Here is a 49250-nt window from a genome sequence, read left to right on the forward strand (position 1 = left end):
CCGACCGGCTCCTCCTGGATCAACCAGGTCGAGCGGTGGTTCGGCTACCTCGCCCACCAGATGATCCGCCGCGGCGCACACAAGAACATCCAGGCCCTCGAAGCCGACATCCGGGCCTGGGTCAACGACTGGAACGACGACCCCAAGCCGTTCATCTGGACCAAGACAGCCGAAGAGATCCTAGACTCCCTCGCCCGCCTCTGCCGACGGATCTCTGGCGCAGGACACTAGCCCCGTCTGGACACATCGGCAAGGGGTGCGTCCATGCCGCAAGAGAAGCGGTGCGGCGAGTATGACGAGGCGTCAGAAACCATGCACGACTCACCGGTTCAAGAGGTGCCGAGGCCAGACGGGTCACAGCGCCGGACGACCCAACGCCCGCGTACCACCAAAGAGGCGTCGTCCCGAAAGCACAGAACTGTCCAGTGAGGCCTTGCCGTTGACAAGTGCCGGTCCGGTGGCCGCCCGGTGGAGTCCGGACCGTCCGGGCTCGTCAGGACCATCTGGCGTTGCCTTCATAAAGTGAACGGACGCAGACAGCTTGACAGTTAATCAACCTCGCTGGCTTCATGTGTCGCGGCGTGAGTGAGCTGGGCGAGCTCGCACGCCGCCTACTGGTTCCGCCCCACAACGGCACTCATCCACCGTTTTGGCGCAAGCCCCTTTCATTTCATTTCCGGAAGGTTCTGGCGTCGGCGTTCCGTTCATGGGAGCGCTCCCATATCGACGCTCTTCGCCTTCCGGGTCCATCCCCCCACGGTCCGGGGGCTGCACAGGCCGCCCTCGGCCACCGAAAGGATCCCCATGCCCAGATCGCGTCCGAGGCCGCGCAACAAAGCTGCGGCGGTCGCGGCAGTCGTAGCTGCCCTGTTCCTGGTTGCCCTGTCCCTCGCAGGCGCTTCTCCGGCGTCCGCGAATACGACCCTCTGCGGCAAGACCGACAGCATGAAGGTCTCGGGCGGCAAGTACGTCGTCCAGAACAACGAGTGGGGTGACTCGATCCCCCAGTGCATCGACGTGTCGGACGACGGCTTCAAGGTCACCACCGGTTGGCACGACGTGGGCACCAGCGGCGCGCCTGCGGCGTATCCGTCGATCTACGCCGGCTGCCACTACGGCAACTGCTCCAGCGGCAACGGCCTGCCGCTGCAGGTCTCGGCCTTCGGTAACCCACAGTCCAGCGTCGACTTCTCGACCGCCGACGGGCAGTGGGACGCCGCGTACGACATCTGGTTCGACACCAGCTCCAACCCGTCGGGCCAGAACGACGGCGAGGAGATGATGATCTGGGCCAACCACTCCGGATCGCCCACGCCGTTCGGCACCAAGGGCGGGACGGTGTCGATCGAGGGCGCCAACTGGGACGTCTGGTACGGCCGTCAGGGCGGCGGCATCGCCTGGAACACCGTCTCCTACGTCCGCCAGCAGCCCACCAACGCGATCACTGTGAACATCAAGGACTTCTCGAACGACTCGATCAGCCGCGGCTACCTGTCGTCGGCGTGGTACATGACCAGCGTGCAGTTCGGCTTCGAGCCCTGGGTCGGCGGCCCCGGCCTGGCCGTGAACTCCTTCTCCTACGACTCCAACGGCTCCGGCGGTGGCGGGGGCGGGGGCGGGGGCGGTGGTACGTCCGGCACGGTCGCCGGTGAGCAGAGCGGCCGCTGCCTGGACCTGAAGGACTGGGGCACGACCGACGGCACCCCCGTCCAGCTGTGGGACTGCGGGACCGGCTGGAACCAGCGGTGGACGCGGACGGGCGAGACACTCGTCAACCCGCAGACCGGCAAGTGCCTCGATGTGGCCGGCCGTTCCGCGGCCAACGGCGCCAAAGTGCAGCTCTGGTCGTGCAACGGCACGGGCGCCCAGCAGTGGCAGTTCAACGCCAACGGCACCGTCACCAACCGCAGTTCCGGGAAATGCCTGGACGCCGGCGGCTCCGGCAATGGCGCACCGCTGCAGATATGGGACTGCTACGGCGGCGGCACACAACCCAACCAGGTCTGGACACAGAGGTAACGCCGTCTTTGCGTGACAGTGCTCGGCACCTGGCAAGCAGGACCGGGTTGCCGCCTGGGGTCCCCACTACCGCGTGGTGCACCGCAGGCGGCAGCTGCCGTAGCCAGAGGTGTAGTCGGGGAATCCACCCCGAACTGGCGCGATTCCTCGGCGCGGTGCCTCGGCTCGATGCCTGAACTCCGACTGCGTCAATGAATCGGGTGGGACCGCTGGCTCGGACCGGGAGGGTCGAAGCTCACCCCGTTCTCGTCGAGTGCGTTGAAGACGGTCACGCGACCCGAATCGAAGGCGAAGCTGATGTCGACGTTTCCCTGAGCGACATCCCTGCCCGTCCATTCGAGCAGTTCGGTCCCCTTGAGGGGCAGCCCCAGCAGAGAGTGGAGTTCGGGAAAGGGTTCGAGGCGCCACTGCAGGTCGAAGCCGGGCCACCGGACTGGACGGCTGGGGTCGATCATGTTCCAAGTGAGGGAGAGATCGCCGAGCTTCTGGTGGTTGATCTCAACCTGCTCGCCATCGAAGTCGAAAAGCACCGGGCAGTCGGCGAACCACTCGTCATCCCTGAGGTCCCAGACCATCCAGACTCTCGTGAGCGGTCGGCCGGCAAGACCACGCAGACGATTTCCATGCTCCTGAACGACGTCACTGCGGCCGTCCAACCACGCCGGCTGGTAGCCCGCGATGCCGAAATCGAACATGACGTCATCCTGTCAGAAGTGCCCCTCCTCCGGCCGGGAGCCGACTCTTACACCAACCACCAACCCCCTTGTCCCTGCGCATAGTTCATCCGCAGCGCCGCCGCATGACTCGATAGTCGCGTCAAAATGCACGAGTTCGCATCGTCGGGATCCCCCACCGGTCAGCCCTACCACCAAATGCCCCTTGTCCCGGTACATGTCGAACGGGGCTTCTCGTCCCTCAGGGTCACATCGAGTTGCTGCTCGGCGCCGGACTCGTCCATCTCCCAGGTGCCGCCGCTCACCCGCTTCGTGATCTTGCCGTTGAGGTCCATCTCCGTGGGGATGCTGGTGGCGGACACCGATCCCTCCGCCTTCAAGGTCAACGTGGTGCCGCAGTCCCGGGCGTGCCAAGTGCCGATGAGCTGAGAGTCGTGGACGTCCTTCGCATGCGGGTAGCCGCCCCAGCCCGTGCATGCGGAGACCGACAGCACCAGCGGGGGCGCAAATCAGAGCCCACTTCCATGCTCGGCTGTTCACCGCCCGCCGTCTTCCTTTTGGTGGCCTTGGTCGGTGTCCTCGCCCCGGCTCGGACCCCGACGGCGGCCCGGAGCGCAACGTCCACGAAGGCGGGACGTGCAACTCGCAATCCACCGCCGCGTGCCAGCGTCCGCCTGCACAGACGAAGTGGGCAACGCCCAACGCGTTTGCGTTCCACCGGAGGTGACGGGATGTCACCTCCGCCGCTGCCCTGCCACTCCGGGTCGGCGGCGTCAGCGGCCGCGCAGCAGCCGCGACCTCCGCGCCGCCACGAACACCAGCGCGCCGCCCGCCACCAGCAGGACGGCGGCGCCCGCCCGCAGCAGGACTCCGTCCGTGCCCGTGGCTGCAAGCCCGCCGCCAGTCGTCGTCCCGCTCCCGTTTCCCGCCCCGGAGCCGGACGGGCTCACGGTGGTCGTGGCCGACGGAGACACGGAGGCGCCGGGCGACGGGCTGGACGTCGCCGAGCCGGTGGCCTTCACCGCGATCGCCGCGGTGTCGTTCGCTACGTCGTCGTCACGAGTGGGGTACTCGGGGTTCTCCACCGCCCGCACGCTGCCCCGCGCGCCGGGGACGACCCGGTCGATCCGCACCGTGAACTCCTGGGTCACCAAGTCGCCCGGCCGGAAGTCCGTGCGGCCGATGACGCAGGTGTAGCTCTTCGCGCCGGCCTTGCCCGGTGTGCAGTTCCACAGCGGCCCGGGGTCGCCCTGCTCACCGGGGCCGGGGACGCCGGTGATGGTGGTGCCGGCAGGCGGGGTCACCACGAACGTGCCGGAGTTGTCGGCGTCCATCCACCGGAAGCCCATCCGGCCCGGCCCGTTGTTCCGCACGCCCACGGTGATGCTCACCGTCACGCCGACCTTGCCCTCGACCGTGTCACCGAGCGCCTGGTAATCGGCGTGCTGGGTGGTGGCAAAGGTGCCATACCCAGAGCCGGTGAATCCGGAGCCGGGGACGACGGACCTCAGGCCGAGCGGCGCGCCGGTACCGGTCTCGGGGAAGTCGGACGGGTCGAAGGAGTCGGGCGCGGTCCCGCCGACCGGCCACACGACGTAGCTGTTGTAGCCGTACATCGTGTCGTTGGAGGCGGTGTAACGCAGCGGCGCGTCCGTCTCGTAGGCCGCGCCGGGCGCGATCGGGGTGTCGAACCGGCACCAGGCGCCGGCCTCGGGCCGGCCCGAGTAGTGGCAGTTGGAGTGGTCACGGGCGAGAGAGACGCCTTCTGAGTCCTGCACCAGCAGCATGACGCCCTTGTCGGCCGGGGCTGTGCCGGTGTTGACGAAGGCAGGGGTGCGCTGGAAGACGGCGCCGGGCGCGATGTTCTTCAGCGCCGGGTAGGGCCGGCTGACGAGCTTCGGCCCCCCGACCAGGACGTCCGTCTTCCCCGTCACGGTGGCCGCGTCGGAGGCAGTCGCGGTGTAGGTGATGACACCGGTGTCGCCCGCCTTGGCAGCCGCGGTGGGCTTCAGGAAGAACGGGTCGATCGACTCCTTGCCCGACAGCGGGCCCACGTCGCACCTCACCTTCAGGGTGCCGGTGCTCACGCAGTCTCCCGTGACCTCCATCGTCGCCTTCCCGGCGAGAGACGACGCGTCGACCGCGACCGAGACGTCATGGGCGTCCCCGCCCGAGGCGGTGATGCCGAGGGCCAGGTTCGGGCCCTCGCCCTCGGTGGGGAGGTAGTAGTCCTCCTGGGCGTCCAGGACAAGCGTCGTTCCAGCGGCGTGCGCGGCCGGGGTTGCGACCATCATGGCGGCGGTCGCGACAGCGGCGGCCGCCGCCGTCCGCAAAGTTCTGCGTATCGTCAGCACACTACGTGGACACGCCAGAACACCGGAGGGTTGCGCCCGAGCTTCCGTCAGTTGACGCTTCCGCTCCGGGAACCTCTCAAGAGCACCCGAACCATCGACAGCCGGCGGAACGATCGAGGGCCGACGTGGAGGGTTTCCCCAACTGCGTTGTTGCGTTGCGCGAGGTGAAAGGCTCCGGACGCCAGTCGAACGCCGCGACCAGACGGACGCCGTCATCACCAAAGCGGCCTGCCAGAGCCTTCATCACGGCGAAGACATGCGCCCAGTGCGCTTCCGGACCCAGGACAGCCCCGACGGTCAACGGTTCGTAGGTGCACATCAAATCCTCGGTGATCCACTCCACGCGTTCAGTCGCACTTAATCGAGGGCCCCAGCTGCGAACGCCTGCGCAGGATGCAGGCCGTGAACAAGTTCAACGGCGTTCTCCCGTCCGCAGGTTGCAGGGTCAGCTCCAGATCCCTCAAGGGCGCACGGCCTTCGCGTGCCGGCTCCCGTCAGGGTCTGGGCTTTCTACGGCCGCCCATGCCTCGAACAGCGGGCCAACGGACTCCCAGCCCGGTCCCCGATATTCGAGCCGGTAGCCACCGAAATGTTGAGGCCGGGACCGCGGATCATGGCACAGTGGTGAAGTGGATCAAGGAGGTGGTTCCGGTGGGGCAAGCAGGGCATGAATCCGCGCTCTCCGCGTACCAACAAGCCTTGCGCGAGCGGCTCCTGGCCGCACCCGTGGTGCCCGCGCCGGAACCCTGGCGGCCCGTCTTCGAGTACCAATACGGCGTTCCCGTCGGCGGGCTTCTCGGGATCGGCTTCGCCACGCATCCCGACAGCGGCCACGACCTCGTGATGGTCGACTCGACCGACGGTCACGGCCTCTTCGACGCCGTCACAGGGGAAAAGATCGCCCGGGACCGCGACCCGGCCCCGGACCCGGAAGAAGACGCTCCTGACGCATCCCCCGACCTGTCCTGCCCCGGGCTGGGTCCGATCGCCGGCAGCCGGGTGCGCATCGCCGGACTCTACGGCGGAGCACTCTCTGCCTTCACCAACGACGGTTGGATCCTGGAGGTTGGTGCCCCAGCCTGGCCCGATCATCGGGTCCTGCTGTCTCGCGACGGGGGATCGCTTCACTCCGGTCCGCATGGAGAGCGGTGGTGGCACATCTTCCACGCCGGCTACTCCGAGTTCCGCGCCGCCGGATTCTCTCCCTCCGGACAGACGATTGCCGTCGCAACGAGCAGCGATCTGTCTCTGTGGACCCGCAAGCCGGCCTGAACCCACCCGCCCGGCCGCACGAGTTGGCTACGCCGTGCCACCGCCGCAAACCCGGTAGAACGCCGTCAGGTCCGCCTGAGGCATGGACCTGGGGGTCTGCTCGTCGGTGTGATCGGCGTCCTTCGCGTACTGCCGATTGGTCTCGTCGTTCTCCCGGTCGAGACCCTTGCCGCTTCCAAGGCGCGCCGTGGTCGAGTAGACGCCGTCGCCCGCGTGACCGTAGGCCGCGAGATCCGGGTAGTGGTCGTGGTTGTAATCAGCGACGGCGACGGCGCGCGGCTCCGTCAGGTCGACGTGGTGGACGCTCTGCCCGCGTCCGCCCGCCGAGAAAGGACCGAGCCGCAGTTCGGAGACGTCCGGCTGCACGGGATCGTCGCCCTGGAAGGCGGGGGTGGCGACAATGAAGAGGTCGTTCCATCCGTCCTGGTCGAAATCGGCCACGACGGCCAGCACGGTCTTGGCGCCCTTGCCATGATCCCCGACGAGGTCCCGTGGGCCCACCTTTGTCTCTCGCCCACCCTTTTCTCCCAGGGTGATGGTCAGGCCCGCGCCGGTGAGGGAAGGGGGAGAGACGTGGTCGGCCCTGCCGTCGGCGTTCAAGTCGGCCACGAGGCCTCCAGTGGATGTCACGCAACTCTTGATCGCGGGCCCGCCGGCAGGACGCGAGGGCGGATCGCCCCGGTCGCATGCGGTCAGCAGCACAGTTGACGCCGCGAGGGTCACAACGCAGCACGCCCGCACGGCTATTCGTCCCCTACCGCGCACGACCTGACCGCCTTTCCCAGGAGCTTGATCGGAGGAGAGGGAGAGTCTAGGGGGCGACGAGCCGGCGTCGGCTTGAAGCCGGCCAGGTCAGTGGAGGAGCTCCCGGGCTCGGCGGGTCAACTCGGCCGGCGTGAGGTCTTCCAGGTGGGTGAGGAAGACCCAGAGGTCACCGTAGGGGTCCTTCAATATGGCCGTGCGGTCGCCGTGGAACTGGTCGGCCGGTGGCTGCAGGAGTTCTGCGCCGGCCTCCGCGGCCCGCTGTGCCAGCGCATCGACGTCATCGACGAAGACGTGCAGGCCCACGGTGGTGCCGCCGACAGTCGTCGGTGCATTGAAGTGTGGACCCTCGGCGTCGCCCAGCATGAGGGTGGAGCCTTGGATGGGTCACGGTCATGCCAAAAGGGCAAGGCCGTCGATCCGGGACCGTCCGAATTCGCTGCCGCAGGCCGGGCACCCGCTCACGATGGGGTGCCGGGCAAGGTTGCGCCCCAGGACGGGGATCGCCGCTTCGGGGTGGATCACGTCGAAGCCTGCATCACACACAAAGCACCTGTGCCGAGCGAGTTCGGCGAGCACCACACCCGCCAGGTCGTCCGACGCTTCCACGGCGCCCTCGGTCAGGTCAGGCAGGGTGCTTTCGCTGGGCCACACCGCTATGTACGGAGACTCCGGCCGCGCCCGTCCCAGGGGGAAACGCAGTGGTGCCGGCCTGAACCTGGCTCCGAACCGCGCGGGGACCTCTGCGATGTCTCGCGCAGCCGACGGAAGAGCCTCGTCCCCGAACACGCGAAGCTCGCCCCAGGGCCCCGAAAACACCCGCACGCACCGTCTCCTCGTTGCATTCGCCCAGCACCGTCACAGCAGATCTGGCCATCGAGCAGAATTCACTCCCACACCACAACATTCCGCCGCACCGGCACACTCGTCGCCCCGGTCGCGAACAGCTCCGGCGAATGCGCCCGGATCCGCTCGAGATCCAGGAGCGCTGGCTGCCCGCCCTCCGTGAACTGGGGGCGCGGGGCACGAGCACCCCGGTACTCGAACTCGCCTTTGCCGCCTGGGCGTTGCCCTACGAGCGTCCGGTCCCCGCGCTGCTGCGGGAGGTCGGCGGCGCCGCGGATCTGGCGGACGACGACGCCCTCACCACCGCCGTCGCGGAACGGCTCCCCGCCCTCCGCGCGGGGCACATCGACATCTGACTCCCCCCTCTCTCCCCCAGGGGCTTCACGGTCCCCACCGTCCCCACCTCCTTCACTTCAGTCCCCGAACAACGGAGTTCGCGATGAAGGACAGCGTCATACCCGCTCAGCAGACGCCGCCCACCGAGCGCACCACCAGAGATCTGGCCCGGGCCGCGGTATCGGGCTGGCTCGGCACAGCCATGGAGTTCATGGACTTCCGCGTTCGTGCCCTCACTGCCCACCAAGGTGGTCGATCCGGTCGGCGCGGGCGACGCGTTCGCCGCCGGCTACCTCTCCGGCGTCCTGGACAGTCTCCCCGAACGCTCCCGTCTGCGCCTCGGCCACTTGGCGGCCGCCGCAGCGCTTCGCACGCGGGACGACGTGCCCGTCATGCCTCCGCGAGCGGAGATCGACCGGTGCCTCGCGCTGGGCGACGGCGCCTGGGCGGCCATGGCACCCCGCTGAGCCGGCCACCGCGCCACCGTCACCCTGCGGTTAGTCCAGTGCGGCAGCGCCCTTCGGCTCTCCGGCGTGGTGGCCGTCGCAGCAACCGTCCCTCCGCATCAACTGCCCGACTGTGAGCCAGTGTTCCTCCGTCGCGGCCGTCCGCCGCGACGACCCCGCCGGTTCGAAGGCGGCAGTCAGTTCCTCGGTCGTGTACGGCACCCCGCCCCTGAGGACCGCGACGGTGCGCACGAGCGCGTCGAAGTCGGTGAAGGGATCGCCGTCCACGACGGTCAGGTCCGCGAGTTTGCCCTCCTCCACCGTGCCGAGGTCATGGTCGAGGCCGAAGACGCGGGCGGGCAGGACCGTCGCGGTGCGCAGGGCGCCGGCCGCGGTGAGGCCGCCGCGGTGCAGGGCGCGCAGGCCGAGGTGGAGGGACAGGCCCACGGGGACGAGCGGTTGGTCGGTGCCGAGGGCTACCAGGCCGCCGGAGGCCAGGACGCGACGGTAGATGTCGGTCTCCGTGCGCAGGGTGGCCAGTTGGGCCGCGGTGGGCGGGATCCCGGCCGACTGCCGGACGGCGGCCGTGTCCCAAGGGGGCATCACCTGCGTGACTCTGGGGTCGTCGGCGAGGCCGGGATCCGCACCGAGCAGGGGTGCGGCCGTGAACGGGGTGGCGATCAGGGAAAAGTTCACGCCGTGTGCCGTGTAGATCTCCAGCACGTCCTGGTAGGCGCGTCCCGCGGCGGTGGTCGCGTGCCCGAACTCGGCTCGCTGCGTGGCTTGCAGATGAGTCGTCAGGTCCTGGCCGAGCTGGACGCCGGGTGAGAGGAGGTGGCTTCCGGCGCGTACGCCCAGCTGTTCGTGGGCGAAGCGGGCGGCCTCCTGCATCACCCAACCGGGCGCCCGTACATAGGTCTTGACGAAGTCCCAGTCCAGTGAACTGCCTCGCGCCAGTGAGCGGCGCAGTCCCGCACGGGAGCTGTGGGCGCGGCCCATGCTGTAGGCGACGCGTCGCCCGTCCAGGAGTTCGCCGGTGGTGAGCAGACGGGGCCCGGCCAGCTGCCCGCCGGCCACCGCCTCGCGGATGCGGGCCTGTTCGTAGGCGAAGCCGCCCAGCGAGACGGCCGTGGTGATGCCGTAGGTGAGTTGTCCTGCGGTTTGGCGGCCTCCGTAGGTGCTCTGCCAGGGATGGGTGTGGGTGTCCCAGAGGCCGGGGATCACCGTGCGTTCGGAGGCGTCGATCCGGCGCAGGGCGGGCCGCCGTCCGGACCGGTGCGGCTCGACTGCCTTGATGCGCCCGCCTGTTACGACGATGTCGGCGTCGTCGCGGGTCGTCTCGCCGGTGCCGTCCCACAGTAGCCCGGCGTGGACCACCAGATCTGCGGGGGTGGGTCGGGAGGCGTCGAGGGGGACGCGGACGGTGCGGGCCGCGCCGCCGTCGATGCGGATGAGCCGGAGCCGGCCCGCGGAGAGGTACAGGAGGGTGGTGGAGTCGCCCGACCAGGAGGGGTGGTCGGCCGGTTCGGTGGTGAGGGTGCGCAGTTCGCCGCGCGGGGTGCCGTCGGCCTCGACGGGCAGCAGGCACAGCGCCGATTCGACGATCACGGCCATCCAGCGTCCGTCGGGTGACCAGACGGGCCCTGAGTCGTAGCGGTCCGAGATCGACGTGTGGGGTGCCACCTGGTGCAGTCGGACGGCTTTGGTCGTCGCGTCGACGATGCGGATGAGGTTGTAGCCCTCGCGGAAGCGGGTGTTGAGCCGGTTGCGGTCGCACAGGGCGATGTGCCGGCCGTCGGGCGACCAGCTCGGGCGTCCGGGCAGGCCGCCGCCACCCAGCGGCTCGGCCAGGACCTGTTCCGTGCCGGAGGCCAGGTCGCGGACGAGGAGCCGGCCGGTCATGTCGAGGCAGGCGAGCCGCTGCCCGTCGGGCGAGAGCGAGGGGTGCACGCGGCCGCCGGTCGCGAGCGCGGTTTCCGTGCCGGTGGCCAGATCGTGCCGGTACACCCCGAGGAGACCGTCGCGGTCGTCGGCGTAGACGAGGGAGCGTCCGTCGGGGGCCCAGGCGGGGCCGAGGAGGTAGCGGGTGGGCGTCGCCTTGTGCAGCCGTCGGGGCGGGCGTCCGCCAGAAGTCCCGGTCAGGTAAAGGGAGTTGAGGGCCGCGAAGGCGATGTGCCGGCCGTCCGGTGAGAGGGCGGGGAGGTGGATTCCGCGCACCGGGCGGGTGCGGGCCTCGCCCAGGTCGTACTCCTTGGTCGCGTATCGCGGCCGCTGCACGGGGAGCACGCCCTCGAAGGGGATCGTCCGCGGCCGTTGGGGGTCGTCCGGCGCTACGAGGGTGAAGGCGCCGTCGAGCGTCAGCAGCAGCCGCCCGTCCGGTGTCCAGCGTGGTGGGACGGGGGCGATGTCCCCGGTGACGGGGACGGGGTGGCCGTCGATGACGAGGGTGCACGAGCCGTTCGGGGAAGCGGTGGTGCGCAGATAGGCGATGCGACCGTCGGGCGCGACGGCCGGCGTCATGACCTGTGCGGCCTCGGTCTCCGTGTGGCGGACCGTGACCGGACCTGTGCCGTCGGCTGCGACGTCCGCGACCGTGCGGGCCTCGACGCTCACGCCCAGGGGTGTGGTGACCGTTTTCGCGCGGACGAACAGGACGCGGGTGCCGTCCGCTGACCAGGTGGGGTCGAAGTCCTCCCAGCCGGCGTCCTGGAGGGGTCCGTCCTGGCCGGGAAGGCCGGTGAGACGGGTGATGTGGCCGGTGCGCAGATCAAGGACGTGGATGCGGTACGGGCTGCCGTCGACGGGGTCGCCGCCGCGTTCGGAGGAGAAAGCGAGCCGGCTGCCGTCGGGTGACCAGGCCGGGCCGCGGTCGTCCCACGGGCCGTCGGTGCGCTGATGCAGGCCGGAGCCGTCGGGGCGCAGGGTCCACAGGTGGAAGCCGCCGTCGCGGTAGGCGCAGAAGGCGACGAGGCGGCCGTCCGGGGAGTGGGTGGGCCGGTTGGGTTCGAGGTCCACCGGGGTCAGGCGTTGGGCGGTGCCGCCGGTGCTGGGCAGGGACCAGAGGGTGCCCTGCACCTCGGCGATCAGCCGGTCGCCGGCGGGGGCGAGGGTGGCCGAGCCGTTGGTGGCGTGGGTGAAGGTCAGGTGGGCGGCGCCGGTGCGCGGGCGTGCCGCCGCCGGGGCGGCTCCTATGAGGGGCACGGCGCCTGCGGCGGCGAGGAGTTGACGGCGCGTCGGACGGAAGAGGCTGCTCCTGTCACGGTCCATGACAGTCAACACTGGTGCACCGGGCGTGGGGACTCAACGACCTCCACGGCCAACCCAGGGGGTGATCCACGCCAATGGTTTCGCGGCGTGGATCATGCGCCGTGGGCGCGCGCCGCGCGTCGGACGGTAGTCAGGCGGGCCGGTCCCAGAGCACGTGCAGGGTGGGCGGTTTACGGAACACCAGGCCCTCCGGGGCCGCGGGGTGGTCCGGGTCGAGGCGCAGGCCGGGCAGGCGCCGCAGCAGGTGCTCCAGTGCGATGCGCGTCTCCAGGCGGGCCAGGTGGGCGGCGACGCAGTGGTGCGGGCCGTGAGCGAAGGCCAGTTGGAGGCGGGCGTTGGCGCGGCGGACGTCGAAGCGGTCGGGCTCGTCGAAGACGGCCGGGTCGCGGTTGGCGCCGGCGAGGGAGACGGTGACCGGGTCGCCGGCGCGGATGGCGGCCGGGCCGAGTTCGATGTCGCGGGTGGCGTATCGGTCGACGACCACCGCTCCCGGCTCCCGGCGCAGCGATTCCTCGACGGCGCCGTCCAGGAGGTCGAAGTCGGCCTGGACGAGGGTGAGTTGGTCGGGGTGGCGGAGCAGTTGCAGCAGCGCGTTGGTGATCATCGCTTCGGTGGTCTCGATGCCGCCGAACATCATGACGGCGGCGTTGGAGGCCACTTCGGGCAGGTCCAGGCGTTCCGCGGCGGCGACCAGGAGCGAGGAGTTGTGCCGGTCGGCGACGGTGCTTTCCACGGCGGTCCGCAGCTGCGCGTAGGCGGCGGCGCCGGCGGGCCCCGCCTCGCGTCCTGCGGTGATCTCGGAGACGGACCGCACGATGGCGTCGTACCAGGAAAGGACCGTGTCCGCGCCGATGCCGACCAGGCCGAGGGCGTCGGTGACGACGGCGACCGCGAGCGGTCCGGCGAAGGCGCGTCGCAGCTCGGCGGCGCCTGCCGGTTGCAGTCGGTCGATGAGCCCGTCGGTCTCCTGCTCGATGGACGCGGCGAAGTTGTCGCGGACCCGGCGCGGCCGGAAGGGCGGGTTGAAGGGCTCGCGATGGCGGGCGTGTCGGTCGCCGTCCAGGGACAGCATGCTCGGTCCGACGACCTGTGCGGTGGAGAAGCGGGGGTCGTCGACGGTGAAGGTTGCGGCGTCCCGCATCACCTCCAGTGCCAGATCGCGCCGGGTCACCAGCCAGCCGCCCAGCGCGGGCAGCCAGGACACGGGCTCCTGCGCGCGGAGCAGTGCGAGGCGCGGATGCGGATCGCTGCTGAGTTCGGCGAGCGTGGTCTGGGCGCCGAGCGGGAAGGACGACGCGACGACGCTCATCGTGAGCCGTGGTGGAGTACGGAGTCAGCCATCGTCCGAACCCTACAGCGGGGGTATGACACGCCACCGGATGGCCCATCCGCGCGGTAAACGGCCCATCGGGTCATAACGTGCGGAATATGAAGAAATACCGCATCGCGTACCTGATGTGCACTGCCGTGGTCGTCGGGACGGGACTTGGCGCCGCTCCGCCGGCCTCCCACCATGGGGTCCACGTGGTCTGGCCGGGCCAGTCGATCCAGAAGGCGGTGGACGCCGCCGCGAGTGGGGACACGGTTCTGGTGGCCCCCGGCACCTTCCACGAGAGCGTCAAGGTGACCACTCCGGGGCTGACCCTGCGCGGCATGGGACGCAGCACGGTGATCGAGCCGAGCACGAAGAAGGCCGCCGAGAGCTGCTCCGAGGGCGGCAACGGCATCTGCGTCGTCGGCACGAAGGACCGCGACCTCAAGGGCGTGACCGTCGCCAATCTGACCGTCACCGGCTTCGCCCGCAGCGGTGTGTTCTCCATGGCGACCGACGGACTGACCGTCCAGGACGTGACCTCGGTGAAGAACGGGGTGTGGGGCATCGCCCAGGAGCGTTCGGTGCGCGGGGTGTTCCGGGACAACACCGCCCAGGACAACGGCGACGCGGGCATTTTCCTGGCCAACACCATCAAGGAGGAGGCGGGCGCCTCGGACACCGGCGGCACGGTCATCGACCGCAACCGCCTGGAGGGCAACCGCATCGGCGTCACCGTGCGCCGGCTGCGCAACCTCACCGTCCAGCACAACCACCTCACCGGCAACTGCGCGGGCGTCTTCGTGGTGGGTGACGAGAACAAGCCGAAGGCCGGCGACCTGTCCGTGCGCGACAACTACGTCGTCCGCAACAACAAGTCATGCCCCAAGACCGACCGGCTGGACGCGCTGCAGGGCTCCGGCATCGTCGTGACCGGCGCCGACGACACCTTGGTGACGGGCAACATCGTCAAGGAGAACGCCGGCAAGTCCCCGCTGTCCGGCGGCATCGTGCTGTTCAAGAGCTTCGTGGGCGTCACCAGCGACCGCAACCGCATCACGGGCAACGTGCTCAAGGACAACGGCCCGGCGGACCTGGTCAACACCGACCTGGGCAAGGACAACACGTTCCAGGGCAACACCTGCCGCGCGTCCAAGCCCGCGGGCCTGTGCTGACTCACCCGTCATAGCCCCTTGTTGTGAACCCGGAGAAGGAAGGTAGCGGCCCATGACGACCGCACAGACCGCGCCGGCGCCGGCCATGCGGCTGAGGGAGCTCGCGTTCGCGGCGGCATGTGCCGCCGCCGTCCGCGCGGCCGCCCGGCTCGGCGTCCCCGACGCCCTCGGCGACAGCCCCATGACAGTCGAGGACCTGGCAGCCGCGGTGAAGGCCGAACCCCGGCCGCTACGACGGCTGTTGCGCACCCTGTCCTGCCACGACATCTTCACCGAGCTGCCGGACGGCACCTTCGCGCACAACGAGGTCTCCCGGCTGCTGCGCGAGGACGACCCGAACAGCCTGCGCGCCATCTCGCTGTGGTGCACCGAGCCGTGGACCTGGGACGCCTGGCCCAGGCTGGACGAGGCGGTGCGCACCGGGCGCAACGTCGTCGAGGACCTGTACGGCAAGGAGTTCTTCCCCTACCTCAACGAGGACGCCCCGGAGTCGGCGGACATCTTCAACCGGGCGATGACGACCTCGAGCGTGCAGTCGGCGCGTGATGTCGCCGAGTTCCTCGACCTGTCGGGGAGTTCGTCGGTGGCCGACCTGGGCGGCGGGCAGGGGCATGTGGTGGCGAGCCTGCTGGACAAGTACCCCTCGATGCACGGCACGTTGCACGATCTGCCTCGGGTGGTGGAGAACGCGGTGCCGCGGCTGCGCGAGGGCGGCGACCTCGCCGACCGGGTGCGGATCGTGCCCGGTGACGTGCGGGTGTCGGTGCCGGTCAAGGCCGACGTCTACGTCATCAAGAACATCCTGGAGTGGGACGACGAGAGCACGGCGCGCACGTTGCGCAACGTGCGTGAGGCGGGCGGCCCCGGTACCCGGGTCGTGGTCATCGAGAATCTCGTCGACGACTCGCCGTCGATGCGGTTCAGCACCGCGATGGACCTGCTGCTGCTCCTGAACGTCGGCGGGGCGAAGCACACCACGCAGAGCATGATCGACCGGTTGACCGAGGCGGGCCTGGTCATCGACGACATGCGGCCGGTCAACCCGTATCTGCACGCCTTCGACTGCCACGTGCCCGGCTGACAGCCGTTCGCGTACGAGACACCGGTGGCCGGATCCCGCAGCGTGGCGGGTCCGGCCACCGGTGATTGTCCGGCCTTGTCAGCGGGCCGGGTCGCGCTCCCAGAGGTAGAAGCGCTGCGCCATGGCGTCCTTGGGGGAACGCCAGGTGGCGGGGTCGTAGGCGCTGACGTAGGAGGACAGCCGTTCGCTGACGTCACGGAACTCGGGATGGTTCGTGACCTTGGCGATGGCGGGGCCGGGTTCGTGCTCGGACTCGACCAGGTGCATGTAGACGTCGCCGAACTGGAAGAGGCTGCGCCGGACCACCCCGACGAGGTGGGGCAGCTCTCCGCGGTCGGACTCGGCGAACACCTTGGCGATGTCGGGCGCCGATCCCGGCGCCATGCGGGCGACGATCAGGGCTTGGTGCATGGGAGTTGTCCTCCGTCCGGCTCAGCCGGTCAGGCCCGGCGTGGTGCCGCGCTCGGCGGCGGCCTTCTCGATGCGGTCCCGGATCAGGCCCATCTGGACCTTGGAGTTCCGGTTGATGTTGTCGGTCATCCAGGCGTCGTCGACCGGCGCTTCGGACTTCATCGCGAAGTCCTGCGTCCAGATCATCCGCGTGCCGCCGCGCACCTCTTCGTAGCGCCAGTGGATGTTCATGTGGTCGAAGGGGCCCGTCTCGACCCGGCGGGCGCGGACGGTGAGCGTGTCGCGGTCGGGCTCGCGCTCGGAGACCCAGCTCCACACGGTGCCGTTCTCGTCCGGGTGCATGGTCAGCCGGAAGGTGGTCTTGTTCCCCTCGCGGGAGAGGACCTCGACGGAGGCGTACTCGCTGAACAACTGGGTCCAGTTCTCCAGGTCGTTGGTCATGTCCCAGACCAGGTCCAGGGGGGCCGCGACGGTGATCTCGTTCTGGGTGTGTCCGGTCATTTTCACGCTCCTGTCATGAGGGCGGTGTTGACGAGGTCGAGGAACTGGCGGGGCGTCTTGGAGCGTTCGGCGTCCGGCGGCATCGGGGTGCCGTAGCGGTTCTCCAGTTCGCCGACGATGCCCAGCAGGCCGAGCGAGTCGACGCCGAGGGTGTCGAAGCCCGGGTTGGCGGCGCGGAGTTCGTCCGGGGCGACGGTGACTCCGGCGGACTTCTTCATGAGTTCGGCGAGCTCTTCGACGGTGATGCGATCGGTCATGGTCTTGTTCTCCTTCTCTGCTCAGCGGCGCCTTGTCAGGAGGCGTCGGTGACGCCGTGCCGAAGCACCAGCGCCGAGTTCGACCCCATGAGTCCCCGGCTCAGGACCAGCGCCGTGCGAAGTTCTGCGGTGCGGGCCCTGCCAGTGACGAGGTCGAGGTCATGGCAGATGTCGAAGACGTTGGGGGTGGGCGGGATCAGGCCGTGCTCCATGGCGAGCACGGCGGCGGCGGCGTCGAGCACGGGGGCTGCTCCGTAGCCGCGGCCGATCCCGGTCTTGGGTGCCGTGACCGGCACGCGGCTGCCGAGCACGTCGGCGATCGCGAGGGCCTCGGCGCGGTCGGCCTCCGGGACGCCGAGGGCGTCGGCGAAGACCACGTCGATCTCCTCGGGGGCGCAGCCGGCTTCGTCCAGGGCGCCCCGCATGGCGTGAGCAAGGCCGTGCCGGGACTCCTTCCAGCAGGAGGCGCCGGTGTAGGTGGCGGCGTGTCCGGCGATGACGGCCTGAACGCGGGCGCCGCGTTCGCGGGCGGTGTCCTCGTCCTCCACGACGAGCATGGCGCCGCCCTCGGCGGGCACGAATCCGCAGGCCGCGGAGGTGAACGGCCGGTAGGCGCGGGTGGGGTCGTCCGCGGTGCTCAGTTCGTCGTAGCCGAGCTGGCAGACCATGGAGTAGGGGGCGAGCGGCGCCTCGGTGGAGCCGGCCACGATGACGTCGGTGCCGCGGCGCACGGCCCGGGCCGCGTGGGCGAGGGCGTCCAGGCCGCCGGCCTCGTCGCTGGCGACGACGGAGCAGGGGCCCTTGAAGCCGCGCCGGATGGATATCTGGCCGGTGCTGGCGGCGTAGAACCAGGCGATGGACTGGTACGGGCCGACGAACCGGCTTCCCTTGCCCCACAGTTGCTGCAGTTCGCGCTGGCCGAACTCGCCGCCGCCGGAGCCGGCCGCGGTGACCACGCCCACGGAGAAGGGAGCGTCGTCGGTGAGGGTCCGGCCCAGGCGGGCGTCCGCCAGCGCGAGGTCGGCGGCGGCCATGGCGAAGTGCGTGAACCGGTCGGTCTGGACGAGGAAGCGCTCCTCCACCGCGGCCGAGGGATCGAAGTCGCGGACCTCGCCCGCCACCTTCAGCGGCAGGTCCTGGCAGCCCTCACGGGTGACCTTGTCCAGGACGGCGATGCCTTCCCGGGTGGCCTTCCAAAAGGTCTCCGTGCCCGCCCCGTTGGGGGCGATCACACCTATGCCGGTAACGGCCGCGCGCCGTGGATAGGGTTCGCTCATCGTGTCTCCTCCCTCGGCCGGGTCAGGACCACCGCGGACTGGAAGCCGCCGAACCCGCTGCCCACCGAGAGCACGCTGTTGAGCTTGCGGGCGCGGGCGACGCGCGGGACGTAGTCCAGGTCACACTCGGGGTCGGGGGTCTCGTAGTTGGCGGTCGGCGGCACGGTCTGGTGGGCCAACGCCAGGACGCAGGCGACGAGTTCGATCGCACCGATCGCGCCGAGGGAGTGGCCCACCATGGACTTGATGGAGCTCATCGGCGTGTCGTAGGCGTGCGGGCCCAGGGCCCGTTTGACCGCGGCGGTCTCGTGCCGGTCGTTCTGCTGGGTGCCCGAGCCGTGCGCGTTGACGTAGTCGATGGCCGTGCCGTCGAGCTGTGCGTGGTCGAGGGCGGCCTCGATGGCCTTGGCCATCTCCAGCCCCTCACGGGTCAGTCCGGTCATGTGGTACGCGTTGCCGAAGGTGGCGTAGCCGCCCAGCTCGCAGTACACGTGGGCACCGCGGGCCCGGGCGTGTTCGAGCTCTTCGAGGACGAGTACGGCGCCGCCCTCCCCCATCACGAACCCGTTGCGGTCGGCGTCGAAGGGACGCGAGGCGTGGGCGGGGTCGTCGTTGTTGGGTGAGGTGGCCTTGATGGCGTCGAAGCAGGCCATGGTGATCGGGGAGATCGGCGAGTCCGAGGCGCCCGCGATGCATATGTCGGCCCGGCCCTCCTCGACGGTGTGGAAGGCGTAGCCGACCGCGTCGAGCCCGGAGGTGCAGCCGGTGGAGACGGTCTGCACGGGGCCGCGGGCCCCGAACTCCTCCGCCACCGTCGCGGCCAGCGTGCTGGGCGCGAAGGCTCGGTGCAGATGCGGCTCGGCCCGGCGGGGGTCCACGTCCCAGCGCTGGCCGTGGTGGCTGACCAGCACGTAGTCGTGCTCCAGCCGTGTGGTGCCGCCGACCGCGGTGCCCAGCGACACCCCGATCCGCCAGGGGTTCTCCCGCTCGAAGTCGAGGCCGGCGTCCCGGACCGCTTCCGTGCCCGCGGCCAGGGCGAACTGTATGTAGCGGTCGCAGCGCGCGCTCTGTTCGGCGTCCAGTCCGGCGGCGGCCGGGTCGAAGTCGCATTCGGCGGCGATGCGTGAGCGCAGTCCCGCCGGGTCGAAGAACGTGATGCCCCGCGTCGCGGTGCGCCCGGCGGCCAGCAGATCCCAGAACGCCGGTACGCCGATACCGCCCGGGGCGACGATGCCTATGCCGGTGACGGCCACCCGTCTGGTCATGAATGGACCTCGGCGACGGTTTCGGTCTCCTCGGTGTCGACGTGGCCCAGCTGCGGGCGCGGGGCCAGCGGGCCGAGGTGGAAGACCATGCGGGCCTCCACGTTGCCGACGTTGCGGAAGCGGTGGCGCATGTGGGCGGGGATCATCAGCCCCTGCTCGGGCCGCAGCGGGTGGGGGACGCCGTCCAGGTCCACCTCCAGCTCGCCGCACAGGACGTACACGAACTCCTCGGAGTAGGGGTGGTAGTGCTCACCGATGCGATCGCCGGGCTCGACGATGGCGACGCCCATGAAGCCGCTGGTGGAGCCGACGGTGGCGGGGGTGAGCATGGCGCGCAGATCGCCGCCGCGCCGGCGGTTGGGCTCGACCTCGCTGAGATCCACGATTCTGGGACGGTCTGTGATCACGGCGTTCCTCCGTTCAGGTCCTGCATCGACGTGGGGGGTGTGGCCGCTTGGGCCGGATGAGGGTGCATCAGGCCTCGGGCGAGCGGCGGTCGGTGACGAGATCCATCCGGGCGAGCCGGACGAGACGGGCGAGCTCGGCGTCCTTGGGTGCGGACACGTCGGCGGCAAGCGTCGTCAGCTCGGCCACCTGCGCGGGGTCCGCGAGGCCGAGGATCAGGGCGGGGTCGGCGCCGTCGAGTCCGCCGCGCACGTCGATCAGCCGGACGACGACGTCGTCGCGCTGGAAGATCGTGCTGCGCACGACCGGGCTCAGCGGGTCGTCCGCCGCGGCCACGTCCTGGTGGGCCAGCAGCTCGGCCAGGCGCATGCCGCGGTCGGCCTTGACCGGGTAGGACAGGGCGTACCGCTCCGCCTGCCCCTGCTGCCCCTCGGCGGTCACATGATGGACGGCGGGCAGCGCGGCCCGGGTGAAGAAGACGCGCGCGGACTCGGGGTCGTCGAGGTCCCGGTCCTGCTCCAGGTAGGGGTTGACGGCCTCCTCCACGGCGCGGATCTCGGGCTGGCGGGCGACGTGGCGCAGCGCGGCGAGCAGGTCACCGCGCACCTCGATGGCCCGCACGACCCGGTTGCCGTGCATGAACAGGGAGGTGCGGCACAGCCGGGTGGCGTCGTCGACCTTCGGCTCGGGCGAGGCGTAGTCGGAGAGGATCTTGGCGACCTTGTCCTCACTGCCCGGCTTGACGGTGAAGGTGAGCGCGTGCCGGATCAGGCCGTCGCCGATCCGGGGCGCCGACTGCAGCCGGCGCTCGGCCGCCTCGGTGACCACCTTCGGGTCGCCGGTCTCTCGCACGATGTGGAAGCGCAGCGAGCGGGTGTCGCGGACACAGCTGTGCAGCGGCTCCACCATCCGCACGTGCTCCTCGCTGTTGACCCAGGCGAGGAAGGGCGGGGCGCTCTCCCACTCGCTGGTGATCAGCCACTGCGAGGGGTTCTCGATGGACTGGCACAGCTGGTCGCTGACGTGTCCGGGGACGGAGGCGACCTGGTTGCACAGGAGCTCGTAGGCCTCCAGGAACTGCTGCTGGGCACCGTCGTAGACGTCCACCAGCAGCACGACCCGCAGTCGGGAGCCGTCGAACACGGACTGCGAGACTCGGGGCGAGACCTGGCTGGTCGGGGAACCGGAAACACGTTCCGACGTGGTGGTCATCCTGCGCACATCTCCTTCGGGGCGGAAGTGGTCTCTTCGGCCGCGGTGATGCGGCGTCAGCGTTTCTCGATCGTGTGCCCGTGCCCGCGAGCCCGCGACTCGGATGCACTACGCGGGTGATCTCTCAGATGAGCCGGGCGAAGACCACGAGGTTGTCGGTGTAGTCGTGCGCCGAATGGTCGTAGTCGCCCGCGCAGGTGATCAGCCGTGCTTCGGCGCGCGGGGTGTCGTCGTAGACGCGGTCGCTGGGGAAGTCGGACTTCTCGAAGGTCTCCGTGTCGTAGACCTGGAAGGTCGCGGTGGTGCCGTCGGCCCGGTCGACGTAGAAGACGTCGTTCTTCTTGAGCTCGCTGAGGTTGGCGAAGACGGCCGCGGACGTCTTGGTGTCGACGTGCCCGGCGATGACCGCGGTGCCCGTCTCGCCGGGTGCGGAGCCCTTGACGTGCCAGCCGACGAGGTTGGTGTCGGCGGCGGGCGGCGGCTCCAGCTGGCCGCTGGCGTTGAGGTGGAGGTCGGTGAAGGGGGCGTCGACCCAGATCTTCGGGATCCGCAGGCGCACGGGTTCCGACCGGGGCATGTGTTTGCCGACCGGCTGACCGGGATCGGTGGTGGACCGCGGGGAGGAGGTCGCGGCGGACTGCGGGGCCGCCGCGGCCGGACGCGGCGCACCGGCCGGACTGGAGGAGCCGGCGGAGTCGCCGTGGCCGTTGAGCAGGCCGGCGATCAGGACCAGGCCGGCCGCCGCGCACATCATCAGCGCCCCGGAGCGGGAGGAGCCCGGTGCGCCGGGGGCCGGTTCGTCGTCGGTGGAGGAAGAGGGTTGTGCCATCGGAGACCACCTCACTGGCACGGCAGCGGCGGATGGGGTGCGGGGACAGCGCGCCGGGCCGCCACTCGGGGCACGGGTGGCGGCCGCGGCTGCGCTATCGCATCCGGCACAGGTCAGGCCGGGCTTCCGACCGGCCTCTTGCGACGGATCGCGTACAGGCCGGTGGCCGCCACCGCCAGCACGGCCAGGCCGCCGGCGGTCGCCGTCGGAGCGGCCAGTGCCCCACCGCCGGTGTGCATCCCGCCGCTGGGCTTCTCGTGCCCGCCGCCGCCCCAGGAGTCGTTGCCGCCGCCGCTGTCACGGTCGCCGCCGCCCCAGTCGCTCTTGCCGCCGCCGTCGTTGTCCTTGTAGGTGTCGGGGTCCGTCTTCGGATCCCGCGAGCTGCCCCAGTCGTCGTGGTCGTTCACCGCGGTCAGCGCACCTCCACCGGTGTGCATGCCGCCGTGCGGAGACTCGTGCTGTCCGTGCTCCTTGCCGGACGAGGATCCGTCGCTGTACGAAGAGTCGTCGTGATCCCAATTGCCACCGGCGGCGTACGCGCCAGGGGCACCGAAGGCCAGGGCGGCGGAGGCCGCCGCTGTAGCCAGGATCATGCGAGCAGAGCGCATCTGATGGTCCTTCCGTCACGGCCCGGCAGCTGGGACTTGGTCAGCTGTCTTGACCGGGCCCCGACGTGATCCACCGTCAGTCAGGCGCGTCGCGGCCACCAGTCGGGACGATCAGGCGGGTGAAGCGGCCAGGCTTCACCCGTGACTCCGCTCATCGGGTGATCAAGACAGTGCCAGGGTCTCCTTGAGGACCTCGCGCAGCACGGATTCGGCGTCCGCGACGGGGCCGGCCGAGCGCCAGGCGACGAACCCGTCCGGGCGAACGAGGACGGCACCCCCGCGGGTGATGCCGTGGGCCTCGGCCCAGTCCGCGTCACCGTCGGTGACCAGGTCTGCTCCGGTTCCGGTGCCCACGCGGTAGGAGGTGAGCGGGATGGGGATGTCCTGGGCCAGCCGGGTGGCGGCGCGGTGCCAGCCGCTCGGATCACCGGCGTCGCCGAGCAGCACCGGGGTGCGCTCGTACAGGTCGAGGGTGGAGACCCTCTCCTCCCCGCGCCGCACCCACAAGTGGGGCGCCCGGCTGCCGGGCTCGCCGCTCAGGTCGAGATTTTCCGGTACGACCGCCGCCGTCAGGTCGGCGCCGACGACCGCACCCTGCGGATAGCGGTAGCCGAGCGCCACGTTGAGGATGCCGCGCTGGCGGCCGCCGCCGGCGCCGGGCGGCGGGGTGAATCCGGGGTGGCTGTGCTCGGCCGAACGGTGGGCGGCGCGGGCGCTGGTCGCCTCCGCGACCGGGCGGCGCTCGGCGTCGTAGGAATCCAGCAGCCCCTCCCCCGCCCAGCCGCCGAGGACCGCGGCCAGTTTCCAGGCGAGGTTGTGGGCGTCCTGGATGCCGGTGTTGGAGCCGAAGGCGCCGGTGGGTGACATCTCGTGGGCGGAGTCGCCGGCCAGGAAGACGCGGCCGGCGCGGTAGCTGCGGGCGACGCGTTGGGCGGCGTGCCAGGGGGCCCGGCCGGTGATCTCCACGTCGAGGTCGGCCACCCCGACCGCGCGGCGGATGTGCTCGGTGCATCGCTCGTCGGTGAACTCCTCGAGGGTTTCGCCGAGTTCGGGGTGCCAGGGGGCGTGGAAGACCCAGTTCTCGCGGTTGTCCACGGGCAGCAGGGCGCCGTCGGCGTCCGGGCTGGTGAGGTAGCAGACGATGAAGCGGCGCTCGCCCACCACGTCGGCCAGCGCGCGGGAGCGGAAGGTGACGCTGACGTTGTGGAACAGGTCGCCGGGCCCGCTCTGGCCGATGCCGAGCTGTTCGCGGACGGGGCTGCGGGGGCCGTCGGCGGCGACGAGGTAGTCCGCGTGGACGGTGGTGTGCTCGCCGGTCTCGCGGCTCTTGACCACGGCGGTGACACCGGTGGCGTCGCCGTCGAAGGACATCAGCTCGGTGGAGAAGCGCAGGTCGCCGCAGAGCCTCTTGGCGTGCTCCAGCAGGACGGGCTCCAGGTCGTTCTGGCTGCACAGGCACCAGCCGCTGGGGCTGAAGCGGGCCAGCCCGCCGCCGGGGTCGATCTCCTTGAACAGCCACTCGCCGGCGTCGCCGACCAGAGTGGGCGTCTGCAGGATGCCGTGGTTGTCGGCGAGGGTGGCGGCGGCTTCATGGATGCCCGCCTCGACACCGGCCACGCGGAACACTTCCATCGTGCGGACGTTGTTGCCGCGGCCGCGCGGGTGGATGGAGGTGCCGGAGTGCCGCTCCACCAGCAGGTGGCGCACGCCGAGCCGGCCCAGGAACAGCGAGGTCGACAGGCCGACCAGGGAACCTCCGACGACGATCACCGGGACCCTGAGGGTGTCGTGGTCGGCCTGATCGGCTCGTTCGTTCATCACTCTCCGCCTCCAGCACGTCGTCATGGCAGCCGCCCGGCGCGGGCCGGGGTCCTCATGCATGCCCCACAAAACTGACGGCGCCTCAGTCTTCACCCGGCTGGCACCCGGTGGGCGGCGCAAAGTGCGTAGCTGACGGCGTGTGAGTACGACGGAGGGCGGCAAGGCAAGCAGCGACACTCCGGCCTGACGGCCCGTTGGGCCGGATCCGTTTCTACGGGGCTGCCGTCATGGCGTGCTGCCGTGATGCTGTGCCGCTGCGCTGGGCGCTAGGCGGTGTCCGCGGCTGCCTGGCTGGGGGCCTGGGTGCCCGCGGTGCCGAAGCGGATGCCCTTGGCCTCCTTGCCGACGGCGCTCAGGACGATGACCGCGACGAGGGCGGGCACCACGGTCCAGGTCATCGCCGCCGGATAGCCGTGGTGGTCGGCGATTGCTTCCTGGACGGGCAGGTTCAGGGCGGCGATGAGGTTCCCGAGTTGGTAGGTGACGCCGGGGTAGAAGCCGCGGATGGCGTCGGGGCTCATCTCCGTCAGGTGCGCGGGGATCACGCCCCAGGCTCCCTGGACGCACACCTGCATCAGGAAGGAGGACAGCATGAGCCAGCCCACGGTCGTGGACAGCACGAAGAAGGGCACGATCACGAGTCCGCCGGCCGCGGCGATCATGATCGTGCGGCGGCGGCCGAGTTTCTCCGAGGCGGCGCCGAGCATGGCGCCGCCGATCATGGCGCCGATGTTGTAGACGATCGCGATGGCGATGGAGGTGTCCGGGGACAGGCCCAGGCCCTTCTTGACGAAGGTCGGGTAGACGTCCTGAGTGCCGTGGGACATCCAGTTGAAGGCTGTCATCAGCGCCACGAGATAGACGAAGCGCTTGAGCACCGCGGGGTTCTTGAAGACCTGGTAGGCGGGGGTGCGGTTGGCCTTGACGCTCTTCTCCCACACCTCGCTCTCCTCGACCCGGCTGCGCACCCACAGGGCGACGAGGGCGGGGATCAGGCTGAAGGCGAACAGGCCGCGCCAGCCGAAGGTGGGCTCGATGCCGAAGAACGCCACGGCGGCGAGCAGGTAGCCCAGCGAGTAGCCGCTCTGCAGCAGGCCGGACCAGAAGCCGCGCCGCTCGGCGGGGATCTTCTCCATGGCCAGCGCCGCGCCCAGGCCCCACTCGCCGCCCATGCCGATGCCGTAGAGCAGGCGCAGGACCAGCAGGACGGCGTAGTTGGGGGCGAAGGCGCAGGCGAAGCCGACGATCGAGTAGAACATCACGTCGACCATGAGCGGGATGCGGCGGCCCTTGCGGTCGGCCCACATGCCGAAGATGAGAGCGCCGACCGGGCGCATCATGAGCGTCGCGGTGGTCAGGAAGGCCATGTCGGTCAGGGAGACGTCGAAGTCGTCGGCGATCTCGCTGTAGACGAGGACCACGAGGAAGTAGTCGAAAGCGTCCATCGCCCAGCCCAGATAGGCGGCGACGAAGGCGTTGCGCTGATCCTTGGTGAGTCCTGTTGCCTGTTCCCGGACGGTCTTCAGCATGCACGTCCTCCCGCGGTTCGAAGATCACGCTAGGCGCGGGCGGTGCGGCCGACAATGCAAAGACCGGCAAAGTGCACACCACAATTCACTAAAACCATCACTCAGTTTGCGTGTGTTGTGAGCTTGTTTCGCAGCATGTCGGCCTCGGGGAGGCCGAGTTCGTCGAAGAGGTCCAGGGCCTGCTTCCAGGAGTCGAGCGCGGAGGCGGACTCGCCCGCTTCCGCGTAGGTGTCGCCGAGGTAGCTCAGGCCTATGGCCTCGCTGCGGCGGTCACCCGTCTTGCGGAACAGGGCCAGGGCCCGGTCGTAGCAGTCGACGGCGGTGGCGTGGCGGCCCAGGTGGCGGTGGATGTAGCCGAGGCTGTCCCAGGTGTGGGCCTGGCCGCTGAGGTCGCCGGTCGCCTGGACCAGCGGCAGGGCCCGTTGGCAGTAGTCGAGTGCCTGGCGCAGTTCGCCGAGTTCGGCGAGGTACCAGCCGAGGTCGTTGAGGGCGACCGCCTGGCCGCCGCGGTCGTGGGCGAGCAGGAAGTGCTCCAAAGCGCGCCGCGAGTGGTGCAGTGCCTCGCGGGTCGCTCCGTGCGCCCAGGCCATCTTGGCCAGGTTCTGGCAGGTGCGGGCCTGACCGGCGTGGTTGTCCAGCTGCCGGAACAGGTCCAGGGCGCGGGTGAAGTGATGGCGGGCTCCTTGCGGGTCGCGCAGTTGGAAGCGGGCGAGTCCCAGGCCACGGTGGCCGGCCGCCTGTCCGGCCAGGTCTTCCTGATGCGTGGCCGTGCGCAGGGCGGCGGCGTGGACGTCGGTGAGGGCCTGCCAGTTGCCCTGGCGTTCCAGGAAGGTGGTCAGGGTCGCGGCGAACTGCCAGGTGTAGGACTCGAATCCGGCGGGCGGGCGCTCCACGGCGGAGAGCAGGACCGGCTGTTCGGTGATCAGCCATGCCCACGCTTCGTCGTGGTCGGCGAGTTGGCGGGGCAGGGAGCCGGGCTCCGCCGGCTGCAGCTGCATCGGGTGGCGGCGGCGGGTCAGCAGGGAGTCGGCCGCGTACGTCGTGTGCAGGTAGTGGTCCAGGACGCGACGGGTCGCGGCCCGCACCGCGGCAGTGGTGTCGTGCTCGGCGGCCAGTTCGACGGCGTAGGCGCGCAGCAGGTCGTGGCAGGTGTAGCGGCCGGGAACGTGCTCGATCAGCAGGCAGGCGGTGGTCAATTCCCGTACGGACTCCGGAACTTGCGTGACGCACACGCCGGCGAGTGCGGCCAGGGACGCCAGGTCGGCGTCCGGGCCGGGATGCAGGCCCAGGAACCGGAACAGCCGTGCCGCCTCCTGGCTGAGGGTCTGGTACGACCAGTGGAAGACCGTGCGGACGGCCGTGGCCGGGTCGCCGGTGTCCAGCGGGTCCAAGATGCGTTCGGCGGTGCGCAGTTCGTCGGCGAAGACGGCCAGTGGTTCGGCGGGTCGGGCGGCGGCGCGGGCGGCGACGACCCCGAGCGCGAGCGGCAGCCCGGCGCAGCGCACGACGATCTCGTCGACCGCGGCGGCCTCGGCTGCCACCCGTGCGGCGCCCAGGCGGGCGGCGAGCAGATCTCGGCACTCCTCGGCGCTGAGCAGGTCCAGGGCGAGCAGCTGCGCCCCCTCCGCGACGGCGAGTCCGGTCAGGGGGCTGCGGCTGGTGACCAGCGCCAGGCAGCCGGCCGCCGCGGGCAGCAGCGGCCGTACCTGATCGGCGTCTCGGGCGTTGTCGAGCACGACCAGGACCCGGCGGCCGCTCAACAGGCTGCGATACAGGCCCACTTGGGCGTCGAGTGACTCCGGTACGCGGGTGGCGGGCACCCCCAGGGCGTCGAGCAGGCCGCGCACGGCGCGGTCCGGAGGCAGGGGCGCGCCGCTCGGGTCGAAGCCGCGCAGGTTCAGATACAGCTGTCCGTCGGGGAAGGCCGAGCGCCGGTGCCGCGCCCAGTGCACCGCGAGTGCGGACTTGCCCACGCCGCCCATGCCCGACAGGGCCGACACGACGACGGCGGCGGGGCGCTGCGCGAGGTCGGTCAGCACGGTGTCCAAGCGACCGAGTTCGTCGATGCGGCCGGTGAAGCCCTTTGTGCCAGCCGGGAGTTGGGCGGGAATGGTGTGTGCGGCTGCGGATGTCATGGGGGCCTGTGATGCCGGTGGGTCCGTGAGGGGAGCCGCGGACAGGGGTGGTGGAAGGGCGGGTGAAGCGGTCGCAGGTGCGGGGGCCGCCTCGTGGTCGGGTGCACGGCCGTGTTGCGCGGGGCGCTCGCGCAGGATCTCCTGGTGCAACTCCCACAGCCGGCGCCCGGGTTCCGTGCCGAGCTCCTCCACCAGGCGTCGCCTGGTCTGGGCGTAGCAGCGCAGTGCCTCGCCGCTGTCACCGGTGGCGTGCAGGGCCCGCATGAGGGCTTCCGCCAGGGGCTCGGTGAGCGGGTACTCCCCCAGCAGGTCGGTCAACTCGCCCACCACGGCGGCCGGATCACCGCCGTTGATCTCCATGTCCGCCAGGCGCAGGACGGCGTCGACGCGCTGGCGGCGCCAGGTCTCGCGCATCCGGGCGGGCCAGGTCCCGGTCAGGCCGGCGAAGGGCTCGCCGCGCCACAGGCCGAGCGCTTCGCGCAGCAGCGCGACGCGTGTGCGGTCGGGCCGTGCGCTGTCGCGGGCCTGCGCGGCCAGGCGCTGGAAGCGGTGCAGGTCGACCTGGTCGGGGTCGAGGTCGAGCTGGTAGCCGCCGGAGCGGCGCAGCACGGGTAATCGCCCGTCACCGCCGTCGTCCAGGCGTTCCGCGAGGCGCCGGATGCGCGCGATGTGCGCGTACAGGGCGCGGCGCGCGCCCTCCGGCGGATCCGTGCCCCAGATCCGGTCGATGAGCACCTCGACCGGTACGGGCCGACCGGTGTCCACGGCCAACGCGGCCAGCACGGCTCTGCGTTGGGGCGGACCCAGATCGATCGGTGCTTCCCGTACCAGGACTTCCACAGGTCCCGACAGACACAGCCGTAGCATCGCACCCATCCCCCGTTCACATCTCCTCCACAGTCGTCGCATATGCGCGAGCAGGGCGACAAGCTTTCGGCAAAATCTCGGCCCAACCCCGGCCTCCACTCTGAGGCGAGCAGCGCATGCGCCGTCCTCACGACGCGGCGCCCGCGACCCGCGGACCTGACCACACGCGGCTCACACGTGAACACGGGGGTTGACACGTGCATCGAACCAACATGGCGACTGCGACCGCCTCGGCACCTGCCGAGAGGGGACCACTGAGTTCGGCGGCGTCGACCGACCGGGACGCGGCACTGTCCGCGACGGCCGGACGCGGCGTCCTGGAAGGCGCCTTCGCCCTGCTGAACGCCCTGCATCAGGAGGGACACGCGGGCGTCACCTCGCTGGCCTCGGCGTGCGGTCTGCCCAAGACGACCGCGTACCGCCTCCTCGACCAACTCGTGGAACTGGGGGCCGTCGAACGCAGTGCGGGCCACTACCGCATCGGAGGGGGCATGTTCCGCCTGGGCCACGGCTGGCAGCCGCACCCGGGCCTGCGCGCGGCCGTGCAGCGGCCGATGCGGCGGCTGGCGGCCGCCACCGGCACGACGGTCGCCCTGTCCGTACTCCACCAGGGCCAGACGCTGATCATCGACTGGACGACCCCGGCCGACCAGCCCTTCCCGCTGCCCGACGGCCGGCAGATCTGGCCCTGGCACACGGCCTCCGGCAAACTCCTGGCGGCCTGGGCCGACCCACGTCTGCCACTGGGCCCACTGCCGCGGACCTGGCCGGACGAGGCCCTACGCATCCGGGAGCGCGGGACCGCCTACGACCGGGAGGAGGTCCTGGAAGGGGTGTGCTGCGCCGCCGTACCCGTCCACGCGGCCGACGGCACACCGGTCGCGGCCCTGAGCATTCTCACCGACCCCGACCACCACCTGGAGCGCCTCGCCGAGACGGCACGGCGCGCGGCATCCGCCATCACTGCGGGGCTCGGGCGCCGACGGTGACGCCACCCGAACCGGTCCGCCACCGCGGTCGACGGCGGCGGTTCGCCGTTCCGCTCAGCGGCACAGCACGCGACAAGGCCACGGCCGCTCAGCAGGCTGAGTCCGTAGGCCGAAGCGCCACGCGCACCGCACGGAGCCGACGCCCCGCGATCCGGACAAGGACCGCGCGCTGTACATCCACCACCGGAGGGCCTCATGGAGTCGTCGCGGGTACACGCTGTGAACGGCCCGTTGGCCCTGCTCCAGGCCGAGTTCGACGGCACCCACGACGTGTGGCGCTCGGCCATGGGCGGGGTGTGCGTGGCCAATCCCGAGGCAGCCCGGGCGGTGATGGGCAACCGGCAAGCGGCCGTCGCGGAGACCTCCGACTTCTACCAGAACCGGCACGGCGTCTTCGGGCCGCGATCCGCACAGGTCGCCATCGGGCGCGCGGCCCGCGAGCTCATACGGCGCCATCTCGACGCGCGGCGTGGGGACTTGCCCCGGCTGGTGGCCGAGCGGCTCGCACCGCACAGCGAATGGCCGGACGCCGGCAACCTGCTCGTCCTGCGGCACCTGCACGACGTGCTGCTGCACCCGGACGCGCCCGCCCACCTGCACCGGACCGTCGAGGCGATCGTCGCCCGCGCGGTACTGGCAGGTGCGCGACGGCGCCACTCGCTCCCGTCCCGGCTGCTCTTCCGCCGTCGCGCGCTGCTGGCCCTGCGCACGGAGATGAGCGCCCGGCGGGAGGAGCAGAGGTCGCGCGGTGGCCCCTCCAAACCGCGCGACCTCGTCGACGTCGTCGTCGACGAAAGTGACCCCAGGGCCGACCCGGAGGATCTCGTCGAGGTCTACCTGTCCTTCCTGTTCGCCACGGTCGGCTCGATCGGCTTCGCGCTGGGCTGGTCGGTGTACCTGCTGGGCACGCACCCGAACTCCCAGGTGAAGGAACCGAGTTGGACGGTTCGCGAGGCCCTGCGGCTGTGGCCGGTGGCGTGGCTGTTCGCCCGCACGCCGAACCGGGAGCAGGCGCTGGGCGGGACACGGGTGACGCCGCGGGACCGGCTGATGGTGTGCAGCTATCTCGTGCACCGGCACCCCGACTACTGGGAGCGGCCTGACGAGTTCGTGCCGCAGCGCTGGGCGGCGGGCGTGCCCGACGGGGCCTACCTGCCGTTCGGACTCGGGCCGCACACCTGCGCCGGCGCGACCATCACCGTGCGGCTGCTGGAAGACCTCGTAGCACTCCTGACCCGTCACTGGCGTGTGTCGGTCACTCAAGACGGCGGCGGGCCCCAGGTGGGTCCGGCGCTGGCTCCGCCGCGTTTCACCGCGGCGCTGAGCCCGAACGACGGCTGTCCCGGAAGGAGGTGAACCCGCATGCGCGCGCTGTATCTCAAGGCGAAGTCGGTCCTCAACATCCGAGGCCAGTACGAGTACTTCTGGTACCTGTACCACCACATCTGACCGGCCCTGCGCGGGGAGGCGCCGCACGGTCGGCTCCCCGCGCCCCATGAGGGGAACGCGAACGATGACCACCCCGCAACACCCCGAGGACTTCCTGCGGTTCATGCGGATGCGCAGCGCCCGGGAGGACGGGATCTTCTGGGTCGACGACCAGCGGCTCGGCGTCTTCGAGCCGGAGGCCGCGCGCCGGGTCAGCGCCACCAACTGGCAGCGGTTCGTCATGCACGACCGCCTTATCGACATGGTGCTCCGGCGGCGCAGCCCCGAGATGCGGTGGAGCAGGATCCGTTCGGCCTGGATGACCCAGATGCACGCCCTCGCGACACCGGAACACCACGGCGCGCTGGCCGACCGCATGGAGCGGATCATGGACGCGCGGGTCGGGGAGGACGCCGATCTGACGATGCTCATGCAGGATGTGACGCTACGGTCCCTGTTGCCCGTCGCGCTGACCGGCCTTACCTCCGCCGAGGCCGAACTGGTGCGCCGGGACCTGGAGATGAAGCTGCTGCGCCTCGTCTCCCCCGAACCGGGCAGCACGTGGCACCACCTGAAGTTCATCTCCGTGCAGATGCGTTCGGGCCTCGTGGTGCGCCGGGTGCTGCGACAGCGCGCCAGCGGCCGCCGCAGGCGCGAGGCGGACCTGGCCGACCCGTTCGTGGACATGCTCCCGGAACTCGGCATGGACCGCGCCCTGGACGTGGTGACCGCGGTCCTGACCGCCATCGGAGGACCACCCGGCACCGCCGCGGCGAGCCTGCTCTACGAGTTCGTCCGCAACCCCGACTGGCAACGGCGGCTGAGCGACGAACTACGCGCCGTGGACCCGGTCGAGTTCCGCACCACCCCCACCACCGCGGCCCCGGCGACGCACCGCTTCGTCAAGGAGGTACTGCGTATGTGGAGCCCGCCGCTGCTGCTGGTACGGCGCTCGAAATTCGGCTTCGACCTGGGGTCGACCCGTCTGGACCCAGGCCAGTGGTACCTCCTTAGCCCCACCTGATCCACCGGGACGAACGCGTCTGGAAGCAACCCGACGTCTTCGACCCGGACCGCTTCCTCGCCGGCGCCGCGCACGGCCCCAAAGACCGCACCTGCTACGTGCCCTTCGGCTGGGCCCCGAAGAAGTGCATCGGCGCGAACCTCGGCACGTTCCAACTGATGGCGCTGTGCCATCTGTTGTGCACGCGGTACCGGTTGAGAGTGGACAGCACGGACGAGATCACGATGGCGCTGCGGTTCGCGCCGGTGCCGGAGCACTTCCTCGGCCGGCTTGCGCTTCGCTGATGACGCTGTCCGCCTCGGCGCCGGACTGGACGCCCCGTGCCGGGATCGGCCACCGGCAAGGATGGGTGAACCTTTTCCCTGCCGGTGGGGGCCACGATCGCTAACCGTTGGCGCTCTTCCGGTTCTTCCATACTTCTCGCACCACGATGGTGAAGAACTCGACGTAGGTCCGCTGCCCATGCGGCCCGAATTCCTGCGTGTCGGCATGCCGTTCGCGGAGCCGGTTGATCGGGACGTTCATCGCGCTCCGGCAGCTCCACCAGGAAGTGCAGTGGCATCGCGGCGAGGAACCGGAGCAGCCACAGCCGTAGCACGAACGACCCGCCCACCCGCTGCGGAGACGGCCGCCATCAGCACCGCGAAGATCGCGAACCAGCGGTACTCGCTGACGATCGCCTTGCGGCTCTTGGGTGAGATCTGTCCCATGTCGTACTGCCAGCGACCGGTCGTGCACGCGACGGCGTCCCGTACCACGGCGACCAGACGTGTCACGTCGAACAGTCCCTTTGCCAAAGCGCCGAGGGACAGTGGCCGGCGGGTGTCGAAGCCGAAGAACGCCGTGTCCTGCGGCGTGCCCAGGTAGCGATGGTGTTGCAGATGCCGCACGCGGTAGTGGCTGTACGACACGAACATCGGTGTACCCAGCGGGACACCGACGATCCGATGCCATCGTGCGTTGCGGAACGCCGAGTGGTGCAGGCACTGGTGCTGCAGTTCCACCGCATGGGTGTACGCGGCTCCCAGGATCAGCACGCCGCACGCGACGATCAGGTACGAGTCCTGGACGGCAAGTGTCACTCCTGCCGCGAGTAACAGGCCGAGCACGCCCAGCTTCCCGATGAAGACGGCCTGGTCCCTGGTGCGGACGGTTGCCCGTTGGAAGAGGAGTTGCGGCGCTATCGTCTCGGTCTGGCTCATCGGAGTGAATCCCCCCTGTTTTCAGGCATGCCGAAATTCCGGACGTGATCCGGTCGTAGATGGACGTGTGACTTACGGGATGTGGATCTCTGTTTGGCCCGAACGCTGCAGTCCCGTACGCAGAGCGGTGGTGACCAGCAGCGACAGCAGGGCCATCGTGGCCATCACCCAGCCCACCGTGTGTGTGGGGCCCAGCAGTTGGGCCAAGGCGCCGGCCAGCACCGCGCCCAGCGCCTGACCGGTCATCAGGCCCGTGCTGGACAGACCGAACACCTGTCCGCGCACTTCGTCGCGGGTGTGCCGCACCAGCCTCTCTTGCAGGGGCAGTGAGGCCGCGTAGCCGAAGGCCGAGATACCGACCAGGACGGCAGCTACCGGCATCGGTGGCGCCAACGGGAACACCAGGAACGGCACCGCGAGCAGTGCCCGCAAGGGCATGATCAGGCGGTCGCGCCGTGCCTCGGGCACGAATCTCCCGACCGCGATGTCACCGGCCAGCATGCCGGCCGCTCCGGCCGCGAGCAGGTATCCGGCGTGGGCCTTGGAGAACGGGATGAACAGCGCCTCACAGCCGACGACCAGCCCGTTGGGCACCCACATCATGAGGTAGAGCGGCCGCAGGACCGGTGATGTGAGTAGTTCGCGATTGACGCGGCGACTGCGCTCGACGACTTTGCCGCCGGCGCGTGCGGGCCGGTCCCCCAGCCCGGTCCGCACGGTGACCCCCGCGATGATGCTGACCATCGCGGCGGTCCCGAACAGCCAGGTCGGCGACAGCACGGCGAGGAGCACCGCGCCCAGACCGTTGCCGATGACCTGCATTCCACCGACGGTGATGTTCATGGTGGCGCGGGCCAGCACGAAGGTGTCCCTGGGCACGATGTCCGACAGCAGCGCCAGCACGGTGCCCGACGTGGCGGCCATCGCGACGTAGCCGCCCGCCAGGATCACGAACCGCAGCCACCAGTTCAGGCCGGGAAGCATTTGCAGCGCGGCGGTCGTCGTCGAGACGACCGCCATGAAGACCATCGCGGTGCGGGGCCGCAGCAGGTCCGAGGATGCCAACAGGTACCGCGCAGTGACGAGTTGGACGAGGGGGCCCCGAAGAGGGAGACCGCGGTGAGGAACGGCGACCCCGTCTCGTGGAACATCACCGTGCCGAGCGCGAGGCTGGAAAGCACGACAGCGGTCATCGTGAACAGACGGGCCACGAACAGCACCCGGAACTCACGTATCGCGAAGACTGCGCGGTAGGTCGTCACTGGCTGGACGCCGCCCTGACGCGCGACCGCCACGCCTCGACCTCGCGTGCCACGCACTCCGGTGAGGTTCCGCCGAGACTGCGCCTCGAGGTCACGGACTCCTCCACACCGAGCACGGAGAACACTCCCTCATTGATGCGGGCGTCGACCTCTCGCATGTCGACGAGCGACAACTCGGCCAGTGTGCAGGCATGTTCGTCGGCCAGACGCACGAGGCGCCCGGTGATGTGGTGCGCCTCCCGGAACGGCATGTCCAGTTCACGCGTCAGCCAGTCGGCGAGATCGGTAGCCGTCGCGTGGGCGGCACCGGCCGCCGCGCCCATCTCGGCGGCGCGCGGCTTCATGTCGCCGATCATGCCGATCATGGCCTTGAGACACAGCTCGAAGGTGTCGGCACCGTCGAATGTGCGCTCCTTGTCCTCCTGCATGTCCTTGGAGAACGTCAGCGGCAGCGCCTTCATCACGGTGAGCAGGCCGAACAGCGACCCGTGCACCCGGCCCGTCTTGCCCCGGACCAGCTCGGCCGCGTCCGGGTTGCGTTTCTGCGGCATGATGGACGAACCGGTCGTCCAGGCGTCCGACAGCTCGATGAAGTTGTACTGCGGCGACATCCACAGCACGATCTCCTCGGCGAGCCGGGACAGATGGGTCATGCACAGGGAGGCCGCCGACAGGTATTCGACGGCGAAGTCCCGGTCCGACACCGCGTCCAGCGAGTTGTGCATCGGCCCGCTGAAGCCGAGGAGCTGCGCGGTGCGTTCGCGGTCGATCGGGAACGAGGTGCCGGCCAGCGCGGCCGCCCCGAGCGGGGACTCGTTCAGGCGCAGGCGCGAGTCACGCAGCCGGCCGTGGTCGCGGCCGAACATCTCGACGTACGCCATCAGGTGGTGGCCGAACGACACGGGCTGCGCGCTCTGCAGGTGGGTGTAGCCGGGCATGAAGGTCGCCGTGTTCTGCTCGGCCTGCTCGACCAGGACCAGGATGAGCTGCTCCACCAGTTGCAGCGCGCGGTCGTGCGCGTCCCGCACCCAGAGCCGGAAGCTGGTGGCGACCTGGTCGTTGCGGCTGCGGGCGGTGTGCAGTCGTCCGGACGCGGCGCCGATGAGCTCGCCGAGCCGGGACTCGATGTTCATGTGGATGTCTTCGAGCGCCACCGAGTACGTGAACTCACCCGCGCTGATCTCGCCGCGGATCGTCTCCAGGCCCTCCTTGATGGCCTCGGCATCCGTGGTGGAGACGATGTCCTGCTCGCAGAGCATCGTGACATGGGCGATCGATCCGTCGATGTCCTGCATGGCCATGCGCCGATCGAATCCGATGGAAGCGTTGATCTGTTCCATCACTTCGGCCATACCCTCGCCGAAACGACCCCGAATCAACCCGCCGTTGTTACCCGCCTCGCCGTGCACGCGCTGTGCCGCCTTTCCGAGATGGAGAGAAAAAGCCAAGGTCAATGACAATTCGCGGCACTCTAACCGACATCGATGCGAACCCCCGAAACCACCTGCCGGCACAGGTCGATCGCCTGTGCGGCGGTCGATACCGTGGTCAGTACGTAGCCGACTCGAGTGCGGGAGTCCTGGATCCGGGGAATCATGTCCCCTGTCTTCAGGGGGAGATGCAGCTTCAGGACTCCGGGCAGTCCTTGCAACCGATGCACCCCGCTGATGCCGAGGACTCGTCCCGGTGGCGGCGTGAAATAGCGGATTGCAGCGGCACCGGGGCTCGAGGGCTCCGGCGTTGCGGGCGTGACGCGTGCGAGTGTCCAGTGGGCGAGAAGATCGAGCAGGTCGTGTCCGGTGGCCTGCCGAACGAGGGTCGGAATCGAGTCCCCGCCCACTCGGGTGTGGGTCTCGATGACTTGGGGTCCCTCCGGCGACAGGCGCAATTCCGTGTGCGTGCAGCCGTCGGTGATTTCCATGGCATCGAGGAATGCGCAAACGTACTTGGTGACCTCGGCCGCAGTGTCGGGTTCGAGCGGTGCGGGGACCACGTGCCCGATATCCACGAAGGGATTTTCCGGGGCGTCGTCCTGGGTGTACTTACCGGTGATCGCGATCACGTGGTGTTCACCGGCGCGGCTGAACGCCTCGATGGACACTTCCGGACCGGGCAGGAAGGTCTCCGCGATGTAGTCGTCACCGATCGCCGGCGGCATGACCACGTCGTCCACCCGGTGGAAGCAGGCGACGTGCTCGCTGCCCTTGCCGTGGCGTGGCTTCACCACCACCGGATATCCGTGCGGCCGCGAATTCGCGGATGTCGACGGCGTCCCGCACGACGGCGCAGGGCACGGCGGAGAAGGCCTGGTCCCGCAGCCACGTCCGCATGGCGAGTTTGTCCCTGGTTGCCCTGACCTGCGTCAAGGTCCGGCGGACAGCAGACTGCCGAGGCCGGCTCCTCAAAGCCACAGGGAACAAGACTGCTTGAGGTGGGCGCGGATGGCTGCAGTGAAGGCCATCCTGAGGGGCCGAAAACGGTCCCCATCCATGATCGGCGAGATGCTCACCAGCGAACGGCCGCTCCCCGAACGACGGCCGCCCATGGCAACACGTACGCCGTACGAACTGCCCGTACGACGGAACCGGCAATGGCGGCCCGTGCAGCACGTGGTCTACGACCCACTACGCCACAGGCTCGCCCGCGGAGGACAGTCGTCGCCACCCTCCAGGTAGATGCGTCCACGGGTGCCGCGCCGAGGTCGGCCTGAATCGGCACCTACGGCCCGCCGACCACCCCTTCCCTGGCCCGGCTCTGATCGGTGAGTCGATCGCGGAGGCCATCCGGCGGGACCTTCCGTCACGCCGGGCACGGACGTCGCACGAGTCGCACCGCGCCTCGGAGCACCGCACCGCGGAGCACTGTCGTCCGGTTGCGCAAGGTGAAGCACATCACGTTGGCCCACCCCCTCCTCGCGGGTAGGTTCCAGCGATCAAGGGAGAAGGACGTCGTATCACTTTCGCGAGCGCGAGTCCTCCCTAGGACCTTCCTCTGACGAGAGATACAGGACATGTCGCCTGAAGCACCCTCGCACCACCCTCCGCAGCTCATCGGCGTGGTCGCCGAGTCCGCCTCCGGGGAGACCCGCGTCGCGGCGACCCCAGCGACGGTGCGCCTGCTGCTGAAGCTCGGCTACGAAGCCGTCGTAGAGCCCGGCGCCGGTGAGGCCTCCGGCTTCGACGACCAGGCATACGCCGAGGCCGGCGCGGAGATCGGCGACGCCTGGAACGCGGATGTCGTTCTGAAGGTGAACGCCCCCTCCACCTCGGAAATCACCCGGCTGCGAGAGGGCGCGACCATCGCCGGCCTCCTCGCGCCCGCGCAGAATCCCGAACTGCTCGAGACGCTGTCCCGTGCCGGGGTGACCGCTCTGGCGCTCGACGCGGTACCGCGCATCTCACGGGCCCAGTCGATGGACGTGCTGTCCTCGATGGCGAACATCGCCGGGTACCGGGCGGTCATCGAGGCCGCGCACGTCTTCGGCAGGTTCTTCACCGGCCAGGTCACCGCGGCGGGCAAGGTCCCCCCGGCGAAGGTGCTCGTGGCGGGCGCGGGCGTGGCCGGTCTGGCGGCGATCGGCGCCGCGTCCAGCCTCGGCGCGATCGTACGGGCCACGGATCCGCGGCCCGAGGTCGCGGACCAGGTGAAGTCGCTGGGCGGCGAGTACCTGCCGGTGAACGTGGTCCAGGAGGCGAGCACCGACGGCTACGCCAAGGCGACCTCCGCCGACTACGACCGCGCCGCCGCCGAGCTCTACCACGAGCAGGCCCAGGACGTGGACATCGTCATCACCACCGCCCTGATCCCGGGCCGGCCGGCGCCGCGCCTGCTGACGGCGGCCGACGTGGCGGCGATGAAACCGGGCAGCGTCATCGTCGACATGGCCGCCGCGATGGGCGGCAATGTCGAGGGCACCGTGGCGGGCCGCACGGTGGTGACCGACAACGGCGTGACCATCATCGGCTACACCGACCTCGCCTCCCGGCTGCCCGCACAGGCCTCGCAGCTGTTCGGCACCAACCTGGTGAACCTGATCAAGCTGCTCACGCCCGGAAAGGACGGCCGCCTGACGGTCGACTTCGACGACGTCGTGCAGCGGGCCGTGACCGTGGTGCGAGCCGGCGAGGTCACCTGGCCGCCGCCGCCCGTCTCGGTCTCGGCCGCACCCGCCGCACAGGCGGCGACCGCACCCGTCACCACCGAACCCGAGAAGCCGAAACTCACGCCCGCGCGCCGCTTCGGCCTGATCGGGCTCGGCATGCTCGCGATGTTCCTGCTGGTCGCGTTCGCTCCGGCCCAACTCGCCGAGAACTTCACGGTGTTCGCCCTGGCTGTGGTGATCGGCTACTACGTCATCGGCAAGGTGCACCACGCGCTGCACACGCCGCTGATGTCGGTGACCAACGCGATCTCCGGAATCGTCGTGATCGGTGCCCTGCTGCAGATCGGGCACGAGAACAACCTCGTCACCGCACTGTCCTGCGTGGCGATCCTGCTGACGAGCGTCAACATCTTCGGAGGTTTCGCCGTCACCCGCCGCATGCTGTCCATGTTCTCGAAAGGCTGAGCCGAGATGACCTCCATGACGGCCTCCCATGCCGCCGATCTGGTCGCCGCCCTGCTGTTCATCCTCAGCCTGGCGGGCCTGTCCCAGCACCGCACCTCCCGCGCCGGCGTCGCCTACGGCATCGCCGGCATGGCCCTCGCGCTGGTCGCCACCATCGTGGTGGCGGCGCAGAGCATCAGCGGCGGTGCCGTGGCGCTGATCCTGCTCGCCACCGCCCTCGGCGCGGCGGTCGGTATTCAGCGCGCCCGCAAGGTCGAGATGACGCAGATGCCCGAACTGATCGCAGTGCTGCACAGTTTCGTCGGCCTCGCCGCCGTACTGGTGGGCTGGAACAGCTACCTCGAGGTGGAGTCGCACGGCGACGCGCAGACCCGGATCGGCGCCGACCTGCTCGGCATCCACCATGCCGAGGTGTTCATCGGCATCTTCATCGGCGCGGTCACCTTCACCGGCTCGATCGTCGCGTTCCTGAAGCTCTCGGCCCGGATCAAGTCCCGTCCGCTGACGCTGCCCGGCAAGAACCTGCTCAACGTCGGTGCGCTCGCCGCGTTCGTCGCGCTGACCGTCTGGTTCACGATCAGTCCGAACCTGCCGCTGATGATCGCGGTGACCGTGCTGGCGCTGGCGCTGGGCTGGCACCTGGTCGCCTCGATCGGCGGCGGCGACATGCCCGTGGTCGTCTCCATGCTGAACAGCTACTCGGGCTGGGCGGCCGCCGCGGCCGGCTTCCTGCTCAACAACAACCTGCTCATCGTCACGGGCGCACTGGTCGGCTCCTCCGGCGCGTACCTCTCCTACATCATGTGCAAGGCGATGAACCGCTCCTTCCTCTCCGTCATCGCGGGCGGCTTCGGCATCGAGGCGCCGTCCGGTGACCGGGAGGAGGAAGGCGAGCACCGCGAGGTGCGCGCCGCGGAGGCGGCCGAGATGCTCGCCCACGCCCGCTCGGTGATCATCACGCCCGGCTACGGCATGGCTGTCGCTCAGGCCCAGCACCCGGTCGCGGAGCTCACGCGGCAGTTGCGCGAGCGGGGCGTCGAGGTCCGCTTCGGCGTCCACCCCGTCGCCGGCCGCCTTCCCGGCCACATGAACGTGCTCCTGGCCGAGGCGAAGGTGCCCTACGACATCGTCCTGGAGATGGACGAGATCAACGACGACTTCGCCGACACCTCAGTCGTGCTGGTCATCGGCGCGAACGACACCGTCAATCCCGCCGCCACGGACGACCCGAGCAGCCCGATCGCCGGCATGCCGGTCCTGCGGGTCTGGGAGTCCGAGCAAGTCATCGTCTTCAAGCGCTCGATGGCCTCCGGGTACGCGGGCGTACAGAACCCGCTGTTCTTCCGCGAGAACAGCAGCATGCTCTTCGGCGACGCCAAGCAGAGCGTCGACGCCATCCTGCAGGCACTCAGCGCCGACGGCCGCCACGAGACGTCCTCGGCCGCACGCCAGACCACGTTGGCCGGCCGCTGAGGCTGTCGCCGCGCGACACCCGCGCGATCGGGTCCACCCAGTTCCACTTGGGCGCCTCGATCCCGCGGGTGGTCTCGCCGTCCTGGCTCGTGGGAGTGCCACCACCCATCTGTCGAGCGGAGCGCAGTAGGCCGGATCACGGGGTTGAGCGCTGTGCTGTCGCGTCAGGTGCGTATCTTTCGCCCGCGGAACAGGCGTCCGGTCGATCCAGTGAACTGCAGGTCCAGGCCGACGCCGTCGCGTTCGGCGTGGATGTGCAGGTGCGGCTCAGTGGTGTTTCCGGAGTTGCCGACCTCACCGAGGCTCTGGCCCCGGCGCACGGCATCCCCCTTCTTCACCGTCACCGAGCCCGGCCGCAGGTGGGCCAGTTTGACGACCTCCCGGCCCGTGTCGAGGAACACGTGGTTGCCGTAGGGCGGTTGGTAGCGGATCTCGCCGGGATTCTGGTCCTGGATCGTGTCGGCGGCGGAGATCACCCGACCGTCGCAGGGTGAGCGGACGGGACGGCCGTAGGCGGCATAGGCGGTCAACTCGCGGCCGGGCCGGCTGCGGGTGCCGTACCGGCCGAGCGCGACGACGTCGATGGCCCCGCGCTGCTCAGGTACCCGCGCATGATGGTTCAGTAGCCGACCTCCGCCCTGCACGACGTACCACGTGCCCTCCAGCGGGAACAGCAGCGGTTGGGACAGCGACGCTTTCCACCGGTGCAGGCGTCCCGCCGCGATCAGCCACGCGGCTCCGGCGAGCAGTACGACGCCGCCGGCGAGGCGCAGGATGCCGTGCCCTGACGGCAGGTTGGGCAGTCGCCAGACGGAGACGAGGGCTGCGATGGCACCGGCGTCGACGGTGCGGCGCAGTAGCCGGGGCTGCTGCGCCGGTGCACCACATCCCTCGACGACCACGTAGAAGGCGGCGAGGGCGGCCATGTCGGCGAACCAGGCGGTGCGGTCGGCAGCTGTCCAGACGGTGAGGACGTTCCAGAGGACGACCAGGACGAGGCACGCGGTCCAGGTCAGGAGCGCGGGCAGGCGTCGACGGCGCCGTGGTGGTGTGTAGCGGCTGCCCTCGATGCGCAAGGCCGTGAGTTCGCCGTCCGGCCCGGCCTGTGCCCAGGCTCGTACCTGGCCCTCGCTGCCGGACACGATCAGCCCGTCGGGGCTGTCCGTCACGGTGGCGAGTTCGCCGATGCGGGCGCTGGTGGCGTGGACGATGCGCTCCAGGGTGTCCGCGCCGACCGCCTCCACCACGCGTGGAGCGAGACGGGACCACTCGGCCGGGTCCGCGGTGAGGAAGCGCATCAAGACCTGCGCTTTTGGCAGTTGGGGCTGTAAGTGCGCCTCGGGTGTCAGATCGTGCACATGCGCTCCATGGCCGGCTCCCGTAACCGAGCCATGCGGTTCAGGACCCCGCCAGGAACGACAGCCGTACCTTGCGGTCCGGGTTGTCCTTGTTCGTGTCCACCAGGCAGACCGACTGCCAGGTGCCCAGCTCCAGCCGTCCGTCGACCACCGGCAGGGTGGCGTGGGGCGGGACGATCGCCGGGAGGACGTGGTCGCGGCCGTGGCCGGGGCTGCCGTGGCGGTGCTGCCAGCGGTCGTCGGCGGGGAGGAGGGTGTGCAGGGTGGCGAGGAGGTCGTCGTCGCTGCCGGCGCCCGTCTCGAGGATGGCGATGCCGGCCGTGGCGTGCGGGACGAAGATGTTGAGCAGACCGTCACGGCCGCCGGCCACCTCCCGCAGGAAGGACTCGCAGTCGTGGGTCAGATCGGCGACCCTCTCCGTGGAGCCGGTGGAGACGGTCAGGACTCGGGTGGTGAAGGCATCTGACATGCCTCCATCGTGACCCATGCGGGCCGTTCCACACGCGTGCGACGACTCGTCACGGGAAGATCCACGACCTCGTCCGAGTTAGTAGAAGCGTGAACAACGCACGCGAAGGCCGCGAGGTCGAGGTAGTCGTCATAGGCGCCGGTCAGGCGGGCCTGTCCGCCGCCTATCACCTGCGGCGCACCGGTTTCGAGCCGGAGCGCGACTTCGTGGTGCTCGACCACTCCCCCGGGCCGGGTGGCGCCTGGCAGTTCCGGTGGCCGTCGCTGACGTACGGCAGGGTCCACGGGATGCACTCCCTGCCCGGCATGGAGCTGACGGACGCCGATCCGGCGCGTCCGTCCTCGGAGGTCATCGCCGCGTACTTCGCCTCGTACGAGCGCACCTTTGATCTGCGGGTGCGGCGGCCCGTCGAGGTGCGGGCCGTCCGCGAGGGCTCCGGTCGGCGGCTGGTCGTCGAGACCTCGGACGGTGACTGGTCCACGCGGGCGTTGATCAATGCGACCGGGACGTGGGATCGGCCGTTCTGGCCGCGTTATCCCGGTCAAGAGACCTTCCGGGGGCGGCAGTTGCACACCGCGCAGTATCCGGGGCCCGAGGCGTTCGCCGGGCAGCGGGTGGTCGTGGTGGGCGGGGGTGCCTCCGGTACGCAGCATCTGCTGGAGATCGCCGAGTACGCGGCCGCCACCACCTGGGTGACCCGGCGTCCACCCGTCTTTCGCGAGGGCCCGTTCACCGAGGAGTACGGTCGGGCCGCGGTCGCGCTGGTGGAGGAGCGGGTGCGGCAGGGCCTGCCGCCCAAGAGCGTCGTGTCGGTGACCGGGCTGCCACTCAACGATGCGATCCGGCAGGGCATCGCGGACGGTGTACTGGACCGGCAGCCGATGTTCGAGCGGATCACGCCGGACGGCGTGGAGTGGGCGGACGGGCGGCACGTCGACGCCGACGTCATCCTGTGGGCGACCGGCTTCCGCGCCGCGATCGACCACCTGGCGCCGTTGCGGCTGCGCGAGCCGGGCGGTGGCATCCGCGTCGAGGGCACCCGGGCCGTCGCCGACCCGCGGGTCCATCTGGTCGGCTACGGCCCGTCGGCCAGCACCATCGGCGCGAACCGCGCGGGCCGGGCTGCCGTACGGGACATTCGGCGGCTCCTCGCCGAGAAGACCCAGGAGACGGAGCAGCGCGAAGAGCCTGCCGTCGCGTGACGTCCCGTCGACATCACTTGGACGGAGACGCCTTCTTCTGCCCGGCGTTGAACTCGGCCACGTTCCGCTGGTGTTCGGCGTAGTCGGCGGTGAAGCGGGTGTCGCCCGGCTTGACCGTGACGAAGTACAGCCAGTCGCCCGGGGTGGGGCTGATCGCGGCGCGCATCGCGTCCTCGCCCGGGTTGTCGATCGGCGTCGGGGGCAGGCCCATGCGCTGATAGGAGTTGTACGGGCTGTTCAGCTTCGTGTCGTTGGAACTGGTCTTCAGGGTGGCGCGGTTCAGGGCGTAGTTGATGGTGGAGTCCATCTGCAGCGGCATACCGCGTTCGAGCCGGTTGAAGACGACCCGCGCCACCTTGCCCATGTCGTCCTTGGAGGCGGCCTCGGCCTGCACGATGCTCGCGACGGTGACCGCCTGGTAGACGTTCATGGCGTTGCGCTGGGCGCCGGCGGCTGTCGGGGCGCCGTTGAACTTCTTGTCGGCGGTCTGCGCCATGACCGTCAGCAGGGACTCGGGCGTCGCCTTCTCGGGGACCTGGTAGGTCGCCGGGAAGAGGTAGCCCTCGGGGTTGCCCTCGGCGTCCTTCGGCAGCTTCAGGTGGGCCCTCGCCAGTGACTTCTTGGTGCTGCCGGCGGGCAGGGTGAGGGTCTTGTCGACGGCGGCGTAGATCTGACTCGCGCGCCAGCCCTCGGGGATCACGAGGGACGCGGGCCGGGCGATCTCGCCGCTGCGGATCATCCACAGCGGCACCGCCACGGCGGTGCCGGCCACGACGGCCCCGGTCATGACGAGGACGAGCTTGCCCCGCCGCGTCAGTCGAATCGTGCTCGGTGGCGGAGTGTTCTTCTGCATGCGGGCACGTTAACCCGCATAACGGCACAATCCCGGCATATGTTCAGCTCGTCGGTTCCAGTTGGGCATCCCGGCGTACGAGGGCCGCGTAGCGCCCGTCCGCTTCCAGCAGTTCCTCGTGCGTACCCCGTTCGGCGACGCTGCCGGAGTCGAGGACCACGATCTGGTCGGAACTGCGGATGGTCGACAGCCGGTGGGCGATGGTGAGCGTGGTGCGGTCGGCCGACAGCGCGTCGATCGCGGCCTGCACGGCGGCCTCGGTGCGGTTGTCCAGGGCGCTGGTCGCCTCGTCCAGGATCAGCACCGGTGGGTCGCGCAGGATGGTGCGGGCGATGGCCAGACGCTGCTTCTCGCCGCCGGAGAAGCGGTGGCCGCGCTCGCCTACGACGGTGTCGTAGCCGTCCGGCAGGGACGCGATGTGGTCGTGGATCTGGGCCGCCTTCGCGGCCGTGCGCAGCTCGTCGTCGGTGGCGTCCGGCTTGGCGAAGCGCAGGTTCTCGGCGACCGAGGCGTGGAAGAGGTACGTCTCCTGGGAGACGACGCCGACCGCGCGGGCGAGGGTGTCGAAGTCCAGGTCGCGCACGTCGATGCCGTCGAGGGTGACGCGGCCGCCGCTGACGTCGTAGAGCCGCGGGACGAGGTAGCCGAGCGTGGACTTGCCGGCGCCGGTCGGGCCCACGACGGCGAGGCTGCTGCCCGCCGGGACGGTGACGTCGATGCCGTCGAGGATCGGGCCCCTCTTGTCGTCGTTGCTGTCGTATCGGAACTCGACGTCCTCGAAGCGGACTTCGCCCTTGATCTGGTCCAGGTGGACGGGGTTGTCCCGCTCGGTGATGTCGATCGGCAGGTCGAGGTACTCGAAGATGCGCTGGAACAGGGCGAGCGAGGTCTGGATCTGCACGCCGGTCGACAGCAGGCTGACGGCCGGGCGGAACAGGCCCTGCTGGAGCGAGACGAAGGCGACGATCGTGCCGATGGAGACGTGCGGGCCGCCCATCTGGAGGGCGATGCCCGCGGTCCAGTAGATGACGGCCGGCATGGCGGCCATGACGATCGTGATGACGGCCATGCGCCAGCGGCCGGCCATGTTCGAGCGCACCTCGAGGTCGACCAGGCCCTCGGACTCCTCGGAGAAGGACCGGGTGAGCGAGTCGGAGCGGCCCATGGTGCGGCCGAGCAGGATGCCGCTGACGGAGAGCGACTCGGTGACGGTCGCGGCCATCGCGGCCATCTGCTTCTGCCGCTGGGTGGTGATCTTCTTGCGTTCGTTGCCGACGCGGCGGCTGACCCACACGAAGATCGGCAGCAGCAGCAGCGAGACGACGGTCAGGCGCCAGTCGAGCGCGATCATCGCCACGATCGTGGCGACCACACTGGTCACGTTGGAGACCAGGGAGGTGGCGGTGGAGGTGACGGTGGCCTGCATGCCGCCGATGTCGTTGGCTATGCGGGACTGGACCTCGCCGGTGCGCGTGCGCGTGAAGAACGCGAGTGACATGCGCTGGAGCCGGCCGTAGACGGCGGTGCGCAGGTCGTGCATGACGCGCTGGCCGACGGTGGTCGAGATCAGGGTCTGCAGGACGCCGAAGACACTGGTCAGGACGGCGCTGAGGATCATGCCCAGCGCGAGCAGGCTGAGCAGGCCGGTGCGGCCCTGGGGTATCGCGACGTCGAGGACCGCCCGCAGCATGAAGGGCGTGGCGACGGACACCAGCGACGCGGCGCCGACCAGCAGGCCGACGACGGCGAGGCGCCCGCGGTACGGGCGGAAGAGTCGCAGGATGCGGCGCACCTGCCGGGGCTGCTCCTTGGAGTCGGCCGGCGGTGTCCAGCGGGTTTCACGGTCGGGGTGCATGGGCTCCTACGGGTTCGGGATCGGAGAAGGGATGGTCGGCGCTGGTCTGGCGCCGACTGACGGACCTTAGCTCATTGTTACCTATGCTCACAATGAAATAGGTCCTGATATTGTTCCCGCATGACCACCCCGGACACCGACAGCCTGCTCGCCGAGCAACTGCTGCGGTTCACGCGCCGCATGCACCGCATCCAGAAGCACCACATCGAACTGGCGGGTCTGGGTGTCACCCCGGCGCAGTCCCGGCTGCTGCGCACGCTGGCGCACTACGACGAGCCGCCGCGCATGGCGGATCTCGCCGAGCGTCTGGAGGTGGTCCCCCGCGCCGTGACCACGCTGGTGGACGGACTGGAGGCGAGCGGCAAGGTGCGCCGCGTGCCCGACCCGACCAACCGCCGGGTGATCCGGATCGAGCTCACCGAGGACGGCCGCACGGCGCTGCGCGCGCTGCGCGAGGCACGCCGCTCGGCCGCCGCGGAGGTCCTCGCACCGCTCACGGACGAGCAGCGCGAGGTCCTCGGCGGACTGCTGGACACGCTGGTGGACGGGGGCGTGCCGGTTCCCGGCCACCGCTGCTGAGCGAGCACCAGCAGCTCAGCAACGACTGCGGTCCTGTGTGAGCACGCCCTGCACGGTGGTGAGGGTCCGGTCGTAGCAGCCGGTCGAGCCGTACAGCCGGTGGCGCTCGCTGGTCGTACCGACCGCGTGCCGCTGCTCTCGCGGGACGCCCGTCGTGTACGTGGCGTCGCCGGTGACCGTGTCGTCGAGGCGTGACCAGCCGGTCCGCCGGCCGCCGCGCGTCTCGACGACGGCGGCGCGGTCGCCCAGGGTCAGCACGGTGCGCAGACGGGCGTCGTCGCCGATCGTGGTGCTGCCGTTCATCGTGTACGTGCGGTGGGTGCGCGTCGTACGGGCGGGTCCACCGCGCCGCTCGATGGTGACGGCCTCATCGTCGCTCCAGGTGGCGTCGAGCCCGTCGACGTTCTCGCCGTCGGTCCAGCGGTGCACGGAGGTGTCGGTGAGCGAGCGGCTGACGGTGGTCGTCACGCGGCCGTGCGAGGTGTCGACGTATCCGGCGACGGTCAGCCGGTGCGCGGCGTCGGTGTCCACCCGCTCGGGCGAACCGGCCGTGTATGTCGAGGAGTTGGTCAGCTCACCCTCCTTGTGCACGGTGAGCTTGCCGGTCACCTGCGCGCGCCCGGCGTCCTGCCACACGAGGACGTTGACCGGCGCGCTCCAGCCGCTCTGCCCCTCGGGCACGCCGACGACGGAGACCTCGACGCGGTGCGGGCGGCCGTCGTCGAGCAGGCCGGCGAAGGGCGTGAGGTCGTACGTGACGGGCTTGACGTCGAAGGCACGCGGGCCCGGAATCACGTACCAGAGGAAGGGGTTGGACCATCCGCCGGTCCACACGTGCGGGAACGGCGCGGCGACTCCGGCCAGTTGGCCGTCGACCTTGATCTGCACCTCGCGGTAGGGGCCGTCGTCGGCCTGGCAGGAGTACGGGGCCTTGCCGGGCACCGCCAGATACCAGAACTCCTCGCAGCCGCCGCCCGACCCGGTGGCGTAGACCTCGGCGAGGATGCGCTCGCTGTTGCGCGGGGTGGTGAGGGCGTTGCCGTCGCCGAGGGTCAGGACCTTGTCGGGGGCGGCGGCCGCGGTGGGCTTTCCGGCGGAGAAGGTGAGGGTGGCCTTGACGTCGATGACGCCGGTGTAGGTGTCGTCGACGACGTTCCCGATCAGCATCTCGACGTCCTGGCCGCGGCGGAAGGTGTCGCTGTAGCGCGTGACGTCCTTCTCGACGTTCCATTCGATGCCGTCGGGCGAGGGCTCGGGCGTGGATGTACGCAGGATCTCGACCCCGCCGACGTGCAGATAGCCGAGCCGGTCGAACTGCCGCCCCTTGACCTTGCCTTCGAGCCGCAGCACCACCTTGCTCCAACGGTCACCGCAGCCGCGCGGCGGGGTGTAGGTGCCCTTGTACGGCGTGAAGTCGCGTAACTGGGCCTCAGCGAGGGTGACTTGGCAAAACTTGCCGTGCGGTTTCTGGATGGGCGGGGTCGCGGTCATCGGGTCGTGCCAGTCGGTGCCGAACTCGGCCGGGACGTCGGCACGTTGAGCGGATCGCTCGGCGGATTGAGCCGGAACCGCCCCGAGGAGCGTGCTCGCCAGGAGGGTCGCTCCGACGAGCATGGACATGACTATCCGTCTCTTCATGGCCGGTGTTCTACGGCGAGTCGTCGGCCCGGCGCAATGAGGCGTCCGCCGGAGAAGCGAAACTGCCTAGCCGACCTTGAAGTCCGCCGCCTTGGTGTCCAGGGTCGTCGTTCCGTTCTTCGCGGTGGCGAGGATCGCGATGTGCCAAGTGCCGTGCGGGAACGTGGCTGCGTCGGCGCGGGTGACCGGGGTGGCGTAGGTGCAGCGCTCGGTGCCGTCGGCCGCGGGCCTGCAGGTGGCGGAGTCCACCTGGGCCATCTCCTTGGCGGTCGGCTCCTTCTTGCCGAGCTGGGAGTCGGCCGGCCAGGCCAGGACCTTCAGGCTCTTGACGCCCGAGGACGCCGTGACGCCGGTGGTGAAGATGAACGAGCCGCCGCGCTCGCCGGCCGGCGCGCTGTAGTACGCCTTGCTGTGCACGAGGCCCGGGGGCTGCTCACCGGCCTGGGCGATGGCGAAGGCACCGGCACCGCCGAGGACGACGACACCGGCGGCGACGGACAGGGCGACACGACGACGGGACATGGTGAGCTCTCCGTGACTGGATCGGGCTGCCTCGGCGCTGACGGGCCAACCCGCCCGGGCCGGGCCGGCCTGGTGGGGGGGGGGGGGGGGGGGGGGCGCCCCCCCCCCCCCCCCCCCCCCCCCCCCCCCCCACCCCCACAAAGGACGGGTGAAAAAACCCCCGCGGGA

At 70.1% G+C, this 49250-nt stretch carries 46 protein-coding genes and 2 pseudogenes; 15 read left to right on the forward strand and 33 right to left on the reverse strand.

Annotated features, from left to right (window positions below; genetic code table 11):
• Positions 1-231, forward strand: a pseudogene (locus tag ACGFYN_RS35050) (IS630 family transposase); the annotation flags it as partial.
• A gap of 573 nt (positions 232-804) precedes the next feature.
• On the forward strand, positions 805-2019 hold the full coding sequence (locus tag ACGFYN_RS35055) for an RICIN domain-containing protein (RefSeq protein WP_393869979.1): 1215 nt from the start codon (positions 805-807) through the stop codon (positions 2017-2019).
• A gap of 188 nt (positions 2020-2207) precedes the next feature.
• Here ACGFYN_RS35055 and ACGFYN_RS35060 read toward each other — a convergent pair whose 3' ends face one another.
• The 4 genes from ACGFYN_RS35060 to ACGFYN_RS35075 all read right to left on the reverse strand — a co-directional run bounded on the left by ACGFYN_RS35060 (position 2208) and on the right by ACGFYN_RS35075 (position 5390).
• Positions 2208-2714, reverse strand: a complete 507-nt coding sequence (locus tag ACGFYN_RS35060) for a hypothetical protein (protein ID WP_393869980.1) — start codon at positions 2712-2714, stop codon at positions 2208-2210.
• A gap of 167 nt (positions 2715-2881) precedes the next feature.
• Positions 2882-3055, reverse strand: coding sequence for a hypothetical protein (locus ACGFYN_RS35065; RefSeq protein WP_393869981.1), 174 nt, complete (start codon positions 3053-3055; stop codon positions 2882-2884).
• A gap of 411 nt (positions 3056-3466) precedes the next feature.
• Positions 3467-4987 carry a hypothetical protein gene (locus ACGFYN_RS35070; protein WP_393869982.1) on the reverse strand — a complete coding sequence of 507 codons (1521 nt, stop codon included), beginning with the start codon at positions 4985-4987 and terminating at the stop codon, positions 3467-3469.
• Positions 4988-5123: 136 nt separating this feature from the next.
• The gene (locus ACGFYN_RS35075) at positions 5124-5390 is read right to left on the reverse strand and encodes a hypothetical protein (protein ID WP_393869983.1); all 267 of its coding nucleotides are present in this window, start codon (positions 5388-5390) and stop codon (positions 5124-5126) included.
• 278 nt (positions 5391-5668) lie between these two features.
• Here ACGFYN_RS35075 and ACGFYN_RS35080 point away from each other — a divergent pair, with 278 nt between their 5' ends.
• A complete protein-coding gene (locus ACGFYN_RS35080; RefSeq protein ID WP_393869984.1) occupies positions 5669-6319 on the forward strand; it encodes a hypothetical protein in 651 nt (216 codons plus the stop codon).
• A gap of 27 nt (positions 6320-6346) precedes the next feature.
• Here the strand turns inward: ACGFYN_RS35080 and ACGFYN_RS35085 are convergent, their stop codons facing one another.
• The 3 genes from ACGFYN_RS35085 to ACGFYN_RS35095 form a co-directional block, all read right to left on the reverse strand.
• Positions 6347-6928, reverse strand: a complete 582-nt coding sequence (locus ACGFYN_RS35085) for a VCBS repeat-containing protein (protein ID WP_393869985.1) — start codon at positions 6926-6928, stop codon at positions 6347-6349.
• Positions 6929-7171: 243 nt separating this feature from the next.
• Positions 7172-7447, reverse strand: a complete 276-nt coding sequence (locus tag ACGFYN_RS35090) for a VOC family protein (RefSeq protein ID WP_393869986.1) — start codon at positions 7445-7447, stop codon at positions 7172-7174.
• A 27-nt stretch (positions 7448-7474) separates the two neighbouring features.
• Complete coding sequence (locus ACGFYN_RS35095; RefSeq protein WP_393869987.1) at positions 7475-7690, reverse strand: hypothetical protein; 216 nt, start codon at positions 7688-7690, stop codon at positions 7475-7477.
• 347 nt (positions 7691-8037) lie between these two features.
• Here ACGFYN_RS35095 and ACGFYN_RS35100 point away from each other — a divergent pair, with 347 nt between their 5' ends.
• Together ACGFYN_RS35100 and ACGFYN_RS35105 are read left to right on the forward strand one after the other, a co-directional pair.
• Entirely contained in the window at positions 8038-8283 is a 246-nt protein-coding gene (locus tag ACGFYN_RS35100; protein WP_393869988.1) for a hypothetical protein, read from the forward strand.
• Between the two features lie 207 nt (positions 8284-8490).
• The gene (locus tag ACGFYN_RS35105) at positions 8491-8730 is read left to right on the forward strand and encodes a PfkB family carbohydrate kinase (protein WP_393869989.1); all 240 of its coding nucleotides are present in this window, start codon (positions 8491-8493) and stop codon (positions 8728-8730) included.
• A 30-nt stretch (positions 8731-8760) separates the two neighbouring features.
• On the opposite strand, the gene ACGFYN_RS35110 is transcribed toward ACGFYN_RS35105, so the two are convergent.
• Entirely contained in the window at positions 8761-11976 is a 3216-nt protein-coding gene (locus ACGFYN_RS35110) for an amidohydrolase family protein (protein ID WP_393869990.1), read from the reverse strand.
• A gap of 130 nt (positions 11977-12106) precedes the next feature.
• Positions 12107-13285, reverse strand: a complete 1179-nt coding sequence (locus tag ACGFYN_RS35115; protein WP_393869991.1) for a cytochrome P450 — start codon at positions 13283-13285, stop codon at positions 12107-12109.
• A 119-nt stretch (positions 13286-13404) separates the two neighbouring features.
• Here ACGFYN_RS35115 and ACGFYN_RS35120 point away from each other — a divergent pair, with 119 nt between their 5' ends.
• Both ACGFYN_RS35120 and ACGFYN_RS35125 read left to right on the forward strand, forming a co-directional pair.
• Positions 13405-14463: a nitrous oxide reductase family maturation protein NosD gene (locus tag ACGFYN_RS35120; RefSeq protein WP_393869992.1), complete on the forward strand. Its 1059-nt coding sequence runs from the start codon at positions 13405-13407 to the stop codon at positions 14461-14463.
• A 52-nt stretch (positions 14464-14515) separates the two neighbouring features.
• Positions 14516-15544, forward strand: coding sequence for a methyltransferase (locus ACGFYN_RS35125; protein WP_393869993.1), 1029 nt, complete (start codon positions 14516-14518; stop codon positions 15542-15544).
• 78 nt (positions 15545-15622) lie between these two features.
• Here the strand turns inward: ACGFYN_RS35125 and ACGFYN_RS35130 are convergent, their stop codons facing one another.
• From ACGFYN_RS35130 to ACGFYN_RS35185, 12 genes are all read right to left on the reverse strand, one after another.
• Positions 15623-15955 carry a TcmI family type II polyketide cyclase gene (locus ACGFYN_RS35130; RefSeq protein ID WP_393869994.1) on the reverse strand — a complete coding sequence of 111 codons (333 nt, stop codon included), beginning with the start codon at positions 15953-15955 and terminating at the stop codon, positions 15623-15625.
• A 21-nt stretch (positions 15956-15976) separates the two neighbouring features.
• Complete coding sequence (locus tag ACGFYN_RS35135; protein ID WP_393869995.1) at positions 15977-16456, reverse strand: SRPBCC family protein; 480 nt, start codon at positions 16454-16456, stop codon at positions 15977-15979.
• 2 nt (positions 16457-16458) lie between these two features.
• Positions 16459-16713, reverse strand: coding sequence for an acyl carrier protein (locus ACGFYN_RS35140; protein ID WP_393869996.1), 255 nt, complete (start codon positions 16711-16713; stop codon positions 16459-16461).
• A gap of 35 nt (positions 16714-16748) precedes the next feature.
• Positions 16749-17990, reverse strand: coding sequence for a ketosynthase chain-length factor (locus ACGFYN_RS35145; RefSeq protein WP_393869997.1), 1242 nt, complete (start codon positions 17988-17990; stop codon positions 16749-16751).
• Positions 17987-19255, reverse strand: a complete 1269-nt coding sequence (locus ACGFYN_RS35150; RefSeq protein WP_393869998.1) for a beta-ketoacyl-[acyl-carrier-protein] synthase family protein — start codon at positions 19253-19255, stop codon at positions 17987-17989. The genes ACGFYN_RS35145 and ACGFYN_RS35150 overlap by 4 nt, the downstream gene beginning before the upstream one ends.
• The gene (locus ACGFYN_RS35155; RefSeq protein ID WP_393869999.1) at positions 19252-19662 is read right to left on the reverse strand and encodes a cupin domain-containing protein; all 411 of its coding nucleotides are present in this window, start codon (positions 19660-19662) and stop codon (positions 19252-19254) included. The genes ACGFYN_RS35150 and ACGFYN_RS35155 overlap by 4 nt, the downstream gene beginning before the upstream one ends.
• Before the next feature lie 67 nt (positions 19663-19729).
• Positions 19730-20872 (reverse strand): SchA/CurD-like domain-containing protein, encoded by a 1143-nt coding sequence (locus tag ACGFYN_RS35160; RefSeq protein ID WP_393870000.1) that lies wholly within the window; start codon positions 20870-20872, stop codon positions 19730-19732.
• Between the two features lie 124 nt (positions 20873-20996).
• Positions 20997-21701, reverse strand: a complete 705-nt coding sequence (locus ACGFYN_RS35165; protein WP_393870001.1) for a class F sortase — start codon at positions 21699-21701, stop codon at positions 20997-20999.
• Positions 21702-21814: 113 nt separating this feature from the next.
• Positions 21815-22309 carry a hypothetical protein gene (locus ACGFYN_RS35170; RefSeq protein ID WP_393870002.1) on the reverse strand — a complete coding sequence of 165 codons (495 nt, stop codon included), beginning with the start codon at positions 22307-22309 and terminating at the stop codon, positions 21815-21817.
• Between the two features lie 162 nt (positions 22310-22471).
• Positions 22472-24127, reverse strand: a complete 1656-nt coding sequence (locus tag ACGFYN_RS35175) for an FAD-dependent oxidoreductase (protein ID WP_393870003.1) — start codon at positions 24125-24127, stop codon at positions 22472-22474.
• 269 nt (positions 24128-24396) lie between these two features.
• Entirely contained in the window at positions 24397-25659 is a 1263-nt protein-coding gene (locus tag ACGFYN_RS35180) for an MFS transporter (protein WP_393870004.1), read from the reverse strand.
• A 101-nt stretch (positions 25660-25760) separates the two neighbouring features.
• Positions 25761-28670: a BTAD domain-containing putative transcriptional regulator gene (locus tag ACGFYN_RS35185; protein WP_393870005.1), complete on the reverse strand. Its 2910-nt coding sequence runs from the start codon at positions 28668-28670 to the stop codon at positions 25761-25763.
• A gap of 203 nt (positions 28671-28873) precedes the next feature.
• Between ACGFYN_RS35185 and ACGFYN_RS35190 the strand changes: the two genes are divergently transcribed.
• The 4 genes from ACGFYN_RS35190 to ACGFYN_RS35205 all read left to right on the forward strand — a co-directional run bounded on the left by ACGFYN_RS35190 (position 28874) and on the right by ACGFYN_RS35205 (position 32386).
• Positions 28874-29650, forward strand: coding sequence for an IclR family transcriptional regulator (locus tag ACGFYN_RS35190; RefSeq protein ID WP_393870006.1), 777 nt, complete (start codon positions 28874-28876; stop codon positions 29648-29650).
• Positions 29651-29869: 219 nt separating this feature from the next.
• Positions 29870-31006: a cytochrome P450 gene (locus ACGFYN_RS35195; RefSeq protein ID WP_393870007.1), complete on the forward strand. Its 1137-nt coding sequence runs from the start codon at positions 29870-29872 to the stop codon at positions 31004-31006.
• 157 nt (positions 31007-31163) lie between these two features.
• Entirely contained in the window at positions 31164-32102 is a 939-nt protein-coding gene (locus ACGFYN_RS35200; protein ID WP_393870008.1) for a cytochrome, read from the forward strand.
• The gene (locus tag ACGFYN_RS35205) at positions 32102-32386 is read left to right on the forward strand and encodes a cytochrome P450 (RefSeq protein ID WP_393870093.1); all 285 of its coding nucleotides are present in this window, start codon (positions 32102-32104) and stop codon (positions 32384-32386) included. The genes ACGFYN_RS35200 and ACGFYN_RS35205 overlap by 1 nt, the downstream gene beginning before the upstream one ends.
• Before the next feature lie 100 nt (positions 32387-32486).
• Here ACGFYN_RS35205 and ACGFYN_RS35210 read toward each other — a convergent pair whose 3' ends face one another.
• From ACGFYN_RS35210 to ACGFYN_RS35235, 6 genes and pseudogenes are all read right to left on the reverse strand, one after another.
• Complete coding sequence (locus tag ACGFYN_RS35210) at positions 32487-32627, reverse strand: hypothetical protein (RefSeq protein ID WP_393870009.1); 141 nt, start codon at positions 32625-32627, stop codon at positions 32487-32489.
• Positions 32624-33304: a fatty acid desaturase gene (locus tag ACGFYN_RS35215; RefSeq protein WP_393870010.1), complete on the reverse strand. Its 681-nt coding sequence runs from the start codon at positions 33302-33304 to the stop codon at positions 32624-32626. Before ACGFYN_RS35215 ends, ACGFYN_RS35210 begins: the two co-directional genes overlap by 4 nt.
• A 72-nt stretch (positions 33305-33376) precedes the next feature.
• Positions 33377-34369 (reverse strand): MFS transporter, encoded by a 993-nt coding sequence (locus ACGFYN_RS35220; protein ID WP_393870011.1) that lies wholly within the window; start codon positions 34367-34369, stop codon positions 33377-33379.
• A 193-nt stretch (positions 34370-34562) separates the two neighbouring features.
• The gene (gene argH, locus ACGFYN_RS35225) at positions 34563-35975 is read right to left on the reverse strand and encodes an argininosuccinate lyase (RefSeq protein ID WP_393870094.1); all 1413 of its coding nucleotides are present in this window, start codon (positions 35973-35975) and stop codon (positions 34563-34565) included.
• 62 nt (positions 35976-36037) lie between these two features.
• Positions 36038-36406 (reverse strand): hypothetical protein, encoded by a 369-nt coding sequence (locus tag ACGFYN_RS35230; RefSeq protein ID WP_393870095.1) that lies wholly within the window; start codon positions 36404-36406, stop codon positions 36038-36040.
• A pseudogene (locus tag ACGFYN_RS35235) lies at positions 36407-36838 on the reverse strand (acetyl-CoA carboxylase biotin carboxylase subunit family protein); the annotation flags it as partial.
• 738 nt (positions 36839-37576) lie between these two features.
• Here ACGFYN_RS35235 and ACGFYN_RS35240 point away from each other — a divergent pair.
• The gene (locus tag ACGFYN_RS35240; RefSeq protein WP_393870012.1) at positions 37577-39133 is read left to right on the forward strand and encodes a Re/Si-specific NAD(P)(+) transhydrogenase subunit alpha; all 1557 of its coding nucleotides are present in this window, start codon (positions 37577-37579) and stop codon (positions 39131-39133) included.
• Between the two features lie 6 nt (positions 39134-39139).
• A complete protein-coding gene (pntB, locus tag ACGFYN_RS35245; protein WP_393870013.1) occupies positions 39140-40606 on the forward strand; it encodes a Re/Si-specific NAD(P)(+) transhydrogenase subunit beta in 1467 nt (488 codons plus the stop codon).
• Positions 40607-40770: 164 nt separating this feature from the next.
• Here pntB and ACGFYN_RS35250 read toward each other — a convergent pair whose 3' ends face one another.
• Positions 40771-41964: a M23 family metallopeptidase gene (locus tag ACGFYN_RS35250; RefSeq protein WP_393870014.1), complete on the reverse strand. Its 1194-nt coding sequence runs from the start codon at positions 41962-41964 to the stop codon at positions 40771-40773.
• Between the two features lie 40 nt (positions 41965-42004).
• Complete coding sequence (locus ACGFYN_RS35255; RefSeq protein ID WP_393870015.1) at positions 42005-42433, reverse strand: secondary thiamine-phosphate synthase enzyme YjbQ; 429 nt, start codon at positions 42431-42433, stop codon at positions 42005-42007.
• Between the two features lie 89 nt (positions 42434-42522).
• Here ACGFYN_RS35255 and ACGFYN_RS35260 point away from each other — a divergent pair, with 89 nt between their 5' ends.
• Positions 42523-43635 (forward strand): NAD(P)-binding domain-containing protein, encoded by a 1113-nt coding sequence (locus ACGFYN_RS35260; protein ID WP_393870016.1) that lies wholly within the window; start codon positions 42523-42525, stop codon positions 43633-43635.
• 13 nt (positions 43636-43648) lie between these two features.
• Here the strand turns inward: ACGFYN_RS35260 and mltG are convergent, their stop codons facing one another.
• Together mltG and ACGFYN_RS35270 are read right to left on the reverse strand one after the other, a co-directional pair.
• The gene (mltG, locus tag ACGFYN_RS35265; RefSeq protein ID WP_393870017.1) at positions 43649-44488 is read right to left on the reverse strand and encodes an endolytic transglycosylase MltG; all 840 of its coding nucleotides are present in this window, start codon (positions 44486-44488) and stop codon (positions 43649-43651) included.
• A gap of 43 nt (positions 44489-44531) precedes the next feature.
• Complete coding sequence (locus ACGFYN_RS35270; RefSeq protein WP_393870018.1) at positions 44532-46343, reverse strand: ABC transporter ATP-binding protein; 1812 nt, start codon at positions 46341-46343, stop codon at positions 44532-44534.
• Between the two features lie 120 nt (positions 46344-46463).
• Between ACGFYN_RS35270 and ACGFYN_RS35275 the strand changes: the two genes are divergently transcribed.
• A complete protein-coding gene (locus tag ACGFYN_RS35275; protein WP_393870019.1) occupies positions 46464-46922 on the forward strand; it encodes a MarR family winged helix-turn-helix transcriptional regulator in 459 nt (152 codons plus the stop codon).
• Between the two features lie 15 nt (positions 46923-46937).
• Here ACGFYN_RS35275 and ACGFYN_RS35280 read toward each other — a convergent pair whose 3' ends face one another.
• On the reverse strand, positions 46938-48560 hold the full coding sequence (locus tag ACGFYN_RS35280) for a peptide-N4-asparagine amidase (protein ID WP_393870020.1): 1623 nt from the start codon (positions 48558-48560) through the stop codon (positions 46938-46940).
• A 66-nt stretch (positions 48561-48626) separates the two neighbouring features.
• Positions 48627-49082, reverse strand: coding sequence for a DUF5707 domain-containing protein (locus ACGFYN_RS35285; protein ID WP_393870021.1), 456 nt, complete (start codon positions 49080-49082; stop codon positions 48627-48629).
• Positions 49083-49250 lie beyond the last annotated feature (168 nt).

Origin of the sequence: Streptomyces sp. NPDC048419, assembly GCF_043200415.1 — a bacterium.
Classification (GTDB): Bacteria; Actinomycetota; Actinomycetes; order Streptomycetales; family Streptomycetaceae; genus Streptomyces.

Excerpts from the sequence above, each read along its gene's own strand:
- ACGFYN_RS35115 (WP_393869991.1), bottom strand. The coding sequence starts at position 13,285 with ATGAGCGTCGTCGCGTCGTCCTTCCCGCTCGGCGCCCAGACCACGCTC.
- mltG (WP_393870017.1), bottom strand. The coding sequence starts at position 44,488 with ATGCAGAAGAACACTCCGCCACCGAGCACGATTCGACTGACGCGGCGG.
- ACGFYN_RS35140 (WP_393869996.1), bottom strand. The coding sequence starts at position 16,713 with ATGACCGATCGCATCACCGTCGAAGAGCTCGCCGAACTCATGAAGAAG.
- ACGFYN_RS35060 (WP_393869980.1), bottom strand. The coding sequence starts at position 2,714 with ATGTTCGATTTCGGCATCGCGGGCTACCAGCCGGCGTGGTTGGACGGC.
- ACGFYN_RS35130 (WP_393869994.1), bottom strand. The coding sequence starts at position 15,955 with ATGCACCAAGCCCTGATCGTCGCCCGCATGGCGCCGGGATCGGCGCCC.
- ACGFYN_RS35120 (WP_393869992.1), top strand. The coding sequence starts at position 13,405 with ATGAAGAAATACCGCATCGCGTACCTGATGTGCACTGCCGTGGTCGTC.
- pntB (WP_393870013.1), top strand. The coding sequence starts at position 39,140 with ATGACCTCCATGACGGCCTCCCATGCCGCCGATCTGGTCGCCGCCCTG.
- ACGFYN_RS35255 (WP_393870015.1), bottom strand. The coding sequence starts at position 42,433 with ATGTCAGATGCCTTCACCACCCGAGTCCTGACCGTCTCCACCGGCTCC.
- ACGFYN_RS35145 (WP_393869997.1), bottom strand. The coding sequence starts at position 17,990 with ATGAGCGAACCCTATCCACGGCGCGCGGCCGTTACCGGCATAGGTGTG.
- ACGFYN_RS35125 (WP_393869993.1), top strand. The coding sequence starts at position 14,516 with ATGACGACCGCACAGACCGCGCCGGCGCCGGCCATGCGGCTGAGGGAG.
- ACGFYN_RS35215 (WP_393870010.1), bottom strand. The coding sequence starts at position 33,304 with ATGAGCCAGACCGAGACGATAGCGCCGCAACTCCTCTTCCAACGGGCA.
- ACGFYN_RS35070 (WP_393869982.1), bottom strand. The coding sequence starts at position 4,987 with ATGATGGTCGCAACCCCGGCCGCGCACGCCGCTGGAACGACGCTTGTC.
- ACGFYN_RS35175 (WP_393870003.1), bottom strand. The coding sequence starts at position 24,127 with ATGAACGAACGAGCCGATCAGGCCGACCACGACACCCTCAGGGTCCCG.
- ACGFYN_RS35055 (WP_393869979.1), top strand. The coding sequence starts at position 805 with ATGCCCAGATCGCGTCCGAGGCCGCGCAACAAAGCTGCGGCGGTCGCG.
- ACGFYN_RS35285 (WP_393870021.1), bottom strand. The coding sequence starts at position 49,082 with ATGTCCCGTCGTCGTGTCGCCCTGTCCGTCGCCGCCGGTGTCGTCGTC.
- ACGFYN_RS35165 (WP_393870001.1), bottom strand. The coding sequence starts at position 21,701 with ATGGCACAACCCTCTTCCTCCACCGACGACGAACCGGCCCCCGGCGCA.
- ACGFYN_RS35150 (WP_393869998.1), bottom strand. The coding sequence starts at position 19,255 with ATGACCAGACGGGTGGCCGTCACCGGCATAGGCATCGTCGCCCCGGGC.
- ACGFYN_RS35270 (WP_393870018.1), bottom strand. The coding sequence starts at position 46,343 with ATGCACCCCGACCGTGAAACCCGCTGGACACCGCCGGCCGACTCCAAG.
- ACGFYN_RS35210 (WP_393870009.1), bottom strand. The coding sequence starts at position 32,627 with ATGAACGTCCCGATCAACCGGCTCCGCGAACGGCATGCCGACACGCAG.
- ACGFYN_RS35160 (WP_393870000.1), bottom strand. The coding sequence starts at position 20,872 with ATGACCACCACGTCGGAACGTGTTTCCGGTTCCCCGACCAGCCAGGTC.
- ACGFYN_RS35100 (WP_393869988.1), top strand. The coding sequence starts at position 8,038 with ATGCGCCCGGATCCGCTCGAGATCCAGGAGCGCTGGCTGCCCGCCCTC.
- ACGFYN_RS35185 (WP_393870005.1), bottom strand. The coding sequence starts at position 28,670 with ATGGGTGCGATGCTACGGCTGTGTCTGTCGGGACCTGTGGAAGTCCTG.
- ACGFYN_RS35280 (WP_393870020.1), bottom strand. The coding sequence starts at position 48,560 with ATGAAGAGACGGATAGTCATGTCCATGCTCGTCGGAGCGACCCTCCTG.
- ACGFYN_RS35090 (WP_393869986.1), bottom strand. The coding sequence starts at position 7,447 with ATGCTGGGCGACGCCGAGGGTCCACACTTCAATGCACCGACGACTGTC.
- ACGFYN_RS35110 (WP_393869990.1), bottom strand. The coding sequence starts at position 11,976 with ATGGACCGTGACAGGAGCAGCCTCTTCCGTCCGACGCGCCGTCAACTC.
- ACGFYN_RS35170 (WP_393870002.1), bottom strand. The coding sequence starts at position 22,309 with ATGCGCTCTGCTCGCATGATCCTGGCTACAGCGGCGGCCTCCGCCGCC.
- ACGFYN_RS35180 (WP_393870004.1), bottom strand. The coding sequence starts at position 25,659 with ATGCTGAAGACCGTCCGGGAACAGGCAACAGGACTCACCAAGGATCAG.
- ACGFYN_RS35135 (WP_393869995.1), bottom strand. The coding sequence starts at position 16,456 with ATGACCGGACACACCCAGAACGAGATCACCGTCGCGGCCCCCCTGGAC.
- ACGFYN_RS35275 (WP_393870019.1), top strand. The coding sequence starts at position 46,464 with ATGACCACCCCGGACACCGACAGCCTGCTCGCCGAGCAACTGCTGCGG.
- ACGFYN_RS35240 (WP_393870012.1), top strand. The coding sequence starts at position 37,577 with ATGTCGCCTGAAGCACCCTCGCACCACCCTCCGCAGCTCATCGGCGTG.
- ACGFYN_RS35200 (WP_393870008.1), top strand. The coding sequence starts at position 31,164 with ATGACCACCCCGCAACACCCCGAGGACTTCCTGCGGTTCATGCGGATG.
- ACGFYN_RS35190 (WP_393870006.1), top strand. The coding sequence starts at position 28,874 with ATGGCGACTGCGACCGCCTCGGCACCTGCCGAGAGGGGACCACTGAGT.